The sequence below is a fragment of the Bacillus sp. AF62 genome, from assembly GCF_050312695.1.
GTDB classification, from domain to species: Bacteria; Bacillota; Bacilli; order Bacillales; family Bacillaceae_G; genus Bacillus_A; species Bacillus_A cereus.
Map to the genome: position 1 here is coordinate 1 of NZ_JBNPJZ010000002.1, position 48,347 is coordinate 48,347.

Genomic DNA, 48,347 nt, shown 5'->3' on the forward strand with positions numbered 1-48,347 from the left:
GAACACGGAAGTTAAGCTCTCTAGCGCCGATGGTAGTTGGGACCTTGTCCCTGTGAGAGTAGGACGTCGCCAAGCAACTAAAAACACAAGTCTTTTGACTTGTGTTTTTTTTGTATTGTTAAAAAGAATGGGAAAGAAGTAATGGTAATACAAACACGTTGCCCAAGAGTTAATCATATTATATAAGAGATGGGTGTATATTTTTCTAGAAATTGTTAAGGATTAGAAGTATAAAATAGGTTCACTTAAATAGGGAGGGAAGGTTATGAAATTACAAAGTGAAGTTTGTATTGTTTGTGAGACAAAAAGAAAAGAAGGTATATATGTTTATAATAATTTAATATGTTATGAATGTGAAAAGGATATGGTGAATACAGAGACAGATGATCCGAAATATATACATTATTTAAAGCAACTTCGAAAATTAGAAGTATCATATTTTTAAATAGGCATATGCCTATTATTTTTTTTGTTCTGTATAATAGATGGAGAATGAATAATAAGGAAGAGATGTAGATGAATCAAAATCATATGCCTTTATATGAGGCGTTAATCGAGTTTAAAGAAAGAGGGCTGTTATCCTTTCATGTCCCAGGTCATAAGAATGGTTTAAACTTCCCTCAGAAGGCAATAAGAGAGTTTAAAGATATTCTATCTATTGATGTAACTGAGTTAGCAGGACTAGATGATTTGCATAGTCCGTTTGAATGTATAGATGAGGCACAACAATTATTGGCTGAAGTGTATGATACAAAGAAAAGTTATTTTTTAATTAATGGTTCAACAGTCGGGAACTTAGCGATGATTTTGTCTTGTTGTGGGGAACATGATATTGTTCTTGTACAAAGAAATTGTCATAAATCAATTATTAATGGTTTAAAACTAGCGGGAGCAAATCCCATTTTTTTAGATCCATGGATTGATGAAACTTATAATGTACCAGTGGGAGTTCGTAATGAAATTATTAAGAAAGCAATTGGAAAATATCCAAATGCGAAAGCACTCATTCTAACGCATCCTAATTATTATGGTATGGGGATGGATTTAGAGGCAAGCATCGCTTTTGCTCATGCACATGAAATTCCTGTTTTGATAGATGAGGCACATGGGGCACATCTTTGTTTAGGAGAACCATTCCCGAAATCAGCGTTAACATATGGTGCAGATATTGTAGTGCATTCTGCACATAAGACATTACCCGCAATGACAATGGGTTCCTATTTACATATAAATAGTCACTTAGTAGACGAAGAGAAGGTTACTACTTATTTAAGTATGCTACAATCTAGTAGTCCATCGTATCCAATTATGGCTTCCCTGGATATAGCACGCTTTACAATGGCGCGTATAAAAGAAGAAGGTCATGGTGAAATTGTTGAGTTTTTACGGAGATTTAAGGAACGGTTACGTTCTATTCCCCAAATCGCCATTTTAGAATATCCGTTGCAAGACGAGTTAAAGGTTACCGTACAAACTCGTTGTCAGTTATCAGGGTACGAATTACAGTCCGTATTTGAAAAGGTCGGTATATATACAGAGATGGCTGATCCGTACAATGTCCTATTTATTTTACCCCTGCAAGCAAATGAGGGGTATATGAAGGTTATAGAGATGATCCGAGTAGCATTGCAACATTATGACGTGAAAGACAAGAGGGAATCTATTCGTTATACTTATAAAGGTGAATTCTCTCCGTTGCCGTATACGTATAAACAACTAGAAAGATATGGAACAAGGATAGTATCTATAGAAGAGGCTGTTGGAATGATAGCGGCAGAAATGGTGATTACGTATCCACCTGGGATTCCATTGGTTATGTATGGAGAGAGAATTACTTCAGAGCATAAAGAGCAAATTATGTATTTAGAGAGAGCAGGAGCTCGTTTTCAAGGTAATACGAAATATATGAAAGTGTATGATATAGAAAGTAGGTTTTAGGATGAAGGGATTATTTGTAACAATTGAAGGCCCAGAAGGTTCAGGTAAAACAACGTTAATTAAAAGCTTATTGCCATATTTTGAACAAAAAGCACAAAAGGTAATGGCGACAAGGGAACCAGGTGGTATTGCAATTTCTGAGGACATTAGGACGATTTTACATAAACAAGAATATACGATGATGGAAGCACGTACAGAAGCGCTTCTTTATGCTGCTGCGCGCAGACAACATTTAGTAGAAAAAGTTATGCCAGCACTTAATGAGAACTATCTCGTGTTATGTGATCGTTTTATAGATAGTTCTTTAGCATATCAAGGCTATGCAAGAGGATTGGGTATGGATAAGGTATTTGAAATAAATCGTTTCGCAACAGAGGACTGTATGCCTAGTTTAACAATTTATCTAGACATTGAGCCTGAGGTTGGCTTGGCTCGGATTGAAAAAGATGCAGGACGTGAAGTAAATCGACTAGATATGGAAGATATCTCTTTCCATAAACGTGTGCGCGAAGGGTATTTACAAGTTGTAGAACGTTTCTCGGAGCGTATTGTATTGGTAAATGCTGATCAGCCGATGGAAAAACTTATAGAAGAAGTTGTTCAGATTATAGAAGATAAATTGTTATAATAGAAGGAAAGAATGAAATAAGTGAGGTATGCATTATGATGAAGACGTGGGAGCAGCTTTCTGCTATACAACCCATCGGTGTAAAAATGTTGATGAATAGCATTGCAAAAGAGCGTATATCCCACGCTTACTTGTTAGAGGGAGGGAAAGGTACGGGAAAGTTTGCGACAGCAATTCAAATGGCAAAGAGTTTCCTCTGTTCTCAGCGGAATGGAGTAGAGCCCTGTCATGTATGCACAAATTGTAAGCGAATTGATTCAGGTAACCACCCTAACTTACATATTGTAAAACCAGACGGATTATCTATTAAGAAGCAGCAAATTCATGATTTACAAGAAGAGTTTTCAAAAACAGGATTAGAGGCAAATAAAAAATTATATATTATTGAGCACGCAGATCGTATGACGGCAAATGCGGCAAATACACTTTTGAAATTTTTAGAAGAACCAAGTAGTGATACAACCGCTATTTTACTTACTGAACAAAGTCATCAAATTTTAAATACGATTTTATCTCGTTGCCAAGTTGTTACGTTTAGACCGTTACCTACAGAATCTTTAATTAGAAGATTACAGGAAGAAGGTATTACAGCATCTTTATCGACACTTGCTGCTCAACTCACAAATAGTTTTGATGAAGCTTTAGCTTTATGTAGTGATGAATGGTTTGCACAAGCACGAGCTTTAGTGATAAAATTATGTGAAGCGCTCGAAAAAGATAAAACCTCTATTTTTTTTGTACAAGAAAAATGGGGAAAACACTTTGGAGAGAAAGAACAATTACAGCAAGGGTTAGATATGTTACTCCTTATTTATAAGGATTTACTATATGTTCAACTTGGAGAAGAAGATCGTCTTGTTTTTCATGAGCAGAAAGAGATGTTTGAATCGTTTTCCTATGCTCAGAAGCGCATTGTATCAGCTCTCTTTAATATATTAGAGGCAAAAAATAGAATCAACGCTAATGTAAATGCGCAGCTTGTGTTCGAACAGTTAGTGTTGCGGTTGCAGGAGGGATGACCGTTTTGTATGATGTAGTAGGTGTTCGCTTTAAGAAGGCCGGAAAGGTATATTACTTTGATCCAAATCAGTTCGATATCTCTGAAAATGAGTTTGTTATTGTAGAAACGGTAAGAGGTATTGAATACGGAAAAGTAGTTATTACCAAAAAGCAAGTTGATGAAAACGACGTTGTATTACCGCTAAAAAAGGTTATTCGTATTGCAAATGAAAATGATCGTACCATTGTTGAAGAGAACAAACATGCTGCAAAAGAAGCATATCAAGTCTGTCAGCAAAAGGTAGTAGAGCATAATCTTGATATGAAACTTGTAGATGTAGAGTATACATTCGATCGTAATAAGATTATTTTCTATTTTACTGCGGATGGTCGGATTGATTTCCGCGAACTAGTGAAGGACTTAGCGGCAATTTTTAGAACAAGAATTGAACTAAGACAAATTGGTGTTCGTGATGAAGCGAAGATGCTAGGTGGTATTGGTCCATGTGGTCGTATGCTTTGTTGTTCTACTTTTTTAGGAGATTTTGAACCTGTATCCATTAAAATGGCAAAGGATCAAAATTTATCATTAAATCCTGCAAAAATCTCTGGTTTATGTGGTCGCTTAATGTGTTGCTTAAAATATGAGAATGATGAATATGAGGCAGCAAAGGAACAACTTCCTGATTTAGATCAACGTATACAAACCCCGCATGGTACTGGCCGTGTGATCGGATTAAATATTTTAGAAAGATTAATTCAAGTGGAACTAGTAGACAAGGAACGGATAGTAGAATATACGTTAGATGAGTTAGTGAATAAAGGGGTCGTTTCGAGTCAAACCACAGATTAATGAGGTGGGTGCTTGTGGAGAAAAAAGATATTTTTGAATCGGTTTCTAGTATGGAAGAGCAAATTGGACATTTATACAAACAGTTGGGAGAGTTAAAACAGCATCTTGCAGAGTTGTTGGAAGAAAACCAGCATATAAAAATGGAAAATAACAATTTGCGACACCGTTTTGAAGAAGTGCAGAATAAAGAAAAACAAAAAACTCAAAAGCGTAAAGAAGTGAAGCCGAAGACAGATATTGGTGAAGGCTATGACAATTTAGCGAGACTGTATCAAGAAGGTTTTCATATTTGCAATCTACATTATGGAAGTGTACGTAAAGAGGGAGATTGTTTGTTCTGTCTGTCATTCTTAAATAAAAAGTGAAATTACCTTTCCAATTATAATTGGAAAGGTAATTTTTTATACATGAAATAGGGTAGGTTAAGGGTAAGAAAAGGAGCAGTATATGAATTTATATGAAGATGAACGTTTAGATTACTTATTAGCGCAAGACATGAAGATTATACAAAGCCCATCAGTATTTAATTTTTCTTTAGATGCTGTTTTACTAGCAGATTTTGCATGGGTACCAATTCAAAAGGGGAATTTACTTGATTTGTGTACAGGTAACGCAGTTGTCCCCCTTCTATTAAGTACAAGAACAAAAGGAAAGATTACTGGTGTGGAAATTCAAGAACGCTTATATGATATGGGAGTAAGAAGTGTTCAATATAATGGGCTGGAAGAAAGAATTCACCTCATACATGGAGATTTGAAAGATATGCCAGAGGAACTCGGACGTCATCAATATGATGTTGTTACATGTAATCCACCATATTTTCAAACACCTCAAACTTCAGAGAAAAATATGAATGAACATTTAGCGATAGCTCGTCATGAAATTATGTGTACATTAGAAGATGTTGTATCTGCAAGTAGTCAGTTAGTAAAACAAGGTGGGAAAGTGGCGTTTGTACATCGTCCAGGGCGATTACTCGACATTGTCACATTAATGCGTAAATATAAAATTGAACCAAAGCGTGTGCGATTTGTTTATCCTAAGGTTGGAAAAGAAGCAAATACATTGTTAATTGAAGGAATTAAGGATGGAAATGCAGATTTAAAAATTTTACCACCTCTCGTTGTATATGAGAACAATAACGAATATACAAAGGAGATACGTTCAATTTTATATGGAGAAGAATAAGCATTTTTTTTATGTGGTAGAGTGCTCTGATGGAAGTTATTATGCTGGATATACAAACCATATAGAAAAACGAATACAGACTCATAATAGCGGCAAAGGAGCTAAGTATACACGCGTCAGGCTTCCTGTCGTTTTAAAATATGTAGAGACCCATGATGATAAACGTACAGCTATGCAAGCGGAGTATTACTTTAAGCAATTAACGAGAAAACAAAAAGAGGCATATATGCAAAAAGGAGAACGCTATGTGGCAACAAAAAAGCTTTCAACAAAATGAAAAGGGAGTTTTATATTTAGTACCAACTCCTATTGGAAATTTAGAAGATATGACATTTCGTGCAATCCGAATTTTAAAAGAAGTTGATTTAATTGCTGCTGAAGATACGAGACAAACGAAAAAACTTTGTAATTATTTTGAAATTGAAACACCTGTCACGAGTTATCATGAGCATAATAAAGAAGTAAGTGGAAAGAGAATATTAGAGAAGTTAGAGGATGGAAAGAATGTAGCACTTGTTAGTGACGCTGGTATGCCGTGTATTTCTGATCCGGGTTACGATATTGTTGTTGAGGCAGTAGCTGAGCAATATCATGTAATTCCGCTTCCTGGAGCAAATGCAGCCCTTACAGCATTAATTGCATCCGGTCTTGAAACAAAGCAGTTTTATTTCTATGGTTTCTTGCAGAGAAACAAAAAGGAACGGAAGATGGAGTTAGAAAAGCTTCGTTATGTACAAACTACAATGATGTTTTATGAAGCGCCTCATCGTTTAGATGATACTTTAATTTCGATGCAGGAAGTGTTGGGAAATAGAGAGATTGTATTGTGTCGAGAGTTAACGAAAAAATTTGAGGAATTTATTCGAGGGACAATTCAAGAAGCAATTGAGTGGACGAAGCAAAATGAAGTACGTGGTGAGTTTTGTATTTTAGTAGCTGGTTCAACAGAAGAACCTGCTCCAGAAGAACAATGGTGGGAATCTCTTTCAGTATATGATCATATTGAACACTATATAAATGAAAAAGGTATGAATTCAAAAGAAGCGATTAAAACAGTCGCTAAAGATCGAGATTTGTCGAAAAGAGATGTATATCAAATCTATCATGTCGATAAAAAATAAGCTTCTCATAATTGAGAAGCTTATTTTGCTGTTTCGATATAATCTTGAAGTTCGTTTAAGATTTGCTCAGCGCCTTCTTTGCTTAAGATGATTTTACCTTCAGCTAAAGAAAGGTTACCGTCAGATACTTCACCAGTTACTTGGCAAGTCATGTTTGGTTTATATTTCTTTAAGATGATTTTTTCGTCATCAACATAGATTTCAAGAGCGTCCTTTTCTGCAATACCTAAAGTACGGCGTAATTCGATTGGAATTACTACACGACCTAATTCATCAACTTTACGAACAATACCAGTAGATTTCATAATTTTTTTCCTCCTAAATAAATAGTTTATAAGTTTCGAGTCTATTTTTAGATTCGTCATTTTTCGACAAAATACCCTATGGACATATGATACCAATCATTTACATTTCCGTCAATTCTTAAATTCTATATTTTTTAAAAAGATTTATAGATTTCTTATTTCTTATATATAATAGATTGAGAGGAAATTCCACAATTATTTACAATATTTTCAGAAAAAAATAACAAATTCCAAGTGGAGATTGTATATTTTTTTGAAATATGAGCAATAGATGATAAAGATATCGAGCATTAAGACCCAGAATTCAAAATTAGGTTGGCTTAAAGAAGATAAGTGAGATTCGGGCTGCTCGTAAAAGCCCGATTGATGTGGGCTAATAATCAGTGGGGATGAAGAAAAACCCCACTGATTAAAGTTTCACTTTATATATGAGTTTTTGATATACTGTTTATAAATACATATGAGGTTATTCGGGAGGTCCAAAACAATGACAGAGGAAAATAAGTCCTTTTATATTACTACCCCAATTTATTATCCAAGTGGAAAATTACACATTGGACATGCTTATACGACAGTAGCAGGAGATGCAATGGCACGATATAAGCGTATGCAAGGATATAATGTGCATTATTTAACAGGAACTGATGAGCATGGACAGAAGATCCAAAAGAAAGCAGAAGAGTTAAATATTACGCCACAGGCATATGTTGATAATATTGTTGCAGGAATTAAAGAGCTTTGGGAGAAGATGGATATTTCTTATGATGATTTTATTCGTACAACTGAAGATCGTCATAAAGATGTTGTCGAAAAAATCTTTAAGCAATTAGTAGATCAAGGTGACATTTATCTTGATGAATATGAAGGTTGGTATTCTGTACAAGATGAGACGTTCTATACAGAGCACCAATTAGTAGATTCAATTATGGAAGGTGACAAAGTAGTTGGAGGAAAAAGTCCAGATAGTGGTCATGATGTAGAACTTGTTCGTGAAGAATCTTATTTCTTTAGAATGGGTAAATATGTCGACAGACTATTAAAGTTCTATGAAGATAATCCACATTTCATTCAGCCGGAGTCTCGTAAAAATGAAATGATTAATAATTTTATTAAACCAGGATTAGAAGATTTAGCAGTTTCTCGTACTTCATTTGACTGGGGAGTTCGTGTTCCTGGTAACCCAAAACACGTTATTTACGTATGGGTTGACGCATTATCTAACTATATTACGGCGTTAGGTTATGGAACAGCAAATGAAGAGAAATATAAAAAATTCTGGCCTGCAGATGTGCATTTAGTTGGGAAAGAAATCGTTCGTTTCCATACAATTTATTGGCCGATAATTTTAATGGCATTAGATTTACCTCTTCCAAAGAAAGTCTTTGCTCATGGCTGGATTTTAATGAAGGATGGAAAGATGAGTAAGTCAAAAGGAAACGTAGTAGATCCAGTTACATTAATCGATCGTTATGGATTGGATGCATTACGTTATTACTTACTTCGTGAAGTTCCATTTGGATCTGATGGCGTATTTACACCAGAAGGATTTGTGGAGCGTATTAATTTCGACTTAGCAAATGACTTAGGCAATTTATTAAATCGTACAGTAGCTATGATTGATAAGTACTTTAACGGAGAAATCCCTGCATTTAAAGCAAATGTAACAGAATTTGATGAAACGTTAGTAGCGTTTGCACAAGATACTTTGAAAAAAGTAGAAGAAGCAATGGAGAATATGGAGTTCTCTGTAGCGTTAGGATCTATTTGGCAATTGGTTAGTCGTACGAATAAATATATTGATGAAACACAACCATGGGTATTAGCAAAAGATGAGAATGATCGTGAAAAGTTAGCTTCCGTAATGGCTCATTTAGCAGAAGTACTTCGTCAAACAGGTATTATGCTTATGCCATTCTTAACAGTAGCACCAAGCAAGATGTTTGCTCAGCTTGGCCTTACTGATGAGGCTCATAAATCTTGGGAAAGTCTATCTACAATTGGCTGTATTCCAGCTGGAACAAAAGTAGAAAAAGGAAACCCAATTTTCCCTCGTTTAGAAATAGAAGTGGAAGTAGAGTACATTAAAGAACAAATGAAAAGCTCTGCCCCTAAAGTAGAAGAGAAAAAAGAAGAAGAGCCGAAGGCAGAAGAAATTACAATTGATGATTTCTTTAAAGTAGAATTACGCGTAGCTGAAGTACTATCTGCTGAACCTGTGAAAAAAGCAGACAAGTTGTTAAAAATTCAACTAGACTTAGGCACAGAAAAGCGTCAAGTTGTTTCTGGAATTGCAAAATTCTATTCGCCAGAAGACCTAAAAGGTAAAAAGGTTATTTGTGTAACAAACTTAAAACCTGTAAAATTACGCGGTGAATTATCGCAAGGTATGATTTTAGCGGGTGAAGAGAATGGTGTATTGTCATTAGCATCAATTGACCAAAATCTACCAAATGGTACAAAAATCAAGTAATTAAGACAAGAAAAGAGATGTTTCACGTGTAACATGTGTGAAGCGTCTTTTTTCTTTTTACATTCTCTATTTTTGCATTAAGATTGTAGTATTGTTATCGTTAAGTTATTAAAGAACTTATTTTTGTAGAATAAACTTGATTTCAATATAAAAGGAGTTATGTATTATGTTGTTTGATACACATTCGCATTTGAATGCAGAGCAATTTGAAGAAGATTTGCAAGAAGTTATTGCCCGAATGAAAGAAGCGGGAGTTACTTATACAGTTGTTGTTGGTTTTGATGAAGTAACGATAAAAAAGGCGATGGAATTAGCTGAAGCTTATGATTTTATTTACGCTGCGGTTGGATGGCATCCAGTTGATGCAATTGACATGACAGAAGAACATTTAGCTTGGTTAGAAGAACTTGCTTCTCATCCTAAAGTCGTTGCACTTGGAGAAATGGGTTTAGATTATCATTGGGATAAGTCTCCAAAAGAAATACAGAAAGAAGTATTTCGTAAACAAATTGCATTAGCGAAAAAAGTGAAATTGCCGATTATTATACATAATCGCGATGCAACTCAAGATATTGTTGATATTCTAGAAGAAGAGAATGCAGCTGAAGTAGGAGGCATTATGCATTGTTTTAGCGGCAGCGTAGAAGTAGCAGAGCGATGTGTTGATATGAACTTTCTAATTTCGTTAGGCGGACCAGTTACATTTAAAAACGCTAAAAAGCCGAAAGAGGTTGCTACGGAGATTCCATTAGAGAAATTGTTAATAGAGACGGATTGTCCATATCTAACGCCGCATCCATTTCGAGGGAAACGAAATGAACCGAGTTATGTAAAACTCGTAGCAGAAGAAATTGCGAATTTAAAAGGTGTTTCTTATGAGGAAGTAGCAGAAATGACAACCAAAAATGCAAAAGCTTTATTTGGTGTTGAATAAAAAAGAATGGGGAAACCTGTTCTTTTTTATTTTGAAAAAACACTAGTAGAAGTGATGAAGAAAATAAATGTGAATGATGAAGTGTTACAATAAGGACAGAGAACAAAGATTTTTCTATTCTATTTTTTAAAATATAAGAATGAGGAAAATAATAATGGAAAAGTCGTCATTTTTTTGTTTTACTAAGTAGAGACGAAACGAGTGTGGAGGCAAGCATGAAAATAAAAGAGATTATCGTTGTAGAAGGTAAAGATGATACAGTTGCGATTAAGCGTGCTGTTGATGCGGATACAATTGAAACGAACGGTTCAGCAATCGGTGATCATGTTATTGAGCAAGTTAAATTAGCGCAGCAAAAAAGGGGCGTTATTATTTTCACAGATCCAGATTATCCTGGAGAGCGTATTCGAAAAATTATTTCTGACAAGGTTCCCGGCTGTAAGCATGCCTTTTTACCGAAGGAAGAAGCGCTTGCTAAAAGGAAAAAGGGAGTTGGGATCGAACATGCTTCTAATGAGTCGATTCGCCGTGCTCTAGAGAATATACATGAAGAAATGGAAGCTTATACAAGTGAAATTAGTTGGAGTGATTTAGTCGATGCAGGCTTAGTGGGCGGAGAAATGGCAAAGAGCCGCAGAGAAAGAATGGGTAAGCTATTAAAGATTGGTTATACAAATGCAAAACAGTTACATAAACGATTACAGATGTTTCAAGTTTCAAAGGAATCATTTGGAGAAGCTTATAAGCAAGTAATACAGGAGGAAAAAAAATGAAGGATATCGCAACGCCAAATCGTACAAAAGACATTGTTGAAAAGTATGGATTTTCATTCAAAAAAAGTTTAGGACAAAACTTTTTAATTGATACAAATGTATTAAATCGTATTGTCGATCATGCAGAAATTGGTTCAGAAAGTGGTGCAATTGAAATTGGACCAGGTATCGGTGCATTAACAGAGCAATTAGCGAAGCGTGCTAAAAAAGTAGTGGCTTTTGAAATTGATCAAAGACTATTACCAATTTTAGATGAGACGTTAGCACCATATGGTAACGTTACAGTTATTAATAAAGACGTACTAAAAGCGGATGTACATGAAGTATTTAATGAGCAATTTGAAGAAGGGCAAGATGTAATGGTAGTAGCTAACTTGCCATACTATATTACAACGCCAATTTTATTTAAATTGCTTGAAGAAAAGTTACCAGTTCGTGGATTTGTTGTTATGATGCAAAAAGAAGTTGGAGATCGTTTAGCTGCTAAACCTGGAACGAAAGAGTATGGTTCTTTATCGATTGCTATTCAGTATTATACAGAAGTTGAAACAGTTATGACTGTACCGCGTACAGTGTTTGTACCACAGCCAAATGTTGATTCTGCAATTATTCGCCTTCTAAAGCGTCCGAAACCGGTTGTAGAGGTGACAGATGAAACATTCTTCTTTGAAGTAGTACGAGCAAGTTTCGCACAGCGCCGTAAAACTTTGATGAATAATTTATCAAATAATTTAAATGGTTTCCCGAAAGATAAGGAATTATTGGATCGAATTTTAACAGAAGTAGGAATTGATCCAAAGCGAAGAGGCGAAACGCTATCTATTGAAGAGTTTGCAACATTAAGTAATGCATTGGTTCTTCATAAATTATCATAAGAATATGAAAGGGACAGTTCAACTTGAACTGTCCCTTTTGTCACCTTTCTCCCTCTAAATTCATATTTTAAAAACAGGTAAGATGGCCTAATGAGTTTGGAGGTAGGAGAATGGCTTTACATGTTGGAGAATTAGTGGAACGATATTCTCATAAGAGGGATATTCTTTTTCGTATTATAGAAATAAAAGGCGAGATAGCTATATTGTTTGGAGAGGAAATTAGACTGGTGGCGGATGCGCCACTTGAAGATTTAATTAGTATAGATCAACGAGAACATAAAAAAAGGGTGAAGCGTGAGAAAGAAACAATGGAGCGCACGTATCGTTTGTTTCAACAAGATTATGTGTTAATGAAACAAAGGCATGAACATACTTCAACTGGTGGATACACAAGTGAGGTGAATTATTTTCAAATGCCGGGACGTGTATTGCATATAGATGGAGACCCTTTATATTTGCGCAAGTGCTTAGACTTATATAACAAAATTGGCGTTCCTGTACAAGGTATTCATTGTAAAGAAACGGAGATGCATGAAAAAGTAGTAGACTTAATAGATCACTTTCGCCCAGACATTCTCGTTATTACGGGGCATGATGCATATACAAAATCGAAAGGAGTGAAGGGAGATTTAGCGGCATATAGGCATTCAAGGCATTTTGTACAGGCTGTTCGAGAAGTGCGAAAAAAATATCCATCATTGGATCAACTTGTTATTTTTGCTGGGGCATGTCAATCGCACTTTGAGGCACTAATTCGTGCAGGGGCCAATTTCGCTAGTTCACCATCTAGAATTAATATTCATGCACTAGATCCTGTATATGTAGTTGGTAAAATTAGTTTTACTTCATTTATGGAGAGAGTCAATGTATGGGATGTCGTACGTAATACAATTACTGGTGAAAAGGGACTAGGTGGAATTGAAACGAGAGGGATTTTACGAACGGGATTACCTTTTCAACATTACGAAGAGTAAGCAGGGTACATATGTATCTTGCTTTTTTGTATGGAAGGATTTAAATGAATTTGGATAAAAAGAGACAAGAACGTACAGACTACGTAATGATACTTTTACAATATAGTATTTCTTCTATCTATTCAAACGCAAGATGATATTAGCTGTGAATCGAGGTTAATAATTAGGATAGATATATCGTGTTTTAAGTGTTCAATCTAAATTACAGCGAGGTGTAGCGAAGTATATGTCAAAACGTTTAGATGAAATTAAAAGCGAATTAGATCACCATCTTGGACAGCGACTTATGTTAAAAGCAAATAGTGGAAGAAGAAAAACTGTGGAGCAATCAGGTGTACTAGCAGAAACATACCGTTCTGTTTTTGTTGTACAATTGGATCAACAAGAAGATGCGTTGCAACGTGTATCTTATAGTTATGCAGATGTTTTAACAGAGACAGTAGAGTTAACATTTTATGGAGACCCTCATGATGAGGTCATTTTATAATCCGTATATCATTACATATATTTCCATAAATGAAAAGCTATATTATTTTGCATACTAACTATACCGTAGCAAAATAAGGAGGGACTCTGCATTGAGTAGACGAAGAGGTGTCATGTCAAACCAATTTAAAGAAGAGCTAGCAAAAGAGCTTGGTTTTTATGATGTTGTTCAGAAAGAAGGATGGGGCGGAATTCGTGCGAAAGATGCTGGTAACATGGTGAAACGTGCTATAGAAATTGCAGAACAGCAATTAATGAAACGAAACCAGTAGTTGTAAGATACTTTCTATGCTACGGTAGCCGAGGAGACATTCCTCGGCTTTTTGTACTCTAAAAGGTGCCATCATTTTACATAAGTAGTTTCATTCTGAATGCTTTTCGTTATAATTAGGGAAGTGTCATCGTCTTACTATAAATTTATGGTAAAATAAACGATAAAAGATTGAGTACATAGAGTGGGTGAATAGATTGAAGCTACTAGTGAAAGCACCAGCAAAGATTAATCTGTCGTTAGATGTACTGGGAAAAAGACAAGACGGATATCATGAAGTGAAAATGATTATGACAACCATTGATTTAGCAGATCGTCTAGAACTAACGGAATTAGCAGAAGACCGTATTGAAATTTTATCCCATAATCGGTATGTCCCAGACGACCAACGAAATTTAGCTTATCAGGCAGCGAAATTATTAAAAGAGAAGTTTAATGTAAAAAAAGGTGTATCTATTACTATTGAAAAAACGATTCCAGTAGCAGCTGGATTAGCAGGTGGAAGTAGTGATGCAGCAGCGACATTACGTGGTCTTAATAAATTATGGAATTTAGGGCTTACAATTGATGAGTTAGCAGAGCTTGGCGCAGAAATTGGATCAGATGTATCTTTCTGTGTATACGGCGGCACAGCAATTGCCACTGGAAGAGGAGAGAAAATTGAGCATATAAAGACTCCGCCTTCTTGTTGGGTTATTTTAGCGAAACCACATATAGGTGTATCTACTGCTGATGTGTATGGAAATTTAAAGTTAAATCGAGTTACACATCCAAATGTAGATAAAATGGTTGATGTCATAAATTCTGGAGATTATAAAGGGATTTGTGATACTGTTGGTAACGTTTTAGAAGATGTAACATTTGGAATGCATCCTGAAGTTGCACGTATTAAATCACAGATGAAGCGATTCGGAGCGGATGCTGTATTGATGAGTGGAAGTGGTCCAACTGTATTTGGACTTGTACACCATGATTCTCGAATGCATCGCATTTATAACGGATTAAAAGGATTTTGTGAACAGGTCTATGCGGTACGTTTATTAGGAGAGCGAGAAACGCTTGAATAAAGACGTATAATACGTTATGATTTGTTTAGAATATTCGTGATTTGAGGTGAGAGTATGAAAATTAGAAGAAGTACAAGATTAGTCGATATGACTTATTACTTGCTACAAAACCCTCGTCAGCTAGTATCTCTCACTTTTTTTGCTGAAAGGTATCAATCGGCTAAGTCTTCCATTAGTGAGGATTTAGTTATTATTAAGCAAACGTTTGAGCAACAAGGGGTCGGCACATTGCAAACGATACCAGGAGCAGCAGGAGGAGTGAAATATATACCGTATATAAGTGAAGAAGAGGCAGATCTAATTATTGATGAGCTTTGTGGCTTATTTGAAAACCCAGATCGTATTTTGCCTGGCGGTTACTTATACATGACAGATTTATTGAGTAATCCTCGCCATATTAATGGCGCAGGTCGTTTGTTTGCTTCTGTTTTTGCTAGGCAATCAATTGATGCGGTTATGACAGTGGCAACGAAAGGGATTCCACTTGCTTATGCAGTGGCAAATTACTTAGATGTACCAGTTGTAATTGCAAGGAAAGATAATAAGGTAACAGAAGGTCCGACTGTTAGTATTAACTATGTGTCGGGTTCTTCTAAACGAATTCAAACAATGACGTTAGCAAAACGCAGCCTTCCAGAAGGATCGAATGTTTTAATTATTGATGACTTCATGAAAGCTGGTGGAACGATTCAAGGTATGATGAGTATGTTAGAAGAGTTCAAGGCTAATGTTGTTGGTATTGGTGTATTAGTAGAATCCACAGATATTGAAGAACGACTAATTAATAATTTTGTATCATTAATTCGTCTATCGGAAGTTGATGTGAAAGAAAAAACGATTCAAGTGGAAAAAGGGAATTATTCTCTTGCACCATTTGATGAAGGGCTTGTAGAGGCTGAATAAAAGGTAGAGCAGATAGCTCTATCTTTTTTTATTTTATTTATAGATTATAAAATAGATGGACAAACTGCCTTTCGTACACTATTTTTAAAGAGTAAAATAAATAATAAAAGGGTGAAAAGTATGAAAGTTGTTCAAACAAGCAAGGCACCACAAGCGATTGGACCTTACTCACAAGGGATTATTGTAAATAATATGTTTTATAGCTCAGGACAAATTCCATTAACGAAAAATGGGGAGCTTGTAACAGGAGATGTAACAGTACAAACAGAACAAGTATTTCAAAATTTACAAGCGGTATTAGAGGAAGCGGGTGCTTCATTTGATACAGTCGTAAAAACAACAGTATTTTTAAAGGACATGGATGATTTTAATGCTGTGAATGAAGTATATAGCTCTTATTTCTCTACTCATAAACCAGCTCGATCTTGTGTGCAAGTAGCAAAATTACCGAAAGATGTTTCCGTTGAAATTGAAGTAATCGCCCTAGTTAAGTAACCTTTTGTAAGCGATAACCTCCACTAATCTCTATATTCAACTACATTAAAAATTTTTATCTTAAAAATTTTTAAAAAATTAAAGGGAAAATAGAAAATTTGTGGAATTTATACAAATATATCGCTTATTTAGAAAAGGGTGGTGAACACAAGATGGAAGTGACTGACGTAAGATTACGCCGCGTAAACACAGAAGGCCGCATGAGAGCAATTGCCTCTATTACTTTGGACCATGAATTTGTTGTTCATGATATTCGTGTAATTGATGGTAATAATGGATTATTTGTAGCAATGCCAAGTAAACGTACTCCAGATGGAGAGTTCCGTGACATTGCACATCCGATTAATTCTGGTACACGCTCTAAAATTCAAGATGCGGTTTTAACAGAGTATCATCGTTTAGGCGAGTTAGAAGAGGTTGAGTTTGAAGAAGCAGGTGCTTCGTAAAATTCGAATGAAAAGGGCTTTGACGAAAAGCCTTATAATTTTGTAGCAAACTCCTGTAAGCATTTACAGGAGTTTGTTTTTTTGCTTTATATTTGAAAATTTCATAATTCATTAACATAAAAAGAAGAAACTACTAATTTTTTCAAAATCATTTTAAATAGTATAGCTTATTTCTTAAAAAAGATACTAAAGAGTAAAACATCTTATAAGAATTATGGTAAAATTTAATAGTTAAAATGTGCTTCTTGAAATATATGATGATTTAGGATAATATCTTTAATGGATAAATAGGTTGCGATGGAGGGTCTATATGTCAAACAGATTTGCAGTGATTCTAGCTGCAGGTAAAGGCACACGTATGAAGTCTAAGCTATACAAAGTGCTGCATCCTGTATGTGGAAAACCTATGGTACAACACGTAGTCGATCAAGTATCTCAATTAGGATTGCAGAAACTTGTAACGGTTGTTGGGCATGGTGCTGAAATGGTACAAGAACAGCTAGGAAACGTAAGTGAGTTTGCATTACAAGCAGAACAACTTGGTACAGCACATGCTGTAGATCAAGCTGCAAGTGTACTTGCAAATGAAGAAGGAACAACTTTAGTTATTTGTGGGGATACGCCGCTAATAACTGCTGAAACGATGGAAGCATTACTTCAGCAACATAAAGAAGCGGGAGCAATGGCGACGGTGCTAACAGCGTACATAGAAGAACCTGCTGGATATGGCCGTATTGTTCGTAATGAGAATGGTCATGTTGAAAAGATTGTTGAGCATAAAGATGCAAATGAGAAAGAATTAGCTATTAAAGAAATCAATACAGGTACGTATTGTTTTGATAATAAGGCTTTATTTGCTTCACTTTCTAAAGTTTCAAATGATAACGTACAAGGTGAATATTACCTTCCAGATGTTATTGAGATTTTAAAAAATGAAGGTCATATCGTATCAGCTTATCAAACAGAGCAGTTCGATGAAACGTTAGGTGTTAACGACAGAGTCGCTCTATCGCAAGCGGAAATTATTATGAAAAACCGTATCAACCGAAAGAACATGGTAAATGGTGTTACAATTATTGATCCAAGTAACACTTATATTTCTGCTGATGCAATTATCGGTAGTGATACAGTTCTTCATCCAGGAACAATTATTGAGGGGAACACTGTAATTGGTTCTGATTGTGAAATTGGACCACATACAGTAATTCGTGATAGTGAAATTGGAGATCGTACGACAATTCGTCAATCTACTGTACATGATAGTAAACTTGGTACAGAAGTATCGGTTGGTCCATTTGCACACATTCGCCCAGATTCAGTTATTGGAGACGAAGTACGCGTTGGAAACTTCGTGGAAATCAAAAAAACTGTCTTTGGTAATAGAAGTAAAGCTTCACACTTGAGTTATATCGGGGATGCACAAGTTGGAGAAGACGTGAATCTTGGTTGTGGTTCAATTACGGTGAACTATGACGGTAAGAATAAATTCAAAACTGTGATTGGTAATGGGGTATTTATTGGATGTAATTCAAACCTTGTTGCTCCAGTAACAGTTGAAGATGGTGCTTATGTGGCAGCAGGCTCTACAATTACAGAGAATGTTCCATCAAAAGCATTATCGGTAGCACGTGCACGTCAAGTTAACAAAGAAGACTATGTTGATCAATTGCTGAATAAGAAAAAATCATAATGTGGAGGGTTAATCTAGATGTCGACTCAATATCTAAATTCTAATTTGAAAGTATTCTCTTTAAACTCTAATAAGGAACTTGCTGAGCAGATTGCAAAGCATATTGGAGTAGGACTAGGAAAATGTTCTGTTGATCGTTTTAGTGATGGAGAAGTTCAAATTAACATTGAAGAAAGTATCCGTGGTTGCGATGTATTCATTATTCAATCTACAAGCTTCCCAGTAAACGAACATATCATGGAATTACTTATTATGATCGATGCATTAAAACGTGCATCTGCGAAAACAATTAATATTGTTATTCCTTATTATGGTTATGCGCGTCAAGACCGTAAAGCGCGTTCTCGTGAACCAATTACATCGAAACTTGTAGCAAACTTGCTTGAAACAGCAGGTGCAACTCGTGTAATCACTCTAGATTTACATGCTCCACAAATTCAAGGGTTCTTTGATATCCCAATCGACCACTTAATGGGTGTACCGATTCTTTCTGATTACTTTGAAACAAAAGGTCTTAAAGATATCGTAATCGTGTCTCCTGATCATGGTGGTGTAACTCGTGCAAGAAAAATGGCAGATCGTCTAAAAGCGCCAATCGCTATTATTGATAAGCGTCGTCCTCGTCCGAACGTATCAGAGGTAATGAACATTATCGGTAATATTGAAGGCAAAACAGCGATTTTAATTGATGACATCATTGATACAGCTGGTACAATTACATTAGCAGCAAACGCTCTTGTTGAGAACGGTGCTTCTGAAGTATATGCTTGCTGTACACACCCAGTATTATCTGGCCCAGCAATTGAGCGTATTCAAAATTCAAATATTAAAGAGTTAGTTGTAACGAACTCTATCGTATTACCAGAAGAGAAGAAAATCGACAAAGTACATGAACTTTCAGTTGCTCCATTAATTGGAGAAGCAATCATTCGTGTATACGAAGAAGAATCTGTGAGTGTATTATTCAATTAATTGGATAGAATGAGACGTAACCAATTTTGGTTACGTCTTTTCGTATCGAAAAAAGAAAGTAGTGGTACAAGAATGAAATTGATAGTAGGACTTGGGAACCCAGGTAGAGAATATGAATTAACAAGGCATAATATTGGATTTATGGCCATTGATGAACTTGCGAAGCGTTGGAACATTTCTTTGAATGAACAAAAATTTAAAGGTGTATTTGGTGCAGGGTTTGTTAATGGAGAAAAGGTAATCTTATTAAAGCCGCTAACATATATGAATTTATCTGGGGAAAGTATTCGTCCACTCATGGATTATTATAAAATTGATGTTGAGGACTTCGTTGTTATGTACGACGATTTAGACATTCCTGTAGGTAAATTGCGTCTTCGCATGAAAGGTAGTGCTGGTGGACATAATGGTGTAAAGTCAACGATTTCGCACCTAGGAACACAAGAATTTCAACGTATCCGTATGGGAATCGATCGCCCGAAAAATGGAATGAAGGTAGTCGATTATGTATTAGGACGCTTTACATCTGAAGAGATTCCGGATGTTAACCATTCTATTGAAAAAGCAGCGGATGCATGTGAAGAGTGGCTAAATAAGCCTTTTCTCCAAATCATGAATACTTTCAATAGTTAAAAATGAGATTGGGAATATTTCTCTTTTGTTTTACCCATACTAGTAGTAATTGAATTTTTAGGAGGCTAGTATGGAAGGGTATTATTATTGCAGACACTGCGGAGGTAATGTAGGCTCCATTAACGCAGAAAAAGTATATAGCGACGTTTTATTTCAACTAACAGAGCAGGAAGTAGTAGAGATGATTCATTTTCATGAGAATGGAAATATATATATAAAAACAATTTGTGAATCGTGTCAAGAAACGCTCGCATCTTATCCTGAGTATTATGAGTATGAAAAATTTCTGCAATAAAATGTTGTCGCTTTGGCATGTCCAAAGCATTTTTCTGTTTTCCTTTTCCAAAATATTTGCATAAAATAGAATGACTTGCTCTTTATGTTGAGAGGAGTTTTAAAAATGATAGGTTTATTAGAGCAATTTTATAAAAATGAAGAGATACAATCGGTTATTAATGGATTAGAAGATGGGTTAAAAGAACAACTTATATCAGGGATGGCAACGTCTTCGCGTTCATTATTAATGGCGGCTTTATATAAAAAAACAAAAAAATCACAATTAATCGTTACACATAACTTATACCAAGCACAAAAAGTACATGAAGATTTAGTGGCGTTACTTGGTGAAAAAGATGTGTGGCTATATCCAGTGAATGAACTGATAGCATCGGAAATTGGGGTTGCAAGTCCAGAATTGAAGGCGCAACGTATAGAAGTGTTAAATCGCTTGGCTGCGGGAGAGAATGGAATCATTGTAGCGCCAGTGGCAGGATTGCGAAGATTTTTACCAATAAAAGAATTGTGGAAGCAAAAGCAAGTTGAAATCAATCTAGGGCAAGAGATTGATTTAGATGCGCTCTTGCATACTTTACATCATATTGGCTATGAACGTAAGTCGATGGTAGAAGCTCCAGGGGAGTTCAGTTTGCGCGGGGGAATATTAGATATTTATCCTTTAACTGAAGAACTACCATTTCGTATTGAATTTTTTGATACAGAAGTCGATTCTATTCGATTATTTGATGTGGATGAACAGCGTTCTCAAGGTAAAAAAGAAAGCGTTAGGTTTGGTCCGGCAACAGAGTTTTTATTTTCACAGGAAGAATTAAAATCAGGAATTCAGCATCTTGAAGAAGGTTTGACTAAGACGATGCAAAAACTTTCTGATGATAAACTAAAGACTACAGTGCTTGAGACGGTAAGTCATGAAATTGAGATGTTGAAAAACGGGCAAAGTATAGAACAGATGTTTAAATACTTATCTATTTTCTATAAAGAACCTGCTAGTCTGATAGATTATTTACCAGAAGATGGTGTTGTAATTTTAGATGAGATTTCCCGTATTCAAGAAACAGCATCACATCTTGAAACAGAAGAGGCGGAATGGTATATATCACTTCTTGGTGAAGGAACAATTATTCAAGATTTATCTTTCTCTCACGCATTTGAGGGGTTTCTTCATCATAAAAAAAGAAGTTTTGTATATTTAACGTTATTCTTGCGTCATATCGCACACACACATCCGCAAAATATTGTAAATGTAACATGTAAAACAATGCAAGATTTCCATGGACAGATGAATTTGTTAAAAACAGAAATTGATAGATGGAATGAAGGGCATTTTACGACTGTTGTACTTGGAACAGATGATGAACGTGTGAAGAAATTACAACATATTTTAAGTGATTATGATATTGAGGCAGATATTGTAGAAGGCACAGATATCTTATTGCCTGGAAGGCTACAAATTGCTGTAGGTGATTTACATGCAGGGTTTGAAATGCCGATGCAAAAGCTTGTTGTCATTACTGAAAAGGAGCTTTTTCATAAGAAAGTTAAAAAATCACAACGTAAACAAAAGTTATCGAATGCTGAACGTATTAAAAGTTATTCGGAATTAAAAGTTGGAGATTATGTAGTTCACGTAAATCATGGTATAGGTAAATTTTTAGGTATTGAGACATTAGAGATTAATGGTGTTCATAAAGATTATTTAAATATTAAATATCAAGGTAATGATAAGTTATACGTTCCAATTGAACAAATTGATCAAGTCCAAAAATATGTAGGGTCTGAAGGTAAGGATCCGAAAGTTTACAAATTAGGTGGAAATGATTGGAAAAAGGTTAAAACGAAAGTTGAAAAATCTGTACAAGACATTGCGGATGACCTAATTAAACTATATGCTGAGCGCGAAGCTTCAAAAGGCTATGCATATACGCCAGATACGGCAGAACAACAAGAGTTCGAATCATCTTTCCCATATCAAGAGACAGAGGATCAGTTACGTTCTATTGACGAGATTAAAAAAGATATGGAACGCGGACGCCCGATGGATAGGCTCCTTTGTGGTGATGTAGGGTATGGAAAGACGGAAGTGGCTATTCGTGCGGCATTTAAAGCAATTATGGATGAAAAACAAGTTGCAATTTTAGTACCGACAACGATTCTTGCGCAGCAACACTATGAAACAATTCGAGAGCGTTTTCAAGATTATCCAATCAATATAGGATTATTAAGTAGATTCCGTACGAGAAAACAACAAAATGAAACGATTAAGGGCTTAAAGGATGGCACAATAGATATTGTAATCGGAACACATCGTATTTTATCTAAAGATGTCACTTATAAAGATTTAGGGCTTCTTATTATTGATGAAGAACAAAGATTTGGTGTAACGCATAAAGAAAAAATTAAACAATTGAAGGCGAATGTTGACGTATTAACATTAACGGCAACTCCGATTCCGCGGACGCTTCATATGTCTATGCTTGGTGTGCGCGACTTATCTGTTATTGAGACACCGCCAGAAAATCGTTTCCCAGTCCAAACGTATGTAGTAGAGTATAATCCAGCATTAATGCGAGAGGCGATAGAGCGAGAGCTTGCAAGAGGCGGTCAAATTTACTTCCTATATAACCGTGTAGAGGATATTGAAAGAAAAGCAGATGAAATTTCGATGTTAGTTCCAGATGCTCGCGTAACGTACGCACATGGGAAAATGAACGAAAGTGAATTAGAGTCTGTTATGCTATCATTTTTAGAAGGACAGCATGATGTTCTTGTAAGTACAACAATTATTGAGACGGGTGTAGATATTCCGAACGTAAATACGTTAATTGTATTTGATGCAGATCGTATGGGGTTATCACAGTTGTACCAGCTTCGTGGGCGTGTTGGACGTTCTAATCGTGTTGCATATGCATACTTTGCCTATAAACGTGACAAAGTGCTATCAGAAGTTGCAGAGAAGCGTCTGCAAGCAATTAAAGAGTTCACAGAACTTGGATCTGGTTTCAAAATTGCGATGAGAGATTTATCTATTCGTGGAGCAGGTAATTTGTTAGGAGCAGAACAGCATGGGTTTATTGATTCTGTCGGATTTGATCTATATTCTCAAATGTTAAAAGATGCAATTGAACAGCGAAGAGGAACAGATGGAGCTGAAAATACAGTTAATGTTGAAATTGACTTAGAGGTAGATGCATACTTACCAGATGCTTATATTTCAGATAGTAAGCAAAAAATTATGATGTATAAACAATTTAGAGGTGTTTCTGCAATTGAGGATATTGAAGAATTGCAGGAAGAAATGATCGATAGATTCGGTGATTACCCACAAGAAGTTGGTTATTTATTACAAATTGCAAATATTAAAGTGTTGGCAATGAAAGAACAAATTGAGTTAATTAAGCAAAATAAATTTGAAGTAACATTCCTGTTTTCTGAACAAGCAAGTCAAAATATTGATGGTGGAAAATTATTCATGCTCGGAAATAGTTTTGGGCGTATGATCGGTCTAGGAATGGAAGGATCACAATTGAAAATTGTTATGAAAACAAATGGCTTAGAGACATCGAAGTGGTTAACAATTGCTGAAAATTTATTAAAAGGCTTACCAGATGTGAAAAAAGAAGTAATAAATGCCTAAAATAAGATAAAAAAATACAATTCGACGTGCATAGAAGAACTAATGTGTAAAATACTATGTCTAACAGTTGGTGATTTTTACATGAACAGGTAAATTCACCACTTTGATCATCAGTAGAAAGTGAGGCAGCATTAGAATGAAAGCAACTGGAATCGTACGTCGAATTGATGATTTAGGCAGGGTAGTAATCCCAAAGGAAATTCGTAGAACTTTACGTATTCGAGAAGGAGACCCACTAGAAATATTTGTTGATCGCGATGGAGAAGTAATTTTAAAGAAGTATTCTCCAATTAGTGAACTAGGTGATTTTGCAAAGGAATATGCTGAGGCTTTATATGACAGCTTAGGACATAATGTGCTTGTCTGTGACCGAGATTCTATCATCGCAGTATCAGGCGTATCGAAAAAAGAATACTTAAATAAAAGTGTTGGCGATCTAATCGAAAAAACGATGGAAGAAAGAAAGTCTGTTATTATGACGGACGAAAGTGATATTTCCATTATCGATGGTGTAACAGAAAAGGTTCATTCTTATACAGTTGGACCGATTGTTGCAAACGGAGACCCAATTGGAGCCGTCATTATTTTTTCAAAAGAAGCTATTATAAGCGAAATCGAGCATAAAGCGGTTAATACTGCTGCCAGTTTCTTAGCGAAACAAATGGAACAGTAAGGGTATATTGATTTTAGAAGTAGCAATCTTTCCTAATTATGATCTTTCTTTTTGAGAAATCAATTATTTGGAGATATATGTATATTGAATGAAGGTAGCGCTTTGCTACCTTTTTTCGTTGAATATTTTTAACGTGTAGGGACCTAGTATTACCCGTGGTGGTAAGGGATTTTGTACTTTTCTTTATGATATAATACGAGAGGTGAGAATAGAAAAAGGAGTTTTCTTGTATGGAAGCGAAGAAGTATCAAGCCTTTTGGCGTGGGGCTATTATATTAACGATTGCAAGTTTTGTTACAAAAGTATTAAGCGCTTTTTACCGTATTCCATATCAAAATATAGCAGGGGATATTGGTTTTTATATTTACCAACAAATTTACCCGTTTTATGGATTTTGTTTAATTTTAGCTACTTATGGGTTTCCTGTTATCATTTCAAAAATGGTTGCAGAACGACTAGAGTGGGGAAAACAGAGAGAAGCAGAAGAAATTATTTGTGTATCTTTTTGGTTTTTATTAGGAATTGGTTTTATAGGTTTCTTTACATTGTTTTTTGGGGCCAAAACAATCGCGATAGCTATGGGCGATATGCACTTAGATAAGTTGCTACGTGTTATTTCATTTTCGTTCTTATTGATGCCGTTTTTGTCTGTAGCAAGAGGGTATTTTCAAGGGTTCAATAATATGATGCCAACGGCTGTTTCGCAAGTAATAGAACAAACAATTCGAGTTTCTATTATTGTATTTTTATCGCTATTCCTAATTGCTCACAGATTTGATTTATATACAGTTGGTGCAGGGGCTATGTTAGGCTCAATTGCGGGTGGACTTATTGGGATTATTGTACTTATGTTGTATATGCGTCGAGATTTTCGTTCCATATTTTTTAAACGTGTAGCGAGAATTAAGGGTAAAAGGAAGATAATTAAAATCCTTTTTTGGCAGGGGTTAGCGATTTGTGTTAGTAATTTAGTGCTTATTTTTATACAGATGGCTGATTCAATGTCCTTGTACACTTTACTTATTGGTGCGGGAGAACAGACTGAAAGTGCAAAAGTATTAAAGGGTGTTTATGATAGAAGTATTCCGCTAATGCAATTAGGTACTGTTGTGACGACTTCTTTCTCGTTATCACTTATTCCAATTATTACAGCGGCGAAAGAAAGAGGAGATCTTTCCTTTATTCAAGAAAAGGTAAAGTTAGCAATGAAAATAACATTTGTTATTGGATTTGCAGCAGCTATTGGACTAACTTGTATTATTCAACCTACGAATATTATGTTGTTTGAAAATAGTGATGGATCAGATGTTTTATCTATTTTATCTTTATCTATTTTATTTAGTTCATTGTCAATTACGACGGCTTCTATTTTACAAGGGTTGGGACAAACATTTAAGCCAGCATTATTTGTTGTATTTGGAGGTTGCTTAAAGTTAGCGTTAAATTATATATTCATGCCTTATTTTGGTGTGAAAGGGGCAGCCTTAGCGACTTTATGTGCGTTAATCATAATTTCTGGACTAAATAGTTTGTTGCTTATGAGAGCTGTATCAGGGTCACTTATCAATAAGCGAAATATGTTAGGTGTAGTAATTAGTGGTATCTGTATGGGGTTTGTATTAATGATGTTCACGCGTGTGTTGCAGATGTCTGGATTAGTAATTGATACGGAACATAGAGCGAGCGCGACGCTTGAAGCGTTGTTAGGTGTAGCCATCGGCGGATTGACATATATGTTTTTTATTTTAAAATTACGTGTATTTACAAAAAAAGAATTAGGAACTGTTATGAAACAAGAGAAAAAAGAAGGTTCATTGAAGAAGAGTGGATAGAGGTGACAGGTTGTGAGTGGAATCATTACTGTTTTAGGTTTAGGTGCTGGTGAATTAGATCAGCTAACGATGGGTGTATATCGAAAAATAAAAGAAGCAGATCATCTGTTTGTTAGAACGAAGGAACATCCAGTTATAGAAGAATTGGAGAAAGAAGGCATACAATATACGGCTTTTGATGCTGTATATGAAGCACATGATACGTTTGAAATTGTATATGAAACAATTGCGAATAAATTGCTAGAACAAGCTGAAGGTACAGAAATTATCTATGCGGTTCCGGGGCATCCACTTGTAGCAGAAAGAACAGTTCAGCTATTGTTGGAAAAAGGAGACGTTTCAAATGTTGAAGTGCGAATTGAGGGTGGACAAAGTTTCCTTGATCCTATGTTTGCAAGCCTAAAAATTGATCCGATTGAAGGATTTCAATTACTTGATGCTACATCATTTGAAAGAGGGCAATTAGAATTACGTCAACATTTAATCTTTTGCCAAGTATATGATGCATTCGTTGCATCTGATGTGAAATTAACATTAATGGAGATGTTGCCAGATGATTATGAAGTGTATATCGTAACAGCTGCAGGAACTTCATTTGAACAAGTAAAGAAGGTACCGTTGTACATGTTAGATCATGAAACGGAATTGAATAATTTAACAAGTGTGTACGTGCCACCTGTTCAGGAGCGTGCGTCCTTGTATCAACAGTTTGATGTTCTTAGAGAAATTATTGCAGACCTGCGTGGTCCAAATGGTTGTCCGTGGGATAAAAAGCAAACGCATCAATCATTAAAGAAATATTTAATTGAGGAAGCTTATGAGGTGTTGGAAGCAATTGATGAAGAGGATGATGATCACTTAGTAGAAGAATTAGGTGATATATTATTACAAGTTATGCTTCATGCTCAAATCGGAGAAGATGAAGGTTGGTTCTCTATAGATGATATCATTCGAACTCTATCTGAAAAAATGGTTCGTCGTCATCCACATGTATTTGGAAATACGGATGTAAACAATGCTGATGAAGTGATTGCCAATTGGGAAGAAATTAAAAAACAAGAAAAAGGATTCGTGAAAGAATCTGTTTTAAATGGCGTTCCTAAAAGTTTGCCGCAGTTACTACGCGCCTTTGAAATTCAGAAGAAAGCTGGTAAGGTTGGATTTGATTGGGTTGATGTGCAGCCGATGATAGAGAAAGCTTTGGAAGAATGGCAAGAGTTCCAACAAGAAGTTACAAACATGGATGAGGAAAAGATGCTAGGTGAGTTTGGTGATTTACTATTTGCATTTGTTAATATAGCCCGTCATTACAAAATAGATCCAGAAGAGGCGTTACGTTCAACTAATGAGAAATTTACTGGTCGTTTTTTATACATGGAGGCAAAAGTAGCTGAAATGAATAAAGAGATGGAAGATTTATCATTAGAACAGTTAGATGTTTTATGGGAAGAAGCGAAACAAACAGAGCGTTAATAGGGGGATTTGATATGCGTCTAGATAAGTTTTTAAAAGTGTCACGTTTAATTAAAAGAAGAACATTAGCGAAAGAAGTAGCTGATCAAGGAAGAATATCTATTAATGGTCAAGTGGCAAAAGCGAGTTCTGATGTGAAAGTAGCTGATGAATTAACAATTCGTTTTGGTCAAAAAATAGTGACTGTAAAAATAAATGAATTGAAAGAAACAACTAAAAAAGAAGATGCAGCAAATATGTATAGCTTAGTTCGTGAAGAAAAAGTAAAAGCGGAAGAAGGCTTGTTCTAAAATCATGTATCCCCTCATACATTACTATTAGCTAGTAAAAACCTATGGGGGGATTTACGTGAATAATGGTTACTCACCTACGTCTTCTAATCAACAAAATGTTTCTGTAGAACATGACATTATTATGCGTGGCAGGCGTATAATTGATATTACCGGTGTGAAGCAGGTAGAGAGTTTTGATAGCGAAGAGTTTTTGCTAGAGACCGTAATGGGTTTTTTAACGATTCGTGGTCAAAATTTACAAATGAAAAATTTAGATGTAGAAAAAGGTATTGTGTCGATTAAAGGGAAAGTTAATGAGATGCTGTATATTGATGAAAATCAAGGGGAAAAAACTAAAGGTTTCTTTAGTAAGTTGTTTAAATGAGTCTAACAATTCAGTTGTATACAATGCTTTCAATGATTGGAATGGGTGCTTGGATTGGAGCGTCTTTAGATACATATCAACGTTTTTTAAAGCGCCAAGAACGTAAACGTTGGCTTGTATTTATACAAGATATATTATTTTGGATTGTCCAAGCATTATTCGTCTTTTATGTATTGCTTCTCGTAAATGAAGCTGAACTACGTATATATGTGTTTTTGGCATTGTTATGTGGTTTTGCGGCATATCAAAGCTTACTGAAAGCACTATACATGAAGCTGTTAAATTTTCTCATCTATATTTTTATGCAAACAACATATTTTTTTGTTCGAATTATACAGCTACTCATGATAAAACCTGTTATTATTATAGCGCAGCTATTTATTGCATTTATATTATTCTTATTTCGTATACTGCTTTCAATTGGACATGTGTTATGGAAAATTGTGATTTGGATATTACTTTTCATATGGAAAGTTTTTTTCTGGCCTGTTCGATTTATTGCTTCGCTCATATGGAAACTTCTCCCTAATCGTGTTAAACTTTTTATAGTGAAACATATAGGGTTCCTGCAATATATAGCAAAATTGAAGGGACATATCTTCCAAATATGGGAGCGTATAAAAAAGAAGTTAGGGGGACCTCGGAAATGAGGGAACTGAGACAAAGAACAATCGAAAAACAGAGTCCAAATCCTGTTAAAGAGCATATAATACAAACGGATGAGAACAGGAAGCGACTTTATCGCCGTTTAGCGGTTTTTCTTGTCTTTACTTTTACAATTATTGCGAGTATTAGTGTAACGTTTTATCAACAAAACAGTTCCATTAAAGCAAAAGAAGCAAAAGTTAAGGACATGAAAAAAGAACTGGATTCATTAACGAATAAAGAAAAAAGTCTAAAAGACGAAGTTCAAAAGTTAAATGATGAAGAGTACGTATTAAAGATTGCTAGAAGGGATTATTTCTTCTCTGGTAAAGGGGAGATAATTTTTCCTGTTTCGAAGTAGAGTATGTCTTATTGACACTATATTTTAGGATTATATATAATAAAGTAAAATTTGACTTTTTAACCACTAAGGAGGAGCATTTTTTTTATGTCAATCGAGGTAGGCAGCAAGTTACAGGGTAAAGTAACAGGTATTACAAATTTTGGGGCTTTTGTGGAGCTGCCAGAAGGCTTAACTGGTCTTGTTCATATTAGTGAAGTTGCTGATAACTATGTAAAAGATATTAACGATCACTTAAAAGTGGGCGACCAAGTAGAAGTAAAAGTTATTAATGTTGAAAAAGATGGAAAGATTGGTTTATCTATCAAAAAAGCGAAAGAACGTGAAAAAACAGAAGGAGATCGTCCACGTGGTGAATACCAACGCGGTGGCGATCAACAACGTTCTGGACGTCCACAACGTAATAATCGCTCTTTCAACAGAGATAATCGTGGTGGCGGTAACGACCGAGCTCCAAAAGAAACATTTGAGCAAAAGATGGCACGCTTCTTAAAGGATAGCGAAGATCGTTTAACTTCTTTAAAGCGTAACACAGAGTCTAAACGTGGTGGCCGTGGCGCACGTCGCGGATAATAAGGCCGTTTAGTTTTTAACATATAGAGAGGTACCCAGAGTGATGGCTCAGGGTGCTTTTTTATATGTGAAAATATATTTTAAAAAAGTTTTCAAGATGTGTTGACTTTAAATAATATCTGATGTAAGATACTAATTGTCCGTTAAATACGACGACATGGCGGTGTAGCTCAGCTGGCTAGAGCGTACGGTTCATACCCGTGAGGTCGGGGGTTCGATCCCCTCCGCCGCTATATTTATTTTAACGGCCCGTTGGTCAAGTGGTTAAGACACCGCCCTTTCACGGCGGTAACACGGGTTCGAATCCCGTACGGGTCATCTAAAAAGATCATGCAAATTTGCATGATCTTTTTTTGTTAAATGGATTAAGACATACAACACTTCTACAAAATCACCCTATATTTTCTGAATATTTAATCAAAAAATCAAGGATAACTTACATACCGTGTATATCTGTAGAGTTATTTCGAATAAAAAGTCGAACGATTATAAAAGTGAAAACTGTTGTTTTGACAAAAATCCCAACAATCATCTTTTATAATGACAGTAATTAAACTATGCAGGTGGTGTTAAAAATATGCCTAAAGCAGGAAGGAATACTATGAATACAAGTGCATTGGCAATGAATGAGAGTCAGCTTGGAGGAATAAAGTGGACGAGTAAGTTGCGAATGAAATTCGAACAAGTTTTCTTTAGATGGGGATTTATTATTGTTGTTATTGGTTTTCTTTTGGGAAGAGCATATATATTAACAAATATTTTACCGTTTGCACTACCGTTTTTTGCTGCTGTTTATGTTATGAAGCGGGATAAGATGCCGCTAGCATTTTTAGCTCTAATGGGAGGAGCTCTTTCAGTCTCGATAGATAATTTGTTTTTTACTTTTGCATCTATCTTTACTTTCTTCATTTATAATATCTTCTTTAGTAGATTTACACGTAAAACCGTTGGACTTGTTCCATTTCAAGTATTTATCTCCGCATTAACCGCACACTTAGTTGTTGTATATTTTGCGCAACAAACTGTCACCATGTACGATTTACTCGTTAGTACCATTGAGGCTGGGCTTAGTTTCGTATTAACTATGATATTTTTACAAAGTGTCCCGCTTTTAGTGGAAAGGAAAGGAAAGCAACAGGCGTTAGAGACGGAAGAAATTGTTTGTTTGATTATATTACTAGCATCTGTTTTAACGGGTACAACAGATTGGTTTGTATATGATGCTTCTATTCAACATATTTTTACAAGGTATTTAGTACTAGTATTTGCATTTATTGCGGGTGCTGCTACAGGATCTACAGTGGGGGTCGTAACAGGATTGATATTAAGTTTAGCAAATGTGTCTAGTTTGTCTCAGCTTAGCCTTCTCGCTTTTTCTGGATTACTTGGTGGTTTGTTAAAAGAAGGGAAGCGTTTAGGTGTTAGTTTAGGTTTATTAATAGGGACAAGCTTAATTACATTATATGTAGACAAGCAGACAAATATTGTAACAACTTTAATTGAGTCAGGTGTAGCGATTGCTATCTTCTTATTAACGCCAAAGCTTGTTTTGGATCGTATTGCTAAATTTATGCCAGGTACACAAGAGCATTCGCAAGATCAACAACAATATTTAAGAAGGATGCGTGATGTTACAGCGAACAAAATCAACCAATTCGCAAATGTATTTGCTGCTTTATCTAATAGTTTTTCTGTATATGGGTATGTAGAGGAAGAAGATAAAGAGACAGAAGCAGATTTGTTTTTGAGTACAATTACTGCGAAAACATGTCAAACGTGCTTTAAAAAGGATCAATGCTGGGTAGTGAATTTCGATAAAACGTACGATTATATGAAACAAATAATGAATGAAACGGAAGAAGGAACCCTGCAACATAATCGTAAATTAGTTCGTGAGTGGGATAAGCATTGTGTGAGAGGGAAAAAAGTGACGGATTTAGTAGCGGGTGAATTAGATCACTTCTATGAGGGGCAAAAATTGCGAAAACAAATGAAGGAAAATCGTAGAATAGTAGCGGAGCAACTATTAGGTGTATCAAAGGTTATGGAAGATTTTGCTAAGGAGATACAACGAGAGCGTGAAAATCATCAAGTGCAGGAAGAGCAGATTATGCAAGCGTTCCGTGATTTTGGTGTCGAAGTAGAGCATGTTGATATTTATTGTTTAGATAGAGGAAGTATTGATATTGAAATGTTGATTCCAGTTGCATCTAATGAACATGGTGAATGTGAAAAGTTAGTTGCACCAATGCTTTCGGATATCCTTAAAGAAAATATTGTCGTTAAACATGAAGAAAAGTCTTCTTATCCGAATGGCCACAGTTTAATATCATTTGGTTCGGCGAAGACGTATTCTCTTGATACAGGATTGGCTACAGCCGCAAAAGGCGGTGGGTTTGTTTCGGGTGACTCTTATGCGATGATGGATTTAAGTGTTGGTAAATACGCACTTGCGATTAGTGATGGTATGGGTAATGGGCAAAGAGCTCATATGGAAAGTAAGGAAACGGTGAAATTATTACAAAAAATACTCCAATCGGGTATTGATGAAGAAATAGCTATTAAGTCTATCAATTCAATTCTTTCTTTGAGAACGACAGAAGAGATGTTTACAACATTAGATTTAGCTATGGTAGATTTGCGGGATGCGAGTGCTAGGTTTTTAAAGATTGGATCAACCCCGAGTTTTGTTAAACGCGCGAATAATATTTTGAAAATTGAAGCAAGTAATTTGCCGATGGGAATCATCGAAGATGTTGAAGTTGATGTGGTGGGTGAACAATTAAAAACGGGCGATATCCTTATTATGATGAGCGATGGGATTTTTGAGGGCGCGCAGCATGTAGAGAATCATGAATTATGGATGAAGCGGAAAATTAAAGAATTGCAAACCGAAGACCCGCAAGAAATTGCTGATATCATTATGGAAGAAGTGATTCGCTCTTGTGATGGTTATATAAATGATGATATGACTATTGTGGTGGCAAAAGTGAAGAAAAATATGCCGAAGTGGGCTACGATTCCGATTGTAGGAATGCAGGCGCAGTAAAATATAAGTGGAATGTTTATCTATAATTTGATTTTAAAAACCTAGGTGAATACCTAGGTTTTTTTGTGGGAAAAGGTAATGTTATTGATTTTATGAATATACACGGAGGATGTAAGATAAAAATGTAATTTTTGTATATCTTTTTTTTGCACAATGTTTGTAAAAGTTGTACCATTATAGACAAGGTAACTAACGTTGCTGTTCTTGTTTAATGAAAGGTGATTGCGAAGTTGAAAGATACATTTGTTGAAAAAGTAGATGACTTTGTAAAGCAGCATGATGTATTAAAGAATGATTCAACAATTGTTGTGGGAGTTTCTGGTGGTCCTGACTCGTTAGCCCTTTTATATTATTTATTAGAAAAAAGAGCGGAAAAACAGTTGGAAATTGTAGTAGCTCATGTAGATCATATGTTTAGAGGTGATGAATCTCATGAGGATTTACAGTTTGTGCAGGACCTTTGTGAAGAACTAGGAATTATTTGTGAAACGATAAGGATTAATGTATCACAATATCAACAGCAATACGGAATGAATGCACAGGTTGCTGCTAGAGAATGCAGATATGCATTTTTGGAAAGAATAATGAAGAAATATGATGCAAGATATGTTGCTCTTGGACATCATGGAGATGATCAAGTCGAGACAATTTTAATGCGTCTTGTAAGAGGGAGTACTCCGAAAGGATATGCAGGAATTGCAGTGAAGCGTCCTTTTCATAATGGATATTTAATTAGGCCGTTACTTGGGGTAACGAAGGAAGAAATTGTTGATTACTGTAATAAGCTAAATTTAATTCCACGTATAGATCCGAGTAATAAAAAGGAAGTATATACAAGGAATCGATTACGTAAATATGTCCTTCCTCACTTAAAAGAAGAAAATCCACAAATGCATGAGAAATTCCAAAAATTTAGCGTGCAGATGCAAGAGGATGAGGCTTATTTGCAGGAATTAGCTTTTGAGAAAATGAATAAAGTAATTACAAAAAAAAGTGATAAACAAATTAGCTTATCAATTCCTGCCTTTGAATCCATGTCTATGCCTTTACAAAGAAGAGGGATTCAACTAATATTAAACTATCTTTATGAATATAAGATTCCATCTTCTCTTTCTTCTATACATATTGACAAGGTGATTGAGTTTTTTAAGCGGACACAACCTTCAGGTTCACTTGATTTTCCAGGTGATTTGAAAATTGTTCGCACATACGAGGAGTGTAGCTTTAGATTTAAACAAGAAATTGTCTCTCCTTTTTTGCAAGATTTATCAGTACCCGGGACCATTACACTATTGAACGGGGATGAATTTGTAACAGAGGTGAGCGAAGATATACCAAGTAACATGAATGAAACAGTATTTGTTGCTAAGTATAATGATATATCATATCCACTTCGTATTCGTTCTAGGGAAAATGGAGATCGCATGTCAATACAAGGTATGGATGGCACGAAAAAGATAAAAGCTATTTTTATCGAAGCGAAAGTACCAAAAGAAAAAAGAGAAGAATGGCCGGTCGTTTGTGATGCAAGTGGGAACATTATTTGGGTACCCTTGTTGAAGCGATCTGCATTTGCAATTTCGAAAGAGATGGCAAAGAAGGGTAAATATATGATTATTCACTACAAAAGCAAGGAGTCTTCCGGGAGGATAATGAAATGATGAATCAAGATATCGAAAAAGTATTAATTTCTGAAGAACAAATACAAGAAAAGGTGCGCGAACTAGGTGCAGTTATTGCAGAGGATTATAAAAACACAGTACCTCTTGCAATTGGTGTATTAAAAGGCGCAATGCCATTTATGGCAGATTTATTAAAGAGAACAGATACATATCTTGAAATGGATTTTATGGCTGTATCTAGTTATGGTCACTCTACAGTTTCAACAGGCGAAGTGAAAATTTTAAAAGATCTTGATACTTCTGTAGAAGGTCGCGATATTTTAATCGTCGAAGATATTATTGATAGTGGTCTTACACTAAGCTACTTAGTAGACTTATTCAAATATCGTAAAGCGAAGTCTGTAAAAATTGTTACATTATTAGATAAGCCAACAGGCCGTAAGGTTGATCTGAAAGCGGATTATGTTGGATTTACTGTTCCACATGAATTTGTAGTAGGATATGGATTAGATTATAAAGAGCAGTACCGTAATCTTCCTTATGTAGGCGTATTAAAACCAAGCGTTTACTCAAATTAATTAAATACAGGCTTTACAATTGTATAGGAAAGTTTTTCTATGTTACGATTTACTATAGTGTTTATGCCGTGAGAGGAGGTTAGGAATGAATCGTATCTTCCGTAATACCATCTTTTATTTACTGATATTCTTAGTAGTAATTGGAATCGTGAGCTATTTTAATGGTTCGACACAAAAAACGACATCAGTTAGCTACGACAAATTCATTACTAAACTAGAAAGCGGTGAAGTGCGTAATGTGCAACTTCAACCGAAAAATGGTGTATTTGAGGTAAAAGGACAATTCAATAACTCTAGCCAAGGAGAACAATTTGTTACTTATGCACCAAATACTGAGGAATTACAAAAGAAAATCAATGATAAAGCGAAAGGTGCCGAAGTTAAGTATCAACCAGCAGAAGAAACAAGTGCTTGGGTAACATTCTTTACTTCAATCATTCCGTTTGTCATCATCTTCATTTTATTCTTCTTCTTATTAAACCAGGCTCAAGGCGGCGGTAGCCGTGTTATGAACTTCGGGAAAAGTAAGGCGAAGTTATATAATGATGAAAAGAAAAAAGTTCGTTTCAGAGATGTTGCTGGGGCGGATGAAGAGAAACAAGAACTTGTCGAGGTAGTTGAATTCTTAAAAGACCCTCGTAAGTTTTCTGAAGTTGGTGCCCGTATTCCGAAGGGTGTCCTATTAGTTGGACCTCCAGGTACAGGTAAAACTTTATTAGCACGTGCTGTTGCAGGTGAGGCTGGCGTTCCATTCTTCTCTATCAGTGGTTCTGACTTTGTAGAGATGTTTGTCGGTGTCGGTGCATCACGTGTACGTGATTTATTTGAAAATGCAAAGAAAAATGCTCCTTGTATCATTTTCATTGATGAAATTGATGCAGTAGGTCGTCAACGTGGCGCAGGTCTTGGTGGTGGTCATGATGAGCGTGAGCAAACATTGAACCAGTTACTTGTTGAAATGGATGGATTCGGTGCAAACGAAGGTATTATTATCATTGCTGCGACAAACCGTCCAGACATTCTTGACCCAGCGTTATTACGTCCAGGTCGTTTTGACCGTCAAATTACAGTAGATCGTCCAGATGTAAATGGCCGTGAAGCTGTACTGAAAGTACATGCGCGTAATAAACCGCTTGATGAGCATATTAATTTAAGAGCAATTGCGACTCGTACACCAGGATTCTCTGGTGCGGATCTTGAAAACTTATTAAACGAAGCTGCTTTAGTAGCTGCACGTCGAGATAAGAAGAAGATTGATATGAGTGATATCGATGAAGCAACGGATCGTGTTATTGCAGGTCCAGCTAAGAAAAGTCGTGTTATCTCTGAAAAAGAACGTAATATCGTTGCTTTCCATGAAGCAGGCCATACTGTAATTGGTGTTGTTCTTGATGAAGCTGATGTCGTTCATAAAGTAACAATTGTCCCTCGTGGTCAGGCTGGTGGATATGCGGTAATGCTTCCGAAGGAAGATCGTTACTTCATGACAAAGCCAGAGTTACTTGATAAAATCACTGGTTTACTTGGTGGTCGAGTAGCTGAGGAGATTGTATTTGGTGAAGCAAGTACAGGTGCTCACAACGATTTCCAACGTGCAACTGGTATTGCAAGACGTATGGTTACGGAATTCGGTATGAGTGATAAGCTTGGACCGATGCAATTTGGTAGCTCACAAGGTGGTCAGGTATTCTTAGGAAGAGACTTCCATTCAGAACAAAACTACAGTGATGCAATCGCACATGAAATTGATGTGGAAATGCAAACAATTATTAAAGAATGTTATGCTCGTGCGAAACATATTCTTACTGAAAAACGAGATAAACTTGATATTATCGCGAAAACGTTACTTGAAGTAGAAACATTAGACGCAGAGCAAATTAATCATTTATATGATTATGGCAGATTACCTGAGCGTCCAACATCTTCAGATGATGTGAAAGTAAACATCAATATGAAGAAAGACGATGAAGATAAAGAAGATAAGTAAGAAATGAAGGAGTGACTATCGTCACTCCTTTTTTGTTTGTTAAGATTTTTGTTAATTACTATTAAGGGCTTAGTGGATAAAGTAATTTAAGTAAAACTAGTATTAAAAATTGAAATAGAGAGCAATCTTTTTGTAAAATGATGAGGATAGGAAAGCTGATTATATAAGTATGTGTGATATGATGTTTTTATAAGTTTTATACATACTACACAAATATAGATTAAATAAGATAAGTGGTGAGAATATGATTTTTGTATTGGATGTAGGGAACACAAATGCTGTACTAGGCGTGTTTGAAGAGGGGGAACTTCGTCAGCATTGGCGCATGGAAACAGATCGTCATAAGACAGAAGATGAATATGGAATGCTTGTAAAACAGTTACTTGATCATGAGGGTCTTTCGTTTGAAGATGTGAAAGGTATTATTGTGTCTTCAGTCGTACCACCAATTATGTTCGCTTTAGAACGTATGTGTGAAAAATATTTTAAAATTAAACCGCTTGTAGTAGGGCCTGGAATAAAAACGGGGCTAAATATTAAATATGAAAATCCACGTGAAGTAGGCGCAGATCGAATTGTAAATGCAGTAGCGGGAATCCAATTGTATGGAAGTCCACTTATTATTGTTGATTTTGGTACGGCTACTACATATTGTTATATTAATGAAGAAAAGCATTATATGGGTGGAGTTATTACGCCAGGAATTATGATTTCAGCAGAGGCTTTATATAGTAGGGCAGCAAAACTTCCTCGTATTGAAATTACAAAACCGAGCAGTGTTGTTGGGAAGAATACAGTAAGTGCGATGCAATCAGGTATTCTTTATGGTTATGTAGGACAAGTGGAAGGTATTGTTAAGCGTATGAAAGAAGAAGCTAAACAAGAACCGAAAGTTATTGCAACAGGTGGATTGGCGAAATTAATTTCAGAAGAATCGAATGTAATTGATATTGTAGATCCATTTTTAACGTTAAAAGGCTTGTATATGTTATATGAGCGTAATGCAAATTTACAGCATGAGAAAGGTGAATAAATAAGTATGAAAGATTATTTAGTAAAAGCGTTAGCGTTTGATGGAGAAGTACGTGCGTATAGTGTACGTACAACAAATACAGTAAGTGAGGCACAAAGACGTCATGATACATGGAGGACAGCTTCGGCGGCACTTGGTCGTTCTTTAACTGCAGGTACAATGATGGGTGCGATGTTAAAAGGTGATCAAAAGTTAACGATTAAGGTAGAAGGTAATGGTCCGATTGGCCCTATCTTAGTAGATGCTCATGCAAATGGGGATGTACGTGGCTACGTAACGAATCCACATGTTGATTTTGAAGGAACGGAACAGGGGAAATTACGTGTATATCAAGCGGTAGGTACAGAAGGGTTTGTAACAGTAATTAAAGATATTGGTATGCGTGAGCCGTTTATCGGTCAATCTCCAATCGTTTCGGGAGAACTAGGGGAAGATTTCACGTATTATTTCGCAGTTTCTGAGCAGACGCCTTCTTCTGTTGGTGTGGGTGTACTTGTAAATGGAGATGACAGCGTATTAGCGGCGGGTGGATTTATCCTTCAAATTATGCCGGGCGCACAGGAAGAAACAATTTCATTCATTGAAGATCGTTTGCAAAAAATCCCGCCTGTATCAACATTGATCGAACAAGGTCTTTCTCCAGAAGAGCTACTATATGCAGTCCTTGGAGAAGATAAAGTAAAAGTATTAGAAACAATGGATGTTCAATTTAATTGTACGTGCTCACGTGAACGTATTGAGAGTGTGTTAATTAGTTTAGGTAAAACAGAGTTAGAGCAAATTCGTGAAGAAGAAGAAGAAACAGAAGTTCATTGTCATTTCTGTAATGAACGATACAAGTTCTCTAAAGAAGATATTACAAATTTAATTGAGAATTTGTAATAAGGGGATTAACCCTCCGAATAGATTGACAAACAGGGAATTTTCTGACAAAATCTAAATATAGATAAAACCAATAAAAATACTCGGTGTTAGGAGTGACAGGAATGCGAGTGGCACAATCAGTTTCAGAATTAATCGGGAAAACGCCGATCGTTAAGTTGAACCGCATCGTAGAATCAGACAGCGCAGATATATACTTAAAACTAGAATTTATGAATCCAGGGAGTAGCGTTAAAGATCGTATTGCACTAGCTATGATTGAAGATGCTGAAAAAAAGGGATTGTTAAAAGAGGGCGATACAATCATTGAGCCAACAAGTGGTAACACAGGGATTGGTTTAGCGATGGTAGCGGCTGCTAAAGGATATAATGCAATTTTAGTAATGCCAGAAACAATGAGTATTGAGCGTCGTAATTTATTACGTGCTTACGGTGCTGAATTAGTATTGACTCCAGGTCCTGAAGGGATGGGTGGAGCAATTCGTAAAGCGACTGAATTAGCGAAAGAGCATGGCTACTTTATACCACAACAGTTCAAAAACCAATCAAATCCAGAAATTCACCGTTTAACAACAGGTCCAGAAATTATTGAACAAATGGGCGACCAATTAGATGCGTTTATTGCAGGTATTGGTACAGGTGGAACGATTACTGGTGCTGGTGAAGTGCTGAAGGAAGCGTATAAAGATATTAAAATTTATGCAGTAGAACCTGCAGATTCACCAGTATTATCTGGTGGGAAACCAGGTCCACATAAAATCCAAGGAATTGGGGCGGGATTTGTTCCGGAGACGTTGGATGTAGAAGTATATGATGAAATTATTCAAGTGAAAACAGAGCAAGCATTTGAATATGCGAGAAGAGTGGCTAAAGAGGAAGGTATTTTAGTTGGTATCTCTTCAGGCGCAGTTATTTATGCAGCAACAGAAGTTGCGAAAAAGTTAGGTAAAGGGAAAAAGGTACTTGTTATTATCCCGAGTAACGGTGAACGTTATTTAAGTACACCACTTTATCAATTTGAATCATAATTAAATGCGATTGAAAAAGCATCCTTGAAAAAGGATGCTTTTTCTTTTTGGATTGGAAATAGGAAAAGAGTGAATGACTAGAAAACTTCATGTAAAATAAGAGGTAGTATAATTAAATTATTTTCACTAGCCTTCGAGTATAATCAATCTCTATATAAATAACTTATGTAGTTGGAGCTGGTTCATCTAAGAGGGTGGGATAAAAGAAGACGGGGTGTTGATATGCAACGAAGAAAATCTTTAGCGCTTTCTATTCCATATCAGTTAGATTTCTTTAAGCAATATAAATTTCTTTCTCAGGATAAGCCGCAACATATTTTGCTGGAAAGTGGACGTGGCGGTCGTTATAACATAGTGGGTTTAAACCCGGTAGCGGTAATCCAAGGGAAGGGTGAAAAGTTACATATAAGTGAAAGCGGTAAGGAAACAATAAAAAGAGGGAATCCATTAGATTTAATGCAAGAATATATGGAGAAATGGAAAACAGACTACAATCCAGAGTACCCGCCTTTTCAAGGTGGTGCAATTGGCTACTTTAGTTATGATTGTATCCGTTATATCGAAAAACTCCCTTCTCTTGCAGAGGATGATCTGAATATACCCGATATATACTTTTTATTATTTGACGATGTGTTTGTCTATGATCAAAAAGAAAAGCTATTGTGGATTATTACACATTATGTAGATAAGCATGCAGAAGCAGAAGAACGTTTAAATGAATGGAAGGATCTTTGGGTGGCAGAAGTGCCTGAAGTGACTATGCCGTTTGAACGTCCTAAAAAGAAAAATGAAGCGGTTGCCTTTACAGAAACAGGCTTTATGAAGGCAGTTGAATGTATTCAAGAATATATTGGGGCGGGTGATGTGTTCCAAGTAAACTTGTCGACGAGACAAGAAAGAACTTTACAAACGCATCCACTAGAAATTTATACAAGTCTTCGTGAAATTAATCCATCTCCATATATGGGTTACCTGGAGCTTGGGGATTTTCAAATTGTTAGTGGATCGCCAGAGTTGTTAATTAAGAAACAAGGAACTGAAGTAAGTACAAGACCAATTGCTGGAACGAGATCTAGAGGCGCGGATGAGCAAGAGGATGAAGAATTAGCAAGAGAATTAATTGAGAACGAAAAAGAAAGAGCAGAGCATGTAATGCTTGTGGATTTAGAAAGAAATGATTTAGGGCGTGTTTGTAAATATGGCACTGTAGAAGTAGATGAATTTATGGTAATTGAGAAATACTCACATGTTATGCATATTGTTTCTAATGTGCGTGGTGAGGTGGAAGAAGATAAAGATGCTTTTGATTTAGTGAAGGCTGTATTCCCTGGTGGAACAATTACTGGTGCCCCGAAAATACGTACAATGGAAATTATTGAGGAATTAGAACCTGTTCGCCGAGGGATTTATACAGGTTCAATCGGTTGGATTGGTTATTCTGGAGATACAGAATTGAATATTGTAATTAGAACACTTCTTGCTAAAGATGGAAAAGCTCATGTACAAGCGGGGGCGGGAATTGTAATTGATTCAAATCCGGAAAATGAATATAAAGAGTCGTTAAAAAAGGCGATTGCTTTATGGCGTGCAAAAGAACGTAGCGAAGAAACGGTTAGGTGAGAGAAATGATATTAATGATTGATAATTATGATTCTTTTACATTTAATTTAGTGCAGTTTCTTGGAGAACTTGGACAAGAGCTCGTTGTTAAACGTAACGATGAAGTGACGATTTCAGATATCGAGAATATGAAACCAGATTTTCTAATGATTTCTCCAGGTCCATGTAGTCCTAATGAAGCGGGGATTAGTATGGAAGTTATTAAATACTTCGCGGGGAAGATTCCGATTTTTGGAGTTTGTTTAGGGCATCAATCTATTGCACAAGTGTTTGGTGGAGAGGTTGTTCGTGCAGAGCGATTAATGCATGGGAAAACTTCGCTTATGCATCATGATGGAAAGACGATTTTTTCGGATATTCCTAATCCGTTTACTGCGACGCGCTATCATTCCCTTATTGTTAAGAAAGAGACGTTACCAGATTGCTTAGAGGTAACATCTTGGACAGAGGAAGGGGAAATTATGGCACTTCGTCATAAGACATTGCCGATAGAGGGTGTGCAATTCCATCCGGAATCTATTATGACTTCTCATGGGAAAGAGTTATTGCAGAATTTCATTCGTAAATACAGTCCAAGTGCGACATTATGTTAATTTACGTAAATGGTCAGTATGTAGAAGCAAGTGAAGCGAGAATTTCTCCTTATGATCATGGTTATTTATATGGTCTTGGAGTTTTTGAAACGTTTCGTATTTATAATGGTCATCCTTTCTTATTGGATGATCATTATGACCGTTTAATAGAGGCGCTGGATACATTGCAAATTAAATGGACAATGACAAAAAATGATGTGATGCTTATTTTGAAAGATTTACTCGCTAAGAATGAATTGAAGCATGCATATGTACGTTTTAATGTATCGGCAGGTATAGATGAAATAGGATTACAAACGGAAATATACGAAGAGCCTTCGGTTATTGTTTTTATAAAACCTTTAACAGCTCCAGGAGATGTAGTAGAAAAAGAAGGTGTTATTTTAAAACAAGTGCGAAATACACCGGAAGGGACATTTCGCCTGAAGTCTCATCACTATTTAAATAATATTTTAGGTAAGCGTGAAATTGGAAATGTTGTGAGCAAGGAAGGTATTTTCCTTACTGAAGCAGGTTATGTTGCAGAGGGTATTGTTTCGAATCTATTTTTTGTGAAAGGTGATGTTTTATATACACCTTCGTTAGAGACAGGTATTTTAAATGGTATCACTCGTGCGTTTATTATAAAGAGTGCTGAAGAATTAAATATAGAAGTAAAGGAAGGTTTCTTTACAAAAGATGAGCTACTTTCAGCGGATGAAGTCTTCGTAACAAACTCCATTCAAGAAATTGTTCCGCTTTATCGTATAGAAGCGCAGGATTTCCCGGGTAAAGTAGGAGTGGTTACAAAAAGTTTAATGTACCTTTATGGAATGCAAAGAGAGAAATTATGGAGCAGAAATGAATTACGAAGAGGAGATGTGTAGTTTGAAGTGGGATTATGATTTACGCTGCGGCGAATATACATTGAATTTAAATGAAAAGACATTAATTATGGGGATTTTAAATGTAACACCAGATTCGTTTTCTGATGGTGGGAGTTACAACGAGGTAGATGCTGCGGTACGTCACGCAAAAGAAATGCAAGGTGAAGGTGCTCATATTATTGATATTGGTGGCGAATCTACTCGCCCAGGTTTTGCTAAAGTATCAGTAGAAGAAGAAATAAAGCGAGTCGTCCCGATGATTCAAGCAGTTTCAAAAGAAGTAAAATTACCTATATCTATCGATACATATAAAGCTGAAGTTGCAAAGCAAGCAATTGAGGCTGGTGCTCATATTATTAATGATATTTGGGGGGCGAAGGCGGAGCCGAAAATTGCTGAAGTCGCAGCCCATTATGATGTACCCATCATTTTAATGCATAACTGTGATAATATGAATTATCGTAATTTAATGGCGGATATGATTGCTGATTTGTATGACAGTATTAAAATTGCTAAAAATGCTGGTGTGCGAGATGAGAATATTATTTTAGATCCAGGTATCGGTTTTGCTAAAACACCGGAGCAGAACTTAGAGGCGATGCGTAATTTAGAACAGTTAAATGTGCTAGGTTATCCGGTTCTCTTAGGTACTTCGAGAAAGTCCTTTATTGGGCACGTATTAGATTTGCCAGTAGAGGAACGCCTTGAGGGAACGGGAGCTACTGTTTGTCTTGGTATTGAAAAGGGCTGTGAGTTTGTTCGTGTCCATGATGTGAAAGAAATGGCGCGTATGGCTAAAATGATGGATGCGATGATTGGTAAGGGGGTAAGGTAATTGGATAAAATTTATATCCATGATATGGAATTTTATGGTTATCATGGTGTGTTTCCAGAGGAGAATAGATTAGGTCAGAGATTTAAAGTTGACTTAACGGTGGAGTTGGATTTAAAGCGTGCAGGGGAAAGTGATGACTTAGAGCATTCGGTCAATTATGGAGAGCTTTTCGAATTATGTAGAAAAGTTGTTGAGGATAGAAAGTATAAGCTTGTGGAGAGTATCGCTGAAAATATTGCTGCAGATATATTAAAGCAATATAAAAGTATTTCACGGTGTACAATTAAGGTGATTAAACCAGATCCGCCGATACCGGGCCATTATCGCGCTGTAGCAGTAGAAATTACGAGAGAACGTCCATGAATAATATAGCGTACATTGCATTAGGGTCAAATATTGGAGAGCGTTATACGTATTTAACTGAAGCCATTCAGTTTTTAAATAAAAGTCCGTATATTCAAGTTGATGATGTTTCGTCAGTGTATGAAACTGATCCAGTTGGCTATACTGACCAAAGTTGTTTTTTAAATTTAGTTATAAAAATTTCTACCAATTTATCACCGCAAGAATTATTGAAAGTAACACAAAAAGTAGAAAATGACCTAGGAAGAAAAAGGGAAATTAGGTGGGGGCCGAGGACTATCGACCTTGACATTTTACTTTATAATCAAGAGAATATTGAAGCAGAGAATCTTATTGTTCCGCATCCGCGGATGTTCGAAAGAGCTTTTGTTATCGTTCCGTTGTTAGAGATTAATCAAGATATAAAACAAAACATTTCACGTTCACAAGTAGAAGAAATGAAAAGGCGAGAGGGAGTAACGGTATGGAAGCAGAAAAATGGGGAAGACGCATTCGTGCTTTTCGAAAGCTAAAAGGCTACACGCAAGAAGGTTTTGCTAAAGAATTAGGGGTATCAGTATCTGTTTTAGGTGAAGTTGAGAGAGGGAATCGATCGCCTTCTCAAGATTTTGTAGTAGAAGTTGCTAAGGCGTTAAATGTTTCGATAGATGAATTAATGCCAAAGTGACTGTGCAGGAAGGAGTAGGTTGATTGTTAAAGATTGCAAATATTGAGATGAAAAATCCGGTTGTATTAGCACCGATGGCGGGAGTGTGTAACTCTGCATTCCGTTTAACAGTTAAAGAATTTGGTGCAGGTTTAGTTTGTGCTGAAATGGTAAGTGATAAGGCAATATTACTGAATAACAAAAGAACATTAGATATGTTATATATTGATGAGAGAGAAAAACCATTAAGTTTACAAATTTTCGGTGGAGAGAAAGAAACGCTTGTAGATGCTGCGAAATACGTAGATAAATATACGACAGCAGACATTATTGATATTAATATGGGTTGCCCAGTACCGAAAATCGTTAAATGTGATGCGGGGGCAAGGTGGCTTCTAGATCCAAATAAGATATACGAAATGGTAGCAGCGGTTGTAGATGCTGTTGAAAAGCCGGTTACGGTTAAAATGCGTATCGGTTGGGATGAAGAACATATTTTCGCAATAGAGAATGCTAGAGCTGTTGAGCGTGCTGGCGGACAAGCTGTGGCGGTTCACGGACGTACGCGAGTGCAAATGTATGAAGGGAAAGCAGATTGGGATATCATTAAACAAGTAAAGCAAGCTGTGAATATCCCGGTTATCGGAAATGGTGATGTCGAAACACCGCAAGATGCGAAGCGTATGCTTGATGAGATTGGTGTAGATGGTGTTATGATTGGTCGTGCAGCTCTTGGGGATCCATGGATGATTTATCGTACGGTAAAGTATTTAGAGACAGGTGAATTAATGCCGGAACCAACAGTCCGTGAGAAAATTGATGTATGTATGTTGCATCTAGATCGTCTTATCGATTTAAAGAACGAAAATGTTGCTGTAAGAGAGATGAGAAAGCATGCGGCTTGGTATTTAAAAGGTGTTCGTGGTAATGCGAGTGTGCGTAATGGTATCAATACTTGCAACACGCGTGAAGACCTTGCGAATGTATTAGGTGCATTTGTAGAAGAAGTAGAGGCGAAACAACAAACGATTTACGTTGGTTAATAAGGAGGACGGAGAAGATTGACATTCTTCTACACACTTCCTATAATTACGTGAAAGAAAGAAGAACTGCCAGTTAGTTGCTGGCAGTTTTTCTAGTTGAGTAGAAAATGCTATACTGTATATATTGTAAAAATTAATAGAGCTGGAGTGATATCAATATCATGGATAACATGAACCACGAAGAATTAAACGACCAATTGCTTGTTCGTCGTGAAAAGCTACATAATTTACGTGAGCAAGGAATCGATCCGTTCGGTAAACGATTTGAACGCACAAATTCAACAACCGACTTAGTAAGTCTATATGGAGAATTCTCTAAAGAAGAATTAGAAGAGAAGGAAATCACGGTTTCTATCGCTGGTCGTATTATGACAAAACGCGGTAAAGGAAAAGCTGGATTCGCACACATTCAAGATTTACACGGACAAGTTCAAATTTACGTTCGTAAAGATACTGTTGGAGATGAAGAGTACGAGTTATTTACGACAGCAGATTTAGGTGACTTAGTAGGTATTGAAGGTAAAGTGTTCAAAACAAACGTTGGAGAACTTTCAGTAAAAGCAACAGGATTTACGCTTTTAACGAAATCTCTTCGTCCATTACCGGATAAATACCATGGATTAAAAGATGTTGAACAACGATACCGTCAACGTTACTTAGACTTAATTACAAGTATGGAAAGTCGTGAAACATTTGTTACTCGTAGTAAAATCATTCGTGAAATGAGAAGATATTTAGATGACAACGGTTATCTTGAAGTAGAAACGCCTATGATGCACGCGATTGCGGGTGGAGCATCTGCTCGTCCTTTCACTACGCATCATAATGCGTTAGATATGGAATTATATATGCGTATCGCAATTGAACTTCATTTAAAACGTCTTATTGTGGGCGGATTAGAAAAAGTTTATGAGATCGGCCGTGTATTCCGTAATGAGGGTGTATCAACTCGTCATAATCCTGAGTTTACGATGATTGAATTATATGAAGCGTACGCTGATTATAATGATATTATGAAACTAACAGAAAATATGGTTGCTCATATTGCGAAAAAAGTATTGGGTACAACAACGATCCAATATGGTGATTATGAAATTAATCTAGAACCAGAATGGACACGTCTTCATATGGTAGATGCAATTAAGCAACACTCTGGAGCGGATTTCTGGACTCCGATGAGTGTAGAAGAAGCGCGTGAGCTTGCAAAAGAACATAATGTAGAAATTAAGGATACAATGGAAGTTGGTCATATCATTAATGAGTTCTTCGAGCAAAAAGTAGAAGATAAATTAATTCAACCAACATTTATTTACGGTCATCCGGTAGAAATTTCGCCACTTGCGAAAAAGAATGACGAAGATCCACGATTCACAGATCGTTTCGAGTTATTTATCGTTGCACGTGAACATGCAAATGCATTCACTGAGTTAAACGATCCAATTGATCAAAAAGAACGTTTTGAAGCTCAATTAAAAGAGCGTGAGCAAGGTAATGACGAAGCTCACATGATGGATGATGATTATATCGAAGCTCTTGAGTACGGTATGCCTCCTACGGGTGGATTAGGAATCGGTATTGATCGTCTAGTTATGTTATTAACAAATGCACCATCTATTCGTGATGTATTATTATTCCCTGCTATGCGTCATAAACAAGACTAAGCTTTGGAGATTTCTCCAAAGCTTTTTTTATTTGAGTATGAGTTGCGTGGGTATAATAGATCTTGATGGTGCGAGAAATTATATTTATATAGAAGAAATGTGCTGTTTTTATACTTTTTTACTAAGTTAAAAATTTTATTAGAAAAACTATTGCATTTTAATAATTAAACTGGTATATTTATATCCGTTGCCACGAAAGGTAACAAGCAAAACAAACGAAAAACAACTTATTGAAAAAAAGTTGTTGACGAAAATATAACAAAATGTTATATTGATAAAGTCGCTTGTGAGCGACAACGTAGTTCTTTGAAAACTGAACGAAACAAACAACGTGAAACGTCAATTTTTATTTTTAGATGCTAGACAAACTAACTT

The 48,347-nt window shown here is 36.0% G+C and carries 50 protein-coding genes and 2 tRNA genes; 51 read left to right on the plus strand and 1 reads right to left on the minus strand.

The features are described from left to right. Window positions 1–265: 265 nt before the first annotated feature. The 9 genes from ACQRBL_RS00095 to rsmI all read left to right on the plus strand — a co-directional run bounded on the left by ACQRBL_RS00095 (window position 266) and on the right by rsmI (window position 6,727). Window positions 266–445 carry a sigma factor G inhibitor Gin gene (locus ACQRBL_RS00095; protein WP_000776279.1) on the plus strand — a complete coding sequence of 60 codons (180 nt, stop codon included), beginning with the start codon at window positions 266–268 and terminating at the stop codon, window positions 443–445. Window positions 446–516: 71 nt separating this feature from the next. Continuing rightward, complete coding sequence (locus ACQRBL_RS00100; protein ID WP_411996471.1) at window positions 517–1,938, plus strand: aminotransferase class I/II-fold pyridoxal phosphate-dependent enzyme; 1,422 nt, start codon at window positions 517–519, stop codon at window positions 1,936–1,938. 1 nt (window position 1,939) lies between these two features. Next, window positions 1,940–2,566 (plus strand): dTMP kinase, encoded by a 627-nt coding sequence (gene tmk / locus ACQRBL_RS00105; RefSeq protein WP_000677220.1) that lies wholly within the window; start codon window positions 1,940–1,942, stop codon window positions 2,564–2,566. Between the two features lie 35 nt (window positions 2,567–2,601). After that, window positions 2,602–3,585, plus strand: a complete 984-nt coding sequence (gene holB / locus ACQRBL_RS00110; protein WP_000978578.1) for a DNA polymerase III subunit delta' — start codon at window positions 2,602–2,604, stop codon at window positions 3,583–3,585. Window positions 3,586–3,590: 5 nt separating this feature from the next. Continuing rightward, a complete protein-coding gene (locus ACQRBL_RS00115; protein WP_000272429.1) occupies window positions 3,591–4,418 on the plus strand; it encodes a PSP1 domain-containing protein in 828 nt (275 codons plus the stop codon). A 14-nt stretch (window positions 4,419–4,432) separates the two neighbouring features. After that, on the plus strand, window positions 4,433–4,783 hold the full coding sequence (gene yabA / locus ACQRBL_RS00120; RefSeq protein WP_000412063.1) for a DNA replication initiation control protein YabA: 351 nt from the start codon (window positions 4,433–4,435) through the stop codon (window positions 4,781–4,783). Between the two features lie 82 nt (window positions 4,784–4,865). Further along, window positions 4,866–5,606 (plus strand): tRNA1(Val) (adenine(37)-N6)-methyltransferase, encoded by a 741-nt coding sequence (locus ACQRBL_RS00125; protein ID WP_023520811.1) that lies wholly within the window; start codon window positions 4,866–4,868, stop codon window positions 5,604–5,606. Continuing rightward, entirely contained in the window at window positions 5,593–5,883 is a 291-nt protein-coding gene (locus ACQRBL_RS00130) for a GIY-YIG nuclease family protein (RefSeq protein ID WP_000414350.1), read from the plus strand. The genes ACQRBL_RS00125 and ACQRBL_RS00130 overlap by 14 nt, the downstream gene beginning before the upstream one ends. Further along, a complete protein-coding gene (gene rsmI, locus ACQRBL_RS00135) occupies window positions 5,852–6,727 on the plus strand; it encodes a 16S rRNA (cytidine(1402)-2'-O)-methyltransferase (protein WP_000267824.1) in 876 nt (291 codons plus the stop codon). The genes ACQRBL_RS00130 and rsmI overlap by 32 nt, the downstream gene beginning before the upstream one ends. A gap of 20 nt (window positions 6,728–6,747) precedes the next feature. Here the strand turns inward: rsmI and ACQRBL_RS00140 are convergent, their stop codons facing one another. Then, window positions 6,748–7,032: an AbrB/MazE/SpoVT family DNA-binding domain-containing protein gene (locus ACQRBL_RS00140; protein ID WP_000843036.1), complete on the minus strand. Its 285-nt coding sequence runs from the start codon at window positions 7,030–7,032 to the stop codon at window positions 6,748–6,750. Between the two features lie 487 nt (window positions 7,033–7,519). Here ACQRBL_RS00140 and metG point away from each other — a divergent pair, with 487 nt between their 5' ends. The 42 genes from metG (at window position 7,520) to lysS (ending at window position 47,972) form a co-directional block, all read left to right on the plus strand. Then, window positions 7,520–9,502 carry a methionine--tRNA ligase gene (gene metG / locus ACQRBL_RS00145; RefSeq protein ID WP_411996470.1) on the plus strand — a complete coding sequence of 661 codons (1,983 nt, stop codon included), beginning with the start codon at window positions 7,520–7,522 and terminating at the stop codon, window positions 9,500–9,502. Window positions 9,503–9,668: 166 nt separating this feature from the next. Beyond that, entirely contained in the window at window positions 9,669–10,436 is a 768-nt protein-coding gene (locus ACQRBL_RS00150) for a TatD family hydrolase (RefSeq protein WP_000895840.1), read from the plus strand. Window positions 10,437–10,651: 215 nt separating this feature from the next. Then, on the plus strand, window positions 10,652–11,209 hold the full coding sequence (gene rnmV, locus ACQRBL_RS00155) for a ribonuclease M5 (RefSeq protein WP_000692837.1): 558 nt from the start codon (window positions 10,652–10,654) through the stop codon (window positions 11,207–11,209). Next, the gene (rsmA, locus tag ACQRBL_RS00160) at window positions 11,206–12,084 is read left to right on the plus strand and encodes a 16S rRNA (adenine(1518)-N(6)/adenine(1519)-N(6))-dimethyltransferase RsmA (protein WP_000651548.1); all 879 of its coding nucleotides are present in this window, start codon (window positions 11,206–11,208) and stop codon (window positions 12,082–12,084) included. The genes rnmV and rsmA overlap by 4 nt, the downstream gene beginning before the upstream one ends. Window positions 12,085–12,194: 110 nt before the next feature. After that, window positions 12,195–13,058, plus strand: coding sequence for a sporulation peptidase YabG (gene yabG, locus ACQRBL_RS00165; RefSeq protein ID WP_001173734.1), 864 nt, complete (start codon window positions 12,195–12,197; stop codon window positions 13,056–13,058). A 226-nt stretch (window positions 13,059–13,284) separates the two neighbouring features. Further along, window positions 13,285–13,545, plus strand: a complete 261-nt coding sequence (veg, locus tag ACQRBL_RS00170) for a biofilm formation stimulator Veg (RefSeq protein WP_000044346.1) — start codon at window positions 13,285–13,287, stop codon at window positions 13,543–13,545. A gap of 91 nt (window positions 13,546–13,636) precedes the next feature. Then, window positions 13,637–13,816 carry an acid-soluble spore protein SspF gene (gene sspF, locus ACQRBL_RS00175; RefSeq protein ID WP_002094215.1) on the plus strand — a complete coding sequence of 60 codons (180 nt, stop codon included), beginning with the start codon at window positions 13,637–13,639 and terminating at the stop codon, window positions 13,814–13,816. 196 nt (window positions 13,817–14,012) lie between these two features. Further along, window positions 14,013–14,882: a 4-(cytidine 5'-diphospho)-2-C-methyl-D-erythritol kinase gene (gene ispE, locus ACQRBL_RS00180; protein WP_000772104.1), complete on the plus strand. Its 870-nt coding sequence runs from the start codon at window positions 14,013–14,015 to the stop codon at window positions 14,880–14,882. 54 nt (window positions 14,883–14,936) lie between these two features. Beyond that, window positions 14,937–15,785, plus strand: coding sequence for a pur operon repressor (gene purR / locus ACQRBL_RS00185; protein WP_000702467.1), 849 nt, complete (start codon window positions 14,937–14,939; stop codon window positions 15,783–15,785). A gap of 120 nt (window positions 15,786–15,905) precedes the next feature. Beyond that, window positions 15,906–16,280 (plus strand): RidA family protein, encoded by a 375-nt coding sequence (locus ACQRBL_RS00190; protein ID WP_000869824.1) that lies wholly within the window; start codon window positions 15,906–15,908, stop codon window positions 16,278–16,280. Between the two features lie 152 nt (window positions 16,281–16,432). Further along, the gene (spoVG, locus tag ACQRBL_RS00195) at window positions 16,433–16,726 is read left to right on the plus strand and encodes a septation regulator SpoVG (RefSeq protein ID WP_000454041.1); all 294 of its coding nucleotides are present in this window, start codon (window positions 16,433–16,435) and stop codon (window positions 16,724–16,726) included. A gap of 310 nt (window positions 16,727–17,036) precedes the next feature. Then, a complete protein-coding gene (glmU, locus tag ACQRBL_RS00200) occupies window positions 17,037–18,416 on the plus strand; it encodes a bifunctional UDP-N-acetylglucosamine diphosphorylase/glucosamine-1-phosphate N-acetyltransferase GlmU (protein ID WP_000071039.1) in 1,380 nt (459 codons plus the stop codon). Window positions 18,417–18,434: 18 nt separating this feature from the next. Next, on the plus strand, window positions 18,435–19,388 hold the full coding sequence (locus ACQRBL_RS00205; protein WP_000107420.1) for a ribose-phosphate diphosphokinase: 954 nt from the start codon (window positions 18,435–18,437) through the stop codon (window positions 19,386–19,388). A gap of 72 nt (window positions 19,389–19,460) precedes the next feature. Continuing rightward, entirely contained in the window at window positions 19,461–20,021 is a 561-nt protein-coding gene (pth, locus tag ACQRBL_RS00210; RefSeq protein ID WP_000767702.1) for an aminoacyl-tRNA hydrolase, read from the plus strand. Window positions 20,022–20,091: 70 nt separating this feature from the next. Further along, window positions 20,092–20,316 (plus strand): anti-sigma-F factor Fin family protein, encoded by a 225-nt coding sequence (locus tag ACQRBL_RS00215; RefSeq protein WP_000399438.1) that lies wholly within the window; start codon window positions 20,092–20,094, stop codon window positions 20,314–20,316. Window positions 20,317–20,421: 105 nt separating this feature from the next. Continuing rightward, entirely contained in the window at window positions 20,422–23,952 is a 3,531-nt protein-coding gene (gene mfd / locus ACQRBL_RS00220; protein ID WP_000579684.1) for a transcription-repair coupling factor, read from the plus strand. 136 nt (window positions 23,953–24,088) lie between these two features. Then, window positions 24,089–24,625, plus strand: coding sequence for a stage V sporulation protein T (gene spoVT / locus ACQRBL_RS00225; RefSeq protein WP_000648306.1), 537 nt, complete (start codon window positions 24,089–24,091; stop codon window positions 24,623–24,625). A 230-nt stretch (window positions 24,626–24,855) separates the two neighbouring features. Further along, window positions 24,856–26,457: a putative polysaccharide biosynthesis protein gene (locus tag ACQRBL_RS00230; protein WP_411996469.1), complete on the plus strand. Its 1,602-nt coding sequence runs from the start codon at window positions 24,856–24,858 to the stop codon at window positions 26,455–26,457. Window positions 26,458–26,469: 12 nt separating this feature from the next. Continuing rightward, complete coding sequence (gene mazG, locus ACQRBL_RS00235; RefSeq protein WP_000014278.1) at window positions 26,470–27,930, plus strand: nucleoside triphosphate pyrophosphohydrolase; 1,461 nt, start codon at window positions 26,470–26,472, stop codon at window positions 27,928–27,930. A gap of 14 nt (window positions 27,931–27,944) precedes the next feature. Continuing rightward, window positions 27,945–28,220, plus strand: a complete 276-nt coding sequence (locus tag ACQRBL_RS00240) for an RNA-binding S4 domain-containing protein (RefSeq protein WP_001234876.1) — start codon at window positions 27,945–27,947, stop codon at window positions 28,218–28,220. 58 nt (window positions 28,221–28,278) lie between these two features. Then, complete coding sequence (gene yabP, locus ACQRBL_RS00245) at window positions 28,279–28,587, plus strand: sporulation protein YabP (RefSeq protein WP_001059104.1); 309 nt, start codon at window positions 28,279–28,281, stop codon at window positions 28,585–28,587. Beyond that, the gene (gene yabQ / locus ACQRBL_RS00250; RefSeq protein ID WP_000059781.1) at window positions 28,584–29,237 is read left to right on the plus strand and encodes a spore cortex biosynthesis protein YabQ; all 654 of its coding nucleotides are present in this window, start codon (window positions 28,584–28,586) and stop codon (window positions 29,235–29,237) included. Before yabP ends, yabQ begins: the two co-directional genes overlap by 4 nt. Further along, window positions 29,234–29,593: a cell division protein DivIC gene (divIC, locus tag ACQRBL_RS00255; RefSeq protein ID WP_001208739.1), complete on the plus strand. Its 360-nt coding sequence runs from the start codon at window positions 29,234–29,236 to the stop codon at window positions 29,591–29,593. Before yabQ ends, divIC begins: the two co-directional genes overlap by 4 nt. An 87-nt stretch (window positions 29,594–29,680) precedes the next feature. Then, window positions 29,681–30,166, plus strand: a complete 486-nt coding sequence (locus ACQRBL_RS00260; RefSeq protein ID WP_000021451.1) for a S1 domain-containing RNA-binding protein — start codon at window positions 29,681–29,683, stop codon at window positions 30,164–30,166. Window positions 30,167–30,325: 159 nt separating this feature from the next. After that, window positions 30,326–30,399 (plus strand) — tRNA-Met (locus ACQRBL_RS00265). Between the two features lie 13 nt (window positions 30,400–30,412). Then, window positions 30,413–30,484 (plus strand) — tRNA-Glu (locus tag ACQRBL_RS00270). A gap of 259 nt (window positions 30,485–30,743) precedes the next feature. Continuing rightward, window positions 30,744–33,215 carry a stage II sporulation protein E gene (spoIIE, locus tag ACQRBL_RS00275; RefSeq protein ID WP_001123550.1) on the plus strand — a complete coding sequence of 824 codons (2,472 nt, stop codon included), beginning with the start codon at window positions 30,744–30,746 and terminating at the stop codon, window positions 33,213–33,215. Window positions 33,216–33,445: 230 nt separating this feature from the next. After that, a complete protein-coding gene (gene tilS / locus ACQRBL_RS00280) occupies window positions 33,446–34,876 on the plus strand; it encodes a tRNA lysidine(34) synthetase TilS (RefSeq protein WP_000655457.1) in 1,431 nt (476 codons plus the stop codon). Then, window positions 34,873–35,415 carry a hypoxanthine phosphoribosyltransferase gene (gene hpt, locus ACQRBL_RS00285; protein ID WP_000981846.1) on the plus strand — a complete coding sequence of 181 codons (543 nt, stop codon included), beginning with the start codon at window positions 34,873–34,875 and terminating at the stop codon, window positions 35,413–35,415. The genes tilS and hpt overlap by 4 nt, the downstream gene beginning before the upstream one ends. 85 nt (window positions 35,416–35,500) lie before the next feature. Continuing rightward, window positions 35,501–37,402 carry an ATP-dependent zinc metalloprotease FtsH gene (gene ftsH, locus ACQRBL_RS00290; protein ID WP_001079669.1) on the plus strand — a complete coding sequence of 634 codons (1,902 nt, stop codon included), beginning with the start codon at window positions 35,501–35,503 and terminating at the stop codon, window positions 37,400–37,402. A gap of 244 nt (window positions 37,403–37,646) precedes the next feature. After that, on the plus strand, window positions 37,647–38,435 hold the full coding sequence (locus ACQRBL_RS00295; protein WP_000578365.1) for a type III pantothenate kinase: 789 nt from the start codon (window positions 37,647–37,649) through the stop codon (window positions 38,433–38,435). A 6-nt stretch (window positions 38,436–38,441) separates the two neighbouring features. After that, a complete protein-coding gene (gene hslO / locus ACQRBL_RS00300) occupies window positions 38,442–39,317 on the plus strand; it encodes a redox-regulated molecular chaperone HslO (RefSeq protein ID WP_000656367.1) in 876 nt (291 codons plus the stop codon). Between the two features lie 104 nt (window positions 39,318–39,421). After that, window positions 39,422–40,345 carry a cysteine synthase A gene (gene cysK, locus ACQRBL_RS00305; protein ID WP_001261712.1) on the plus strand — a complete coding sequence of 308 codons (924 nt, stop codon included), beginning with the start codon at window positions 39,422–39,424 and terminating at the stop codon, window positions 40,343–40,345. A 222-nt stretch (window positions 40,346–40,567) separates the two neighbouring features. Beyond that, on the plus strand, window positions 40,568–41,965 hold the full coding sequence (gene pabB / locus ACQRBL_RS00310; protein WP_016513294.1) for an aminodeoxychorismate synthase component I: 1,398 nt from the start codon (window positions 40,568–40,570) through the stop codon (window positions 41,963–41,965). A 5-nt stretch (window positions 41,966–41,970) separates the two neighbouring features. Continuing rightward, a complete protein-coding gene (gene pabA / locus ACQRBL_RS00315) occupies window positions 41,971–42,558 on the plus strand; it encodes an aminodeoxychorismate/anthranilate synthase component II (protein ID WP_000602297.1) in 588 nt (195 codons plus the stop codon). Beyond that, window positions 42,552–43,424: an aminodeoxychorismate lyase gene (gene pabC, locus ACQRBL_RS00320; protein ID WP_016513295.1), complete on the plus strand. Its 873-nt coding sequence runs from the start codon at window positions 42,552–42,554 to the stop codon at window positions 43,422–43,424. Before pabA ends, pabC begins: the two co-directional genes overlap by 7 nt. Then, entirely contained in the window at window positions 43,399–44,259 is an 861-nt protein-coding gene (gene folP / locus ACQRBL_RS00325; protein WP_411996468.1) for a dihydropteroate synthase, read from the plus strand. Before pabC ends, folP begins: the two co-directional genes overlap by 26 nt. Further along, complete coding sequence (folB, locus tag ACQRBL_RS00330; RefSeq protein ID WP_000358070.1) at window positions 44,260–44,622, plus strand: dihydroneopterin aldolase; 363 nt, start codon at window positions 44,260–44,262, stop codon at window positions 44,620–44,622. After that, the gene (gene folK, locus ACQRBL_RS00335) at window positions 44,619–45,134 is read left to right on the plus strand and encodes a 2-amino-4-hydroxy-6-hydroxymethyldihydropteridine diphosphokinase (RefSeq protein ID WP_001059456.1); all 516 of its coding nucleotides are present in this window, start codon (window positions 44,619–44,621) and stop codon (window positions 45,132–45,134) included. The genes folB and folK overlap by 4 nt, the downstream gene beginning before the upstream one ends. Further along, a complete protein-coding gene (locus ACQRBL_RS00340; RefSeq protein ID WP_000387030.1) occupies window positions 45,086–45,289 on the plus strand; it encodes a helix-turn-helix domain-containing protein in 204 nt (67 codons plus the stop codon). The genes folK and ACQRBL_RS00340 overlap by 49 nt, the downstream gene beginning before the upstream one ends. Window positions 45,290–45,312: 23 nt before the next feature. Further along, entirely contained in the window at window positions 45,313–46,311 is a 999-nt protein-coding gene (dusB, locus tag ACQRBL_RS00345; RefSeq protein ID WP_000912249.1) for a tRNA dihydrouridine synthase DusB, read from the plus strand. 161 nt (window positions 46,312–46,472) lie between these two features. Further along, window positions 46,473–47,972, plus strand: a complete 1,500-nt coding sequence (gene lysS / locus ACQRBL_RS00350; protein ID WP_000369686.1) for a lysine--tRNA ligase — start codon at window positions 46,473–46,475, stop codon at window positions 47,970–47,972. Window positions 47,973–48,347: the final 375 nt, after the last annotated feature.

Bases quoted from the DNA above. Each gene is read 5' to 3' on its own strand.
- ACQRBL_RS00095 (WP_000776279.1), top strand. From the start codon at position 266: ATGAAATTACAAAGTGAAGTTTGTATTGTTTGTGAGACAAAAAGAAAA.
- ACQRBL_RS00100 (WP_411996471.1), top strand. From the start codon at position 517: ATGAATCAAAATCATATGCCTTTATATGAGGCGTTAATCGAGTTTAAA.
- tmk (WP_000677220.1), top strand. From the start codon at position 1,940: ATGAAGGGATTATTTGTAACAATTGAAGGCCCAGAAGGTTCAGGTAAA.
- holB (WP_000978578.1), top strand. From the start codon at position 2,602: ATGATGAAGACGTGGGAGCAGCTTTCTGCTATACAACCCATCGGTGTA.
- ACQRBL_RS00125 (WP_023520811.1), top strand. From the start codon at position 4,866: ATGAATTTATATGAAGATGAACGTTTAGATTACTTATTAGCGCAAGAC.
- ACQRBL_RS00130 (WP_000414350.1), top strand. From the start codon at position 5,593: ATGGAGAAGAATAAGCATTTTTTTTATGTGGTAGAGTGCTCTGATGGA.
- rsmI (WP_000267824.1), top strand. From the start codon at position 5,852: ATGTGGCAACAAAAAAGCTTTCAACAAAATGAAAAGGGAGTTTTATAT.
- ACQRBL_RS00140 (WP_000843036.1), bottom strand. From the start codon at position 7,032: ATGAAATCTACTGGTATTGTTCGTAAAGTTGATGAATTAGGTCGTGTA.
- metG (WP_411996470.1), top strand. From the start codon at position 7,520: ATGACAGAGGAAAATAAGTCCTTTTATATTACTACCCCAATTTATTAT.
- ACQRBL_RS00150 (WP_000895840.1), top strand. From the start codon at position 9,669: ATGTTGTTTGATACACATTCGCATTTGAATGCAGAGCAATTTGAAGAA.
- rnmV (WP_000692837.1), top strand. From the start codon at position 10,652: ATGAAAATAAAAGAGATTATCGTTGTAGAAGGTAAAGATGATACAGTT.
- rsmA (WP_000651548.1), top strand. From the start codon at position 11,206: ATGAAGGATATCGCAACGCCAAATCGTACAAAAGACATTGTTGAAAAG.
- yabG (WP_001173734.1), top strand. From the start codon at position 12,195: ATGGCTTTACATGTTGGAGAATTAGTGGAACGATATTCTCATAAGAGG.
- veg (WP_000044346.1), top strand. From the start codon at position 13,285: ATGTCAAAACGTTTAGATGAAATTAAAAGCGAATTAGATCACCATCTT.
- purR (WP_000702467.1), top strand. From the start codon at position 14,937: ATGAAAATTAGAAGAAGTACAAGATTAGTCGATATGACTTATTACTTG.
- ACQRBL_RS00190 (WP_000869824.1), top strand. From the start codon at position 15,906: ATGAAAGTTGTTCAAACAAGCAAGGCACCACAAGCGATTGGACCTTAC.
- spoVG (WP_000454041.1), top strand. From the start codon at position 16,433: ATGGAAGTGACTGACGTAAGATTACGCCGCGTAAACACAGAAGGCCGC.
- glmU (WP_000071039.1), top strand. From the start codon at position 17,037: ATGTCAAACAGATTTGCAGTGATTCTAGCTGCAGGTAAAGGCACACGT.
- ACQRBL_RS00205 (WP_000107420.1), top strand. From the start codon at position 18,435: ATGTCGACTCAATATCTAAATTCTAATTTGAAAGTATTCTCTTTAAAC.
- pth (WP_000767702.1), top strand. From the start codon at position 19,461: ATGAAATTGATAGTAGGACTTGGGAACCCAGGTAGAGAATATGAATTA.
- ACQRBL_RS00215 (WP_000399438.1), top strand. From the start codon at position 20,092: ATGGAAGGGTATTATTATTGCAGACACTGCGGAGGTAATGTAGGCTCC.
- mfd (WP_000579684.1), top strand. From the start codon at position 20,422: ATGATAGGTTTATTAGAGCAATTTTATAAAAATGAAGAGATACAATCG.
- spoVT (WP_000648306.1), top strand. From the start codon at position 24,089: ATGAAAGCAACTGGAATCGTACGTCGAATTGATGATTTAGGCAGGGTA.
- ACQRBL_RS00230 (WP_411996469.1), top strand. From the start codon at position 24,856: ATGGAAGCGAAGAAGTATCAAGCCTTTTGGCGTGGGGCTATTATATTA.
- ACQRBL_RS00240 (WP_001234876.1), top strand. From the start codon at position 27,945: ATGCGTCTAGATAAGTTTTTAAAAGTGTCACGTTTAATTAAAAGAAGA.
- yabQ (WP_000059781.1), top strand. From the start codon at position 28,584: ATGAGTCTAACAATTCAGTTGTATACAATGCTTTCAATGATTGGAATG.
- divIC (WP_001208739.1), top strand. From the start codon at position 29,234: ATGAGGGAACTGAGACAAAGAACAATCGAAAAACAGAGTCCAAATCCT.
- ACQRBL_RS00260 (WP_000021451.1), top strand. From the start codon at position 29,681: ATGTCAATCGAGGTAGGCAGCAAGTTACAGGGTAAAGTAACAGGTATT.
- spoIIE (WP_001123550.1), top strand. From the start codon at position 30,744: ATGCCTAAAGCAGGAAGGAATACTATGAATACAAGTGCATTGGCAATG.
- hpt (WP_000981846.1), top strand. From the start codon at position 34,873: ATGATGAATCAAGATATCGAAAAAGTATTAATTTCTGAAGAACAAATA.
- ftsH (WP_001079669.1), top strand. From the start codon at position 35,501: ATGAATCGTATCTTCCGTAATACCATCTTTTATTTACTGATATTCTTA.
- ACQRBL_RS00295 (WP_000578365.1), top strand. From the start codon at position 37,647: ATGATTTTTGTATTGGATGTAGGGAACACAAATGCTGTACTAGGCGTG.
- hslO (WP_000656367.1), top strand. From the start codon at position 38,442: ATGAAAGATTATTTAGTAAAAGCGTTAGCGTTTGATGGAGAAGTACGT.
- cysK (WP_001261712.1), top strand. From the start codon at position 39,422: ATGCGAGTGGCACAATCAGTTTCAGAATTAATCGGGAAAACGCCGATC.
- pabB (WP_016513294.1), top strand. From the start codon at position 40,568: ATGCAACGAAGAAAATCTTTAGCGCTTTCTATTCCATATCAGTTAGAT.
- pabA (WP_000602297.1), top strand. From the start codon at position 41,971: ATGATATTAATGATTGATAATTATGATTCTTTTACATTTAATTTAGTG.
- pabC (WP_016513295.1), top strand. From the start codon at position 42,552: ATGTTAATTTACGTAAATGGTCAGTATGTAGAAGCAAGTGAAGCGAGA.
- folP (WP_411996468.1), top strand. From the start codon at position 43,399: ATGAATTACGAAGAGGAGATGTGTAGTTTGAAGTGGGATTATGATTTA.
- folK (WP_001059456.1), top strand. From the start codon at position 44,619: ATGAATAATATAGCGTACATTGCATTAGGGTCAAATATTGGAGAGCGT.
- ACQRBL_RS00340 (WP_000387030.1), top strand. From the start codon at position 45,086: ATGGAAGCAGAAAAATGGGGAAGACGCATTCGTGCTTTTCGAAAGCTA.
- lysS (WP_000369686.1), top strand. From the start codon at position 46,473: ATGGATAACATGAACCACGAAGAATTAAACGACCAATTGCTTGTTCGT.